Genomic DNA, 44948 nt, shown 5'->3' with positions numbered 1-44948 from the left:
TCCAGTGCCTCGCCGCGCCGAGCGGCTGGCATTTGCTCGGCCGCACGCCTGTCAGAACCTATCAGCTCCACCGCGATCCGACCTTCCTCACCGAACCCGGCGATCGCGTGACGTTCTTCGCCATCGACCACAAGACGTTCGCGGAACTGGACCGCGCTGCGGAAGCCGGCGAGATCATCGCCGAGCAGGTGGTCGCATGAGCCGGCTCATTGTTGCCAGCATCGGGCCCGCGAGCTCGGTCCAGGATGGCGGCCGCCACGGCGCGCAACGCTACGGCCTGACGGTCAGCGGAGCCATGGACCGCCTGTCGCTGGCGGCGGCGAACACGCTTGTCGGCAACGAGCCTTTCGCGGCCGCCGTCGAGATCGGCCCTTTCGGTGCCACCTTCACCGCCCGCGGCGGCGCCGTCCGCGTTGCAATCGCTGGCGCACCGCGCAATGCGGACGTCGCAGGCAATCCGGTCGCGATGGACACATCGGTGACGCTGAAGGACGGCGAGACGCTGACGCTGGGTTTTGCCCGCGGCGGCGCCTTCACCTATCTCGCGATCGAGGGCGCCATCAAAGGCGAGCCGGTGTTCAACAGTCTCGCGGTCAATGCCCGCGCCGGCCTCGGCAGCCCCTACCCGCGCCCGCTCCAGGCCGGCGACGAGTTCGGTGTCGATGCCGCGAGCGGTGCGCCGGAGCTTCGGATCGAACTGCCGAAGCCTGCGACAGGTCCGATCCGGGTCCTGCTGGGTCCGCAGGATGACGAGTTCGACGAGGCCAACAAGGCGATGTTCCTGAACAGCGAGTGGAAGATCTCCGCAACCTCCGACCGGATGGGCTACCGGCTCGAAGGGCCCCCGATCAGGCATCTGCACGGCCACAACATCGTCTCCGATGGCACCGTCAACGGCAGCATCCAGGTGCCCGGCAACGGCGCGCCGATCGCGCTGATGATGGACCGCGGCACCTCGGGCGGTTATCCGAAGATCGCAACCGTGATCACGGCCGATGTCGGCCGTCTCGCCCAGACCTCGGCGGGAACCGCGTTCCGCTTCAAGGCTGTCAGCATGGCCGAAGCGCAGGACGAGGCGCGCAAGTTCGCGCAGTTGATCCGCAGCCTGCCCGATCACCTGCGATCTGCCGATGCCGTCGCGCTCAACATCGAGGCGCTCAGCGATGCTAACGTTGCGGGCTATGCGGTCAGCGCGGTCGACGCCGGGACCTGGCAGGTCACGGCGGAGCCCTGAGCGACAACAAGATCAGAGGCGGAGAGCAACCCATGAGAACAGTCGATCTTAATTGCGACCTCGGCGAAGGTTTTGGCGCGTGGGAGATGGGCAACGACGCCGCCATGATCGAGCTGGCGAGCTCAGTCAATGTCGCCTGCGGCTTCCATGCCGGCGACCCCGACATCATGCGCCGGACGGTCGAGCTGGCGAAGGCGCGCGGCGTCTCGGTCGGCGCGCATCCGGGATATCGCGACCTGCACGGCTTCGGCCGGCATCCGATCGCGGGGCTGAAGGCCTCGGAGATCGAGAACCTCGTCGCCTACCAGATCGGCGCATTGCAGGCGATCGCGACCGCCGCCGGCTACAAGGTCACCCATGTGAAGGCGCATGGCGCGCTCTCCAACGTCGCCTGCGAGGACGACATGACGGCGAAGGCGATCGCCGCCGGCATCAAGGCGGTCGATCCCGGCCTGATCTTCGTCGTGCTCGCCAATTCGAAGCTGGTGAAGGCTGGCGAAGCGGCCAATCTGCCGATGGTGCACGAGGTATTCGCCGACCGCGCCTATGAGGACGACGGCAACCTCGTCTCGCGCAAGAAGCTCGGCGCGGTGCTGCATGACGCCAGGGCGATCGCCGACCGCGTGGTGCGCATGGTGCAGGACGGCGCGGTCGTCTCGGTCACCGGCAAGGTCATCAAGATGCGCACCGATACGGTCTGCATCCACGGCGATACGCCCGGCGCGGTCGAGATCGCGCGCGGCGTGCGTCAGGCGCTGAAGGATGCGGGGATCGAAGTGGCGCCGTTCAAGCGCGGGGTGTGAAGTTCGTCGTCATTCCGGAATGGTGCGAAGCACCGGACTACGGTGCGCAATTGCGCACCTGAGTTCGGCTTCGCCGCCCCGGAACGATACCTCAGAACGGGTGTACCGACAGTGTGCCGAACACGATCGCGGCGATGACGGCAAAGGCGCTGTAGAGCGCAACGTGGTGCAGGCTCGCCCCGGTCCGACGCGAGAGCGAGCGCGCGTAGAAGTGCAGCCTGGCTTCCGCCGATAGTTCGCGCATGGTCGATCTCCAACGCCCCATGTGCGAGAGTATGAAGGATCAACCCGGGGTGCCGGCAAGACGCCGACTGAAATAGCGATGAGCTTCTTCCAGGAACCCCGATCGCAGATGCATTTTCTCCCCACCGGCGGGTTCCGAGAATCTTATTCGCTCAAATCCGAGCCAGTTGGAACCGGCTCGGATGATGCTGGAGTGACAGCACTCAGTAGACGTCCGCCTGGAAGCGGCCGGTCTTCTTGAGCTCGGCGACGAAGCTGACGGCCTCGTCCGTCGACCGCGCGCCGAACTGGGCGACGATGTCGACCAGCGCGCGCTCGACGTCCTTGGCCATGCGCTTGGCATCGCCGCAGATGTAGAGGTGCGCGCCTTCGGCGAGCCACGTCCACAGCTCGCGGCCAACCTCGCGCATGCGGTCCTGCACGTGGAACTTCTTTTCGCCGTCGCGCGACCAGGCCAGCGACAACCGCGTCAGTTGGCCCGACGTCTTCATCGCGTTGAGTTCTTCCTGGTAGAAGAAATCGCAATCGCTGCGCTGGTGGCCGAAGAACAGCCAGTTCTTTCCGGGAGCGCCGGTCGCCTTGCGGTCGAGCAGGAAGGCGCGGAACGGCGCGATGCCGGTGCCGGGGCCAATCATGATGACGGGCGTCTTCGGGTCCTGCGGCAGGCCGAACCCGTGCGCCTTCTGCACATAGACCTTCAGCTTCTCGCCTTCGGCGATGCGCTCGCCGAGGAAGGTCGAGGCGACGCCGAGGCGCTTGCGCTTGCCGATGACGTAGCGCACGGAATCGACGGTCAGCGACAGCCTTCCGGGTGTGGCATTGTGCGACGACGAGATCGAGTAGAGCCGCGGCTGCAGCGGCTCCAGCGCCTCGACAAAGGCCTCGGGATGCGGCCGCGTGCCGGAAAATTTCTGCAGCGCCGCCATGACGTCCAGGGTGGCGGCATCGCCATCGGGATCCTCCCCCTGCGCCAGCGCCCGCGCCTTCTCGCGGGCTGCGCCGCCGGTGATGAAGGAGATCAGCTCGAACAGCGTGTCGGGCGCCGGCGACAGCGAGACGTCGTCGATCAGCACCTCGCGCAGCGTCTTGCCGTTGACCTTGGTGGTGTGGGAGGCGCCGAGCAGCGCGATGATCTGGTCGACGAGGCCGACATCGTTGCGCGCGAATACGCCGAAGGAATCGCCGACGACGTAGTCGAGCTTGCTCTCGGAGAGGTCGAACTCGATGTGATAGGTCTCCTTCTCCGACTTGCCCTTGTTGAGAAGACGGCGCGACAGGAACGTCGCCTCGGTCGGATTGTCGCGTGAGCGGCCGGGCTCGGCGATCGTCACGGTCACGGCCGGCGCCGCCACGTCCGGCTTGTCGGCCGATTTGGCCACTGGGGCCTTGTCGAGCTCCTCGTACAGCGACTTCAGCATCCGCGCGGTTTCCTTGCCGCCGGGGACACAGAGGTTGAGCCGTGCTTCGCTGCGGCTCGCGATCGCTTCCGAGTAATCGTGGCAATTGTAGCCGCACTGGCCGCAATCCTGCTGCGCCATCGCCGCCATCATCTTGCGGCGTACGGGGCGGCCTTCGGCGAGCTTCATCCGCTCGGCAATCGGCATGGTCTGGTCATGCCATGGCGCCTCGCCGTCGTCGCCGTCGCCAGCCGGGCCTTGCATGACGGCCGCGCCCTGCTCCGCCGACAACGGCATTGCGACATCGGGCGACAGCAGTCCGGCGAAGAAGCCGTTCAGCCAGGAACGCTGTGCATCGGAGAACGGTGCGCTTGCGGGAATGAGGTCGAGTTTTGGCGGAGGGGTGATCTGGTTCATGCGGACACCTGTGCGTCGGCCAGCTTGCGCAGCGTCTCGCCGTCATGGCGGCGCGCAAAGGACAGGAACGTTTCTTCGGGAGACGAGCGATGGGCGATGTAGGCCTTGAGCAGTCCTTCGACCGTCTTCGGCGCGTCCTCGGCCTTGAGGTCGTGATAGACCTCCTGCCCGACGTCTGCGTCGGGGCCGAACCCGCCGCCGGTGAAGAGGTGATAGCCCTCGACCGTGTCTTCCTCGCCGACCGGCACACGCGCGCCGATCAGGCCGATGTCGCTGATGTAGTGCTGCGCGCAGGAATGATGGCAGCCGGTGACGTGGATGTTCACCGGCTTGTCCATTGCGACGCGCGGCTCGCACCAGTCGCCGATCTCGGCGGCGTGGCGCTTGGTATTGGCGGCCGCGAAGCGGCAACCGGCATTGCCGGTGCAGGCGACAAGGCCGGCGCGGATGTGCGAGGCCTCCACGGCGAGCCCGATCTGCCTGATGGCCGCGCTCGCAAGCTCGACGTTCTCGTCGCGCACCCCTGAGATCAGCAGGTTCTGCCAGACCGTGAGGCGGATCTCGCCGTCACCGAGATCCCGCGCGAACTTGGCGAGGCCCCGCATCTGATCGGAGGTGAGCTTGCCGAGCGTCAGCGATACGCCGATCCAGTTGAGGCCCTCCTGCTTCTGCTTGTGCACGCCGACATGGGCCATGCGGTCCGCCGCAGGCCGTGGCGCAAACGCCTCTTCCGGCACGCGCGTGAACGGCGTCTTCAGCCGCTCTTCGACCAGCTTGAGAAAGCCGTCATGGCCCATCGCGTCGAGCACGTATTTCAACCGTGCCTTGTTGCGGTTGGTGCGGTCGCCATGGTCGATGAACACGCGCACGATGGCGTCGGCGACGGCGGTCGCCTGCTCCGGCTTGACGATGATGCCGGAATATTTGGCGAAGTCCTTGTGGCCCGTGATGCCGCCGAGGCCGAGGCGGAACCAGATTCCGGGCTCGACGCCGAAACCGTCCTTCACCTCGTACGCGGTGAAGGCAATATCGTTGGTCTCCTCCAGCACCGCGATCCTGCCGGCACCGTCGAAGGCGACGTTGAACTTGCGCGGCAAGCCGTAGAGCGAGCGGTCGTTGAGGATGTGGTAGTGCCACTCGCGCGCATAGGGCCGCGTGTCGATGATTTCCTGCGGGTCGATGCCGGCCGTCGGCGTTCCCGTCACGTTGCGGATGTTGTCGGCACCCGAGCCGCGCGAGCACAGGCCGAGGTCCTGGATGCCCTCGAGCAGCTTGATCGCGTTCTTCGGCGGGATCTCGCGGAGCTGGAGATTGGCGCGCGTCGTGACGTGGCTGTACGGGCCGCAGAGCTCGTCGGCGAGATCGGCAAGGCCGGACAGCTGCCAATGCTTCATGATGCCGTTCGGAATGCGCAGGCGGCTCATGTAGGAGTCCTGCGTCGGCGCGACATAGAAGATGCCGTAATAGCGCCATCGGAAATTGTCCGCCGGGCTCGGCGGGGTGTTGTCGAGCGCCTGCTGGCGCAGCCGCGGATAGGCGTCGAAGGGATGCTCGTCGCGCTTGAACTTCTCCTGATCGGCGAGCTTCCTGCCCGACGCGATCACCTTGTCCTGCGCCTTGATGTGCACGGCATCGGGACCAACGGGCTCGGCATTCGCCTTGCCGGCTCCCGCGCCGAGACCGCGGCCGACCCGGCTGATCTGCAAGCCGGTCGTGAAGCCTTCGAGGTAGCGTTTCTGCTCGTCGGTAAAGTCGACTGAGAGCGTATCGATTTTCATGGTCGGTAACGAAGCTCCTGCGGCCACCAGAGTGGCTTCGACGGATTGGCGACCCGCAAGGAACTCGGCTGGCTGCTCAGGGGCCGGCTTCGTTACTTGCGGTCCGATCAGCTTCGTTGCTGCGGGACTTGGCTCAGCAGGCACCTGTGACAAGCTGGCCGCAGTGCAACATTCAAGTTGCGTGCCAGCTGGATCGAAATGAAAACCGACGTTATTTCAGGCTGTTAGGATAACATCGGGGAGATGCCGGTCTGAGAGCTCTCCCGAAATTCGAGCAGTCAGCCCAAACATTAGCCAACGAACATGCGCGCTTAAAAATAAAGCAGGCCCGAATCAGGCTTTCCAGCGGCCAACCTCGAAGGCCTCGAGATGCCCCTGGATGTTGTCGGGATCGAAGACAGGCCCGGCGAAGGCGCCGAACGCCGCGGGAGCTTCGGAGGGCGCCTTTTTGCCGAGGGCTGCGTCGTAAAGGTCGGGGCTGAACACCGCCATCGCTGTCCTGACGCCGTCCGGGGTCAGAGCCGTCTGCCCCCAGCGCACCATCTGAGCATAGAGCCAGGCGGCCTGGACCGGGTCCGGGCGCCCTGCTCCCTCGCGTCCAACGAGGAGATAGCGGCCGCTTTCGCGGAAGGTGCCGTCGGGCGAGATCTTCAAACGTCCGTCGAGCGTGCGCTGGATGACCTCGGCATCGACCCCGATCCGTTCCGGCTGTGCCAGGATGCGCGCCGCCTCGGTCCGGTTCTCTGGGTGCTCGATGAACTCGGCAGCCTTCACCGCCGCACGGACCAGTGCTGCAACGACATTCGGATTCTTGTCGGCCCAGGCCTGGCGGACGGCAAGCACCTTCTCCGCCGCACGGACCAGGATGTCGGAGACGAAATGCAGGATGTGACCGATGCCGAGATCGACCGCGATCGAATTCCAGGGCGCGCCGACGCAGAACGCATCGACATGGCCGTTCTTGAGGCTGTCGACCATATAGGGCGGCGGCAGCACCACGAGGCGCACGTCCTCATCGGGATCGACGCCCGCCGCGGCCATCCAGAACCGCAATTGATAGTTGTGGGTGGAGAACGGGAAGGTCATGCCGAAGGTCAGCGGCTCGGCCCCTGCCTTGCGCCTGATGGCAACGACCTTCGCCAGCGCTTTCGCGGTCGCCATCGGGTCGAAACGATCGCCGTCGATCACCTCCATCAGCGCGGCATGGAGCGCCGGCGACACCGTGATGGCATTGCCGTTGATGCCGAGATTGAAGGGCGCTGCGATCGGCACCTTGACGTGACCGAGCCCGAGCGAGGACGCGATCGCCACTGGCGCCAGCAAATGCGCAGCGTCGAACAGGCCGATATTGAGCTTGTCGCGGACGTTGGACCAGGAGACCTCGCGCACCAGCTCGACGTCGAGCCCCTCAGTGGCGGCAAATCCCTTGTCGACCGCGACGATCAGGGCGGCGGCATCGACCAGCGGAATGAACCCGATGCGGAGGGGAACGGTCATTTCAGCATCTCCGACGCGGTGATGATCGACTGCGCGATCTCGCCGATTTTCTTCTTCTCGCGCATCGCGGTGGAGCGTAGCAGCACATAGGCCTCGTCCTCGTTGAGGCCCTTCACCCGCATCAGGATGCCCTTGGCCTTCTCGATGACCTTGCGGTCCTCGAGTTGCGACTTGGTCCGCTCGAGCTCTTCCTGGAGCTTGGCAAAGGCGTTGAAGCGGGACACGCAGAGGTCGAGGATGGGCTTGATGCGCTCCTTCTTCAGCCCGTCGACGATATACGCGGACACCCCGGCCTCGACCGAGGCCTGGATCGAGGCGGAATCGCTCTGGTCCACGAACATGGCGATCGGCCGCTTCACGGCGCGGCTGACCTGGAACATCGCCTCCAGCACGTCGCGGCTGGGGTTCTCCAGATCGATCAGGATGATGTCGGGGTCGACCGCATAAATACGGGCGAGCAGGCTCTGCATCTCGCTGATATGGACCACCTGCGTGAACCCGGCCTCCCGCAACCCCTCCTCGAGGATCGCAGCCCGAATCGGGCTTTCGTCGACGATCACGATTTTGGGCGACTGTTCGGCGCTCATGGCTCACTCGCGGCAGCTGATTCATCCATAGCACGCCGGAACGCCCTGCAAAGGGTTGTAATTGTGGGCAATTGGGACTAGCTCAGGCCCGTCAATCAGGCAGATCAGATATGGATCAGACGGCTGCGCCCAAGGTCAGCTTCGTGTCGCTCGGGTGTCCCAAGGCATTGGTGGATTCCGAGCGCATCATCACGCGCCTGCGCGCGGAGGGCTACGAGCTCGCCCGCAAGCATGACGGGGCCGACATCGTCATCGTCAACACCTGCGGCTTCCTCGACAGCGCCAAGCAGGAATCGCTGTCGGCGATCGGCGAGGCCATGGCCGAGAACGGCAAGGTGATCGTCACCGGCTGCATGGGCGCGGAACCGGAAGCGATCGAGCAGGCCTATCCGGGCGTGCTCTCCATCACCGGTCCGCAGCAATATGAGAGCGTGCTGGACGCCGTGCACCGCGCGCTGCCGCCCGCGCACAATCCGCATTTGGATCTGGTGCCTCCGCAGGGCATCAAGCTGACGCCGCGGCACTACGCGTACTTGAAGATCTCCGAGGGCTGCAACAACCGCTGCACCTTCTGCATCATCCCGAAGCTGCGCGGCGACCTGGTCTCGCGGCCCGCCAACGACGTGCTGCGCGAGGCCGAGCGGCTGGTCGGCGCCGGCGTCAAGGAACTGCTGGTGATCTCGCAGGACACCTCCGCCTACGGCGTCGATCTCAAATACGCCGAGAGCCCGTGGAAGGACCGCCAGGTCCGCGCCAAATTCCTCGACCTCGCGCGCGAGCTCGGCGAACTCGGCGCCTGGGTCAGGCTGCAATACGTCTACCCCTACCCGCATGTCGACGAGGTCATCGCGCTGATGAACGAGGGCAAGGTGCTGCCCTATCTCGACATCCCGTTCCAGCATGCGAGCCCCGAGGTGCTGAAGGCGATGAAGCGTCCGGCGGCGCAGGACAAGACGCTGGCGCGGATCAAGCGCTGGCGCGAGGAATGTCCCGATCTCGCTTTGCGCTCGACCTTCATCGTCGGCTTCCCCGGCGAGACCGATGCCGATTTCGCCTATCTGCTCGACTGGCTCGACGAAGCCGAGATCGACCGCGTCGGCTGCTTCAAATACGAGCCGGTCGCCGGCGCCACCTCGAACGCGATCGAGAACCCTGTGCCCGAAGAGGTCAAGCAGGAGCGCTACAACGCACTGATGGCCCGCCAGCAGAAGATCTCCGCGCGCCGACTGAAGCGCAAGGTCGGCACGCGGCAGCAGATCATCATCGACGAGGTCGGCCCGACCGTCGCCAAGGGCCGCTCCAAGGCCGATGCGCCGGAGATCGACGGCGCAGTCTATCTCTCCAGCCGCCGCCCGTTGCGCGTCGGCGAGATCGTCACGGCCAAGATCGAGCGCGCGGACCAATACGATCTGCACGGCAGCGTCGCGGGGTTCTGAGGCACTCCGCCATTGCGAACGGATGCTGTCACGCCAGCCATTTCGGCACCCAGCGTTCCGGGCGCGGAGCGCGGGCGAGATCGGCCTTCGCCTCGGATAGCAGCGCCGGTTCGCCCTCGATGGTCGGACGCACATCATATTCGAAGCTCGGCATGACGCGCCCGTCGGCATGGAGGCCGAATTTCATCGCGTACCACAGCCCGAGCTCCGGTTGGGCGCGGCGCATCTCCTCGCGCAGATCGCGCAGCAGGGATTCGATCGAGGCGGCTTCCTCGAACGCCTGCGGCCCGCGCGAAAGCACGCGCGCCTCGTACTGCTTGCCGACGATCGCGACCTCGAAATGCGTCGTGTCCCAGGGCTTCTTGCCCCTGGGCAGATGCGCGGCCAGGCGCCAGCCGAGCTCGGCCATCAAGCGGTGATTGGCCCAATAATCCTCGCGATCCCTGCTCCATTTTTCAACGAAGCCGCGGAAGTCGGGCAGGTCCGGGGCACCGTGGTCACATATCGTCCTGTCGCCAGCCGGCTGCCTGGCAAGCCATTGTGCAAGCTCGACCGTCTGACACGCGACATCCTCGCGCGGCCGCAGATCGCTCCAGGCGCTGTCGAACTGCCGGGACGTCAGCTTGGCGAGCAAGGCATCGAAGCTTGGCGCCAGCAATTCGTAATCGCCCTCCGACCCCAGTCCCACGATCGGCGGATTGTCGCGATCGAGACCGGCGCCATACCAGCCGCCGACGGCAGAGCCATCCGGCAGCCGCATGAACAGCGAGAACCTGTCGCGCAGGGAACTGCCGTCGACGATCGGCGCGGAATCGGAAAACTGGCCTTGCAGGGAGAAGCAGCCGACGCTGCCCCAGGGGCGCCCCTCGAGCCAGGCGGCGAAATCGACCAGCAGCGGCGGCGCGTCGATACCCGGCGGAAATGCGCCGCGAATGCTGTCGAGGTCGATTGGGTAAGACGTGTCGGACAAGGCTGAAACTGTCTCGTTGGTCCCCGCCACTCTTGGTCTGAGCCGCCGTGCGTCCGGTTCGAACCAATTTGCGTACATCGATCACAAACGCGCCAGCGGCGCAATGGTTTCCACGGGGCCACATGCGAGATTGCCTGCGCACCGCAACGTGACACTATAGTGCATTCACGCAGGGGTCACGGACTCGGCCTAACTCTGCCCGCGCTTCAACGCGAGCGAGGAACGAGGATGAGCCGCCTCTCGGACATGCTGCGCACGCAGCGCTTCGACGATTACCGCTTCTACCACCAGAGCACCGTCAACCAGACGCTCCACCTGATCAGCGCCGTCATCTTCCTCGGCTGTTACGCCCTGCTGTTCAAAGATCCCGCCATTGCTGGCATCGTCGGCTGGCTCGCGATGCTGACGCGGCAGACCGGACATTTCTTCTTCGAGCCGAACGGCTATGACGCCGTCAACGACGTCAGCAACGATTACAAGGAGGCGGTCAAGGTCGGCTACAATCAGGCCCGCAAGATCGTGCTGCTGCTGGTCTGGGGCAGTGCGCCGCTTGCGCTGTTCGCCTTTCCGACGCTGTTCGGACTGTTCGATGCGCCGGCCGCTCGCCTCGACTTCATCCGGCATGTCGGCACGCTCTGGCTCGCGATCGGCATCGGCGGCGGACTTGCGCGCATGCTCCAGCTCTTCGCCACGCGCGACGTCACGACCGGCCTGGTGTGGGTGTTCAAGGTGCTGACCGACCCTTTCCACAACATCGCGCTGTACTGGAATTCGCCACTCAAGCTGATGCGCGGCGAGCTGATCGACACCGCGATCGCGGACGCGGATTGGGGCGACGTGGACCCCGAAGAAGCCGCGCATCCGACCTGACCGATGCACGCTCGGCGGGTGACCCGCGAAATGCCTGCTTGACACGTCCTGCTATTCGGCTGTAGGGACGCGCCTCATGATCAACTCTCGGACCCACCGCCGCGCAGCTTTCCGTCGTCGCACCCGCGACGATGATGGGTTGCGCCATGTCCGACGACGCCGCTGAAGCACTAGAATTCAGCCAGTTTTCGAGAAGGCCGCACCCGCAAAGTGCGGCCTTCTCGTTTTTGCGTCCATTTTCCACCTGCCCCCAGAGGAGTACGACATGACCACCGCCACCCATCCGTATGACGCGCTGATGGACATCACCGCACGGCCCAAGGCCGTGTTCGTCCGCGGCGCCGGCTCCTATCTCTGGGACGACAGTCGCAAGCGGTATCTCGATTTCGTGCAGGGCTGGGCCGTGAACTGCCTCGGCCACTCCCCGCCCGCGATCGCTGACGCGCTCGCCGCGCAGGCCAAGCGGCTATTGACGCCGAGCCCGGCGTTCTACAACGAGCCGAGCCTCAAGCTTGCGCAGGCACTCGTCGAGAACAGTGCGTTCGATCAGGTGTTTTTTGCCAATTCCGGCGCGGAGGCCAATGAAGGCGCGATCAAGCTCGCGCGCAAATTTGGCAGCCTGCACAAGGGCGGCGCGTTCGAGATCATTACGTTCGAGGGCGGCTTCCACGGCAGGACGCTGGCGACGATGTCGGCCTCGGGCAAGAAGGCGTTCGAGCCGCTGTTCGAGCCGAAGGTCGCCGGCTTCAAGAAGGCGAAGCTCAACGACATCGGCTCGGTCGAAAGGCTGATCAGCGACAACACCGTTGCGGTGATGCTCGAACCCATCCAGGGCGAGTCGGGCGTGTGGCCCGCGACCGATCAGTTCTTGCGGCAGCTGCGCGCGCTCACCGAGGCACACGGTCTGCTGCTCATTTTCGACGAGATCCAGACCGGGATGGGCCGGACCGGCAAGCTTTTCCACCACGAGCACGCCGGCATCGCGCCCGACATCATGACGCTCGGCAAGGGCATCGGCGGCGGCGTGCCGCTCGCCGCGCTGCTCGCAACCGAACGCGCTTCCTGCTTCGAGCACGGCGACCAGGGCGGCACGTTCAACGGCAATCCGATCATGTGCGCCGCGGGACTTGCGGTGCTCGAGGAGGTCGGCAAGTCCGACTTCCTGAAGGCGGTCACCGAGACAGGCTTGCTGCTCGAAAGCGAACTCCAGAAAGTCTCGGCGCGGCACGGCCTCGGCGGCGTGCGGGGACGCGGGCTGTTGCTCGCGCTCGACCTCAAGCTGCCGATGGCGCCAGGCATCGTTGCGCAGGCGTTCGAGGCCGGCGTGCTCCTGAACGCCCCGCAGCTCGACACGCTGCGCTTCATGCCGGCGCTCAACGTCACGCGAGCCGAGATCGCCGAGATGATCGATTGTCTCGACGGGATCCTGACCAAGGCCGGCGCGGCAAGACGCGTGGCGTAACATTGGTCTGAGACGGCGCCGTCGCACATGACGCGCGGCGGCTTTCGCCGTTGCAGCTCCGGCAGCCACGTCACATGACACGATGGTCGTGTTGGGGCATGTCGCGAAAGATCCGAAAGCGATCCTTCAGAATTGTTTCGCATTCGCAGGCTTGCCGACGCAACCCGGCCATGTCCCGGATTCGAATGGCGCCACGTGAGCCTTCGATGATGCCTTGCGCCTCGAAGTTCGACAGTGCCTTGGACACCCCCGGCCGCCTGACGCCGAGGGCCGACGCAATCATTCCATGCGTCACGGGAACGCGGTCGCTCCCGATGCGATCCTGCGCGAGCAGTATCCATCGGGCCGCGCGCTCGGAGATTTCGTGCCTGGCATTGCACAAGGCAATCTGCGCATTGAGCGCGATCAACACCTGCACGTATCTGAGCAGATGCTCGCGTGTGGCTGGGCTTTGCTGCAGGATGTCGCGAAACGCGGTAGCTTCGATGCGCAGCGCACTTCCGGGAACACGGACGACGCTTCGCTGAATCGTCTGCATCGTACCGAGCACCAGCGACACGCCGACAAATCCGAACTTGCCGACGACAGCCACTTCAACCTGTCCATCCCTGGCGGTTCGAACCATGCGCGAGACCACGCCTGACTCGATGAAGTAGGCTGCATCCGGATACCGCAAGGCCTCCTGGAGGATATCGTTTCGCTTCAGCGGGACCGCCTTCAGGTGCGGTCGCAACAAAGCGAATTCCGCCTCAGGCAAGGTCGCCAGAAGCGCGTTCTGGACCGTAAACGGTACCGCACCGGCACTGCGGATGGATCTCGATGTCTCTGGATCGTGCATATCCTGCACTGGCCTTCGATCTGCAATCGGCACGACGGTCGCTTTCGCGGTCGAAGCACCCCTCGGCATCGTCGGGAAACTAACCTTCGATCCCCCGTCTGCATTGTGACATAGTAGCGCAGACTTCAGGGACGAAGCCGCAACCGACGATTTGCCCGAAATCATACGTCAGCCGCCGGCGTGCTTCTTTCTGGGCGGTGCAGGCCAAACCGTCCGCGTCCCTGCCTCCATCGAATGCGCGTTCTCGCCGGATTCGGTCAGGGCGACGATCCGCTCGCGGGTGCGGCTGCGCGCAGCGTCGACCAGCATGGTTCCCGCCCAGCGGTAGACGTTGTTCTCCTTGACCTGCTGTCGCATGAGCTTCATCCGTTCGACCTGCTCGTCCAGGGGCATGGTCATGGCACGCTTGATCGCGGCGGCGAGCTCTTCGGTGTCGTAGGGATTGACGATCAATGCTTCGGACATCTCGCGCGCCGCGCCAGTGAAGCTCGACAGCACGAGCACACCCGCATCGTCATCGCGGCAGCTGACGAATTCCTTGGCGACGAGGTTCATGCCGTCATGCAAGCTGCCGACGACACAAACGTCCGCGGCGCGGAACAGCTTGAACACGTCGCTCGATTCGTAGTGCCGCACGATCAGCCGAATGGGGGCCTGACCATCCGGGTGACGGCCGTTGATCTCGGATGCGAGGTCCTCCGCCTCCGACTGCAGCCGCGAATATGTGCCGAGCTTGCTGCGCGTCGGTGCCGCGACCTGAATGAAGACGAGCCGCCCTTTCCAGGATGGATCGCGGGTCAACAGCGCGTCGATCGCCCGCATGCGGTCGGGTATGCCTTTGGTGTAGTCGAACCGCTCGACGCCGACGATCACCTTCGTCCCCTCGGCAAGATCGAACCTGGCCAGGATTTCCGCCCGGCACTCGTCCCGCCCCGGCACTCCCGCGAGCGCGTTGGGAGGCCATTCGATCGAGATGGGATAGGCACGAATCCTGGTCTCATGGCCGCCAAGACTGACGGCCTGAACTTCGCGGTCAATCCGGCTCTCCACGAAACGGTCGACGCACTCGACGAAATTGTTGCAATGGAACTGGGTATGAAATCCGAGGATGGTGCTTCCCAGCAAGCCCTCGATGATCTCGCGCCTCCACGGGCAGATGCTGAATGTCTCTGCATTGGGCCATGGAATGTGCCAGAACGAGATGATCGTCGCCCGCGGCAAGCGCTGGCGGATCATCTTCGGAACGAGCGCGAAGTGATAGTCCTGCACCAGGACGACCGGGTCCTCGGTCTGCGCCTCGGCAACGACTGCGTCCGCGAAACGCTGATTGATCTGCTGATACGTCCGCCAATCATCGATCCGGAACGACGGCCGTACGAATACGATATGGCACAGCGGCCACAGCCCCTCGTTGGCAAAGCCGTAATAGTAACCGTCCTGCTCGGCGTCCGAGATCCAGACGCGGCGTAGCGCATAAGCGGGCGAGCCTTCCGGGACTCTGATCCTGTCGTTCGCATCGACGGTGTCTCGATCCGCGCTGCCGCTACCGTGGGCGATCCAGGTGCCGCCGCAAGCCCGCATGATCGGCTCCAGCGCCGAAACCAGCCCGCTCGCGGGCCGCTGCACGACAACCCCGGCATCCGTCCGGTTGTGGATGTACGGCTCCCGATTCGATACGACCAGCACCTCGGCGCTCGGCAACACGCCGTGAAGCAGTTCCTGGAGTGCTCCGGGGGTCCAGTCGATCTGGTGCGTCAGGCTGAAATCTTCAGTTCGCCGGAGCAGCTTGTGGATCTCACGGTCGATGGCAGATCGGCTCGCCGCGAGCCGCTCGCCTGCCCTGCCCAGGCGCACCTCGTCGACCGCGCGCCTGAGCGAACTCATCCAGCTGCGCAGCATGAAGATCGCGAATATGATGGTGCCGACCGTCAGCACCAGGACGACGCCCGCCAAAGAGGCAAGCAGGTAGGCCACTACCTGGCTGGAGCGCGCGCTCGCAAAGCTCAGGTCGGTCAGGATCACGAGGTAGGATCGACCTGTGCTGCCGCCGACGGGGAAAGCAGCCACGAGAATTCGCCGGCCTCCGCTGACGATGTCGGAAAAGCTTTCGGTCTCGGATCTCGCGATCTTGTCGCATTCGAAGCTCGCGGGCATTTCCGGCGTCGAGGCGACCAGCGTTCCCGTCTCGCTGCAAAAGCCGACGGCCAGGATCTTCTTGTCCAGCGCCACCCGCCGGAACAGATCGTTCAGGCGATTCCATGACTGATCCTCGACGTTACGGTCGAGAAACGGCTGCATCGTATTGAAGACGAGCCTGGACCTCGCCTCGACGTCGCTCCGCGACCATTGCTGAACGACTCCTCCCGTGAACGGAGAAATGCCGAATGCGACGATCAGCGCGACGGCGAGGCCGAAAGCGCCGAAGCGGAGAAAGTCCTTGAGCCTGATCGACATCACTCAACGGAACCGGTTCTTGAGCGTGATCGCGGCGATGATCAGCGCGAACATTGCAAGCCTCAGCACGTAGAACACCGGTTCGAGCTCGTTGGAAGCCTCGGTGAACCCGAGAGCGGCGCGCGAGACCGTGTCGATCGCGAACGCCAGCCCGAACAGCAGAAAGAAGATGTCGGAAGTCTGACGCCAGAATTTCATGAAGAACAAACTCGTCGCGAACGAGGCCATAGCCACCGCTCCGGACAAGACCGCGGACAAATTATTCATCATGATTCAGTGTCCCAGATCAATCCGTAGAGAAGTATGGTCATCGCGATGAGTGCGACGAACAGGCGCCATGCAGACAGATCGACATCAGGCAGCACGACCTTGTCGAGCACCAGGATCACGTTGTTTGCGGCCAGGCCGACGAAGCACAGGCCGCTCCATAACAGGAGTCGGTATCGTTCTGAACGGTATGCAGCGAGCAACAGACCGGCGCAGACTGCCGATGTCGCAGCGCATAGTCCGTAGATGAACGCAGACATCGTCACGACCCCTTCCGAAATTTGAAGGCGTCGGCAAATGAGCCGATGCGGCGAGGTTTCGAATGGACGAGATTCGTGACGGGGATTAGATGCCGCGAATAGACTTCCAGAAGCTGCTCGATCATTGCGAGATTCTGCTCTGGAACGCCGTCGAGGGCGTAGATTTCGTCGGTACAGGTCAACAGCTCGGAGGCACAAAGACGGCTCAATGCTTCGGCGGCCTCCGCCTCGCTGATGTACAGTCGCCTCGCAAGCCGTGCTGCGCTCCACTGCGATTGCGGGTCCGATCGAATGAGAAGAAGCGCTTCGATTTGAGCCACGGAATCGATTCGCTTCAAGATGAAGCTGCGTAGTTCGTCGGAAACGTACTGATCTGCCATAGTGAGCGGCGCAAACATTGCATTTCGGCAAGGCATGCCTGCCGACGGTCGCGATCTTATTTATCGCCGACGTCTTGCGGTCGTTCGGTGTTGCACGTCTGACAGACAGACCGCACCACCATGCGCCCCGCAACTGCGCGCCGTTCGTGCAGATGTGGGGTCCTTGTCGCGCAGAGCGCGCAATACGCTTCCGGATACTTGAACTCCGCCTTTGCCGTGCTGGCCATCTTGCTCCCCCTCGCGCCAAACGTCAGTCGCCCAAAGCCGCAATCACGATGGAATCGTGGCGACTTCGAGAACGTGATGTGCTGGAAGCGTGAACGCAATCGGGCGTTAGGCACAATCTGTCTGATACCGTACCGAGAATTTGTCGGGATCGCGCGCCGTATTCCGCACCCGGTCTTTTATGGCTTCAGGATCGACGCGCCCGTGGTCTTGCGGCTCTCGAGATCGACATGGGCTCGCGCGGCGTCCTTCAGCGCGTAGGCGTGGTTGATCGGCACGTGCAGCTTGCCGTTGATGACGGCGGAGAACAGCGTGTCGGCGCCTTCCAGCAGTTCCTTACGCGTGCCGATATAGTCGTTGAGCTTCGGCCGCGTCGCGAACAGCGAGCCGTGATTGTTGAGCTCGGCGATCGAGAACGGCGGCACCGGACCCGAAGCGTTGCCGAACGAGACGAACATGCCGCGCGGCCTCAGGCAGGACAGCGAGCCCGGAAAGGTCGCCTTGCCGACGCCGTCATAGACGACGTCGCAGCCCTCGTTGCGGCTGATCTGCTTCACGCGCGCGACGAAATCCTCCTCGTTGTAGAGGATGACGTGATCGCAGCCATTGGCCTCCGCAAGCTCGGCCTTCTCGCGCGAGCCGACCGTGCCGATGACATGTGCGCCGAGCGCGCTCGCCCATTGGCAGGCCAGGAGGCCGATGCCGCCGGCGGCGGCATGGATCAGCACGCGGTGATGCGGCTCGACCTTGAAAGTCTTGTGCAGGAGGTACCAGACGGTCAGCCCCTTCAGCATCAGCACGGCGCCCTGCTCGTAGGTGATGTGGTCGGGCAGCTTGACCAGCTTCTCCCATGGAATGTTGCGCTCGCCGGTGTAGGCGCCGAGATTGTGGTAGTAGGCGACCCGATCGCCGGGATGGAAATGCGTCACCCCGGGCCCGACCGCTGTGACCTCGCCCGAGGCCTCGTTGCCCGCGATGAAGGGCAGCCCCGGCGCCTTGTAGAGACCGGTGCGGTAATAGACGTCGATGAAGTTGAGGCCGACCGCATGCTGGCGGATGCGCACCTCGCCGGGCCCCGGCGCCGGCACGTCGACGCTCTCATAGACCAGGGATTCTGGGCCTCCGACCTGGTGCACACGGACGGCTTTGGTCATCGCCTGACCTCCTCTTCTCACCGGCAAGCGAAAGACATCGCGCCCGCCTTGTCAACTCGACGCTGCCTGGAATGCCTGAACCGGGCGCTTGCCGGTCTTCCGGCGGTTGCGCTTGGCCAGCATGTGGAAGAATTCGACCGCCGCCCAGAACGCAGAGGTACGCCTGCTGCTCCGGGATGCGCGAGACGATCACCGACAGGAAGATGGCGTTGTCGATGCCGAGCGCGATCTCGAGCGAGGTCAGGGTCGGCTGCGCAGCCCATGCCTCGGGGCTGGTGATCAGATGCATCATGCAAAGGATCTTGCGAAGCGGATCAAGGCGTCGCTGAAGCTGATCCACAGCGCGATGGCGCAGAGCACGACGGTCACGCCGGTGCCGACGCGAAAATCCATCGCCAGCGTGTGGAGGCCGAGCACCGCCCAGAGCGCAATCAGCGACATCGTCAGCCAGCGCAGCCGCACGACGCGGACCGGATGCAGCACGTGGAACGGCACGAAGGTCAGCACGACGAGCGCGGCCACCAGCAGCGTCGACCAGATCGGCGGCCAGTGCAGCAGGAACAGGTAGAACGCTGCCGCATTCCACAGTGCCGGGAAGCCGCGGAAGTGATTATCGTCGGCCTTCATGCGCAGATCGGCGAAATATAATGCGCTGGTGACGATGATGGCGACGCCGAGCAAGGGAGCAGCGACCGGCAGCAGCATGCCGCTGGCCACGATCGCATAGGCCGGCACGAAGACATAGGTGACGAAGTCGACCACGAGATCGAGCACGTCGCCCGACCAGTTCGGCTGCACGTTCTTGACGTCGAGCCGGCGCGCGATCGGCCCGTCGATCGCGTCGATGATCAGGGCGACGCCCAGCCACTGAAACATCGCCGCCCAGTGCTCGCGCACGGCCTCCAGCATCGCCAATAGCGCGATCGCCGCGCCGAACGCGGTGAAGATGTGCACCGAGAAGGCCGCGGCGCGGATCGCCGGTCTGGGCTTGAGGGAATCCTGCTGCGTATCCATGGTTCCTGCTATCAGAATGCGACCGGTTTGCACATCCGCCATTGCGGCGCACGATCGCAATTCGCCATAAAATCAGGCAAAATCAGCGGGCTTGAATTTGCCGCGGGGCGTGTCATTTGTCGTGCCATGACAGACGCATCGACACTCCATGACGTGGCCGTGATCGGCGGCGGACCGGCGGGACTTGCGGCGGCCATCGCACTGGCGCGAGCGGGTGCACGGACCGCGCTGGTCGCGCGGCGCGTGCCCTACGCCGACAATCGCACCACCGCGCTGCTCGGTGCCTCCATCGACCTGCTGGAAATGCTCGACGTCTGGTCGCGCTGCAAGGACAAGGCGGCGGCGCTGGAGCTCATGCGCCTCGTCGACGACACCGGCCGGCTGTTCCGCGCGCCGGAGGTGCGGTTCTCCTGTCACGAAATCGGCCTCGACGCCTTCGGCTACAACATCGACAATCGCTCGCTGATGCTGGCGCTGGAAGAGCGCGCGACTGAGTTGCCCAACCTCATCCGCTTCGATGAGGAGGCCGAAAACGTCGTCATCGAAGCCGACGACGTCGCGGTGCGCACGGCCTCCGGTCAGTTTCTCTCGGTCCGCCTGGTGGTCGGCGCCGACGGCCGACACTCGCTGTGCCGCGAGGCCGCCGGCATCGCAGTGACGCGGCGCGAGTTGAACCAGACCGCGCTGACCTTCAACGTCCGCCATGCCCGGCCGCATCGCAACGTCTCGACCGAGTTCCACACACCGCACGGTCCCTGCGTGTTCGTCCCCCTGCCCGGTGAGCGCTCCAGCATCGTCTGGGTCTCGGTGCCTGCGGAAGCCGAGCGGCTTCGCGGCTTGAGCGATGAGGAACTGTCTGCCGCGATCGAGAGGCAGTCGCATTCGATCCTCGGCCGCATGACGGTGGAGCCCGGGCGCAACCTGTTCCCGCTCGCGATCGAGCGACCGAAGTCCTTCGGCCGCGACCGCATCGCGCTGGTCGGCGAAGCCGCCCATGTGGTTCCGCCGATCGGCGCCCAGGGCCTCAATCTCGGTCTGCGCGATGCCGCCGACATTGCCCGGCTCGCGAGCGAAGCCGTCGCGTCGGGACAGGATCCCGGCGCGGACGAGGTCATCGAGCGCTACGACCGCGCGCGGCGGCCGGACATTTTGAGCCGGACTTTCGCGATCGACATCGCCAACCGCTCTCTGCTCAACGATTTCCTGCCGCTCCAGCCGGTCCGCGCCGTGGGTATGCACCTGCTCGGCGCCATCGGCCCGCTCAGGCGGTTTGCGATGCGCGAGGGGCTGACGCCGACGTGGCGGCGGTAGGCAAGCAACCAGGCGGCGCTGGATGCCGTGTGATGGATTCGCGGCGGGCTCGGTGCGCCTCTCCCGCGGGAGAGGTCGGCGCATAGCGCCGGGTGAGGGCTTCGTCGGGATTTTCTCTGCAGTCTTTGACGATCCCGACGCGGAGACCCCCCTCTCCCCAACGCTCCCCCGCAAGCGCAGGGCTATCGCACATTAGGTGTGGCCTCGGGGGGCACCGACAGTCCCCACAGCGTCATGGCCGGGCTTGTCCCGGCCATCCACGCCTTTCCACGCAGCACGGAGAACGTAGATGCCCGGGACAGGTCCGGGCATGACGACCTCTGTTGAACGTCCAAATGCGATTCCCCTACCCGCAAGCGGGAGAGGGAGCGCACTGTTCGGGTCGCCAGCAGTTTCACCTTAAGGAAACGTCAGCCGCCCGCTCTGGATCGCCCACATCACGCTGGTCAGCGTGACCACTGACGCAAACGTGCCGAGCAGCACGGCCACGGAGGCGGATTCGATCCAGGCGTCGTTCTGCCGGGCGATCACGAACACGTTCAGCGCCGGCGGCAGCGAGGCCATCAGCACGGCGGTGGCCGCCCAGGGCTGGGCGAACGGACCGAACGCCAGCATCAGGCCGAAGGCTGCGAGCGGATGGATCAGGAGCTTGACCGCGATCACGCCCGGCACTTCCCATGGCACCCGATCGAATGGGCGAAGCGCCACGGTCACTCCGAGCACGAACAGCGCAGTCGGAGCGGCTGCGTTCTGGAGGAAGGCAATGGTGCGATCGAGCGCGACGGGCAGCTCGATATGCAGCGCCGCCACCGCTGCGCCGAAGCAGGCCGACATGATCAGCGGATTGAGCACGATCTGCTTCAGCACGACGCCGAAGGCATGGACGAGCGAGGGATGGTCGCGGTCGGAGAGCTCGATCAAGAGCGGCACGATCGTGAACAGGAAGATGCTGTCACAGCAGAAGATCAGAGCCGTCGGCGCCGCAGCCTTGGTTCCGAGCACGGCGAGCGCCAGCCCGGGCCCCATGTAGCCGATATTGCCGTAGCCGCCGGAGAGACCTGCGAGCGTGGCCTCGCGCAATGTCAGCCGGCCAACGACCTTGCCGACCACCAGCGCCAGCGTGAACGCTGCAACCGTCGACAGCGTGGTCGCCACCAGGAAGGGCGGGTTGTTCAATTCCGAAAACGGCGTCTTCGACATGATCGCGAACAGCAGCGCCGGCAGCGACACGTAGAGCAGGAAGAAGTTCATCCAGGCGAGGCCCGATTCCGGGAGGGACTTGACCTTGCCGCAGGCGAAACCGACGAAGATCAAGCCAAAATAAGGCAGTGCCAGATTGAGGATATCGACCATTGATGAAGTGTTTTCTGAAGGCTTGGGGACTATCCGCCCCGGAAACGAAGGTTAATTCCAGATGAGGGCACTAGCATCGGCCACAATCCTGGTCTATCGACGGGGAATGATTAAAGCGCGGACCGCGAAATTCCAGATCGGACAGGTCGTTCGCCACCGGATCTTCTCGTTCCGGGGGGTGATCTTCGACATCGATCCGGAATTCAACAACACCGAGGAGTGGTGGCTGTCGATCCCCGAGGAGGTGCGGCCCCACAAGGACCAGCCGTTCTATCACCTGCTCGCGGAGAACGCGGAGTCGGAATACGTCGCCTATGTCTCGGAGCAGAACCTGATGCCGGACGATTCCGGCGAGCCGGTCCGGCATTCCCAGGTCGCCGAGATCTTCATCAAGGACAAGGCGGGCGGCTACCGCCCGCGCAATCCGTCGCTGAACTGAAATTCGCCGTCAGCAACGGGACAGCAAAAAAGGCGCTCGAACCGAGCGCCTTTTTCTTGTTTGGGATGTGATCACTTCTGCGCAGTCGGAGGCGCCCCGGGGGCGCCGCCCTGCTGTTCGAGCTTCTTGCGCTGCTCGTCCGCCTTCTTCTGAAGCTCTTCCTGAAGCTTCTTCTGGGTTTCCTCGAACACCTTCGGATCGGTCGGCGGACCGTCATAGGCCTTCTGGAATTCGCCGGCGAGAGGCAGCGGCAGGGTCAGCGGTGCGCCGTTGGCGTTGATCGCCTGGACAACGAGATTCTGGCCCTTCTTCATGTTGTTGATGAGCTCGGGCGTGGCCTCGTAGTCGGACATGCAGCCGTTCTGGAAGCAGATCACATACGGGCTCTGCAGCGGCGGATTGTTGTCGACGATGATGCGGGTGCCGTGCACGAGCTGCATGCCGAGCGGCAGCGTCACGCGCAGGATCTTCTTGGGCTCGCCTTCCGGCTCGATGATGACAGCCGCGATGACGGGCTGGCCCGACTCGATGCGGCCATCCTTGCCGGTGAAGCAGACCTGCTTGGCATTGGCGTCCTGGCCCTTGAGGCAGAATTTGGTCCAGGGGGCGTAGATCAGCTGGATCTGCTGGTCAGCGGGCTGAGCCGCGCCCTGCTGCCCCGGCGCGCCCTGGGCGGGAGCCTGCTGGGCCTGGGGCGCCGGAGCCGGTGCGGGAGCCTTGGGGGCAGCCTTCGGCGCGGCTTTCGGAGCCGCCTTGTGCGCGCCCGGGGCCGGCGCAGGAGCCTGGGCCTCGGCGGCAAACGGAACGGCCAACACCGTCGCCGTCAACAGGGCGAGAAGTCGCCCGCGCGGCCGGACGGACGCGGCCAAGTAACGGAAATTCATTGCGGAAAACCCTTTCTGAACGGGAAGTGCCCGAACCGCTCCGAAAGCGCCGAACCTGGCCGCCTTGGGCGGCTCTCTCCCCGTCAATTGAGGCGGATAAGTGACGGGCTCGACGCTCTTGCGCGATTGGGTGCCTTCTTAACGTGGCCGACGAAAAGATCAATGCCGACAACCGTCTTTGGCCGGCCCGGCGCCAGCGCCCCACCAAATTCCCTGTGATAGGATTCGGGCCCGCCGGTCCTCGAATCAGCGTGTGCCGATGTTCATGTTCCTGCGCCTTCTCGAGGGCTCCGGCGTCCGCCTCTGCGTCCTCGCCCTTGCTGTGGTCACTGGACTTTCGGCAGGCGGCGCCCGGGCCGAGGAGACCCATGCCATCGCCATGCACGGCAAGCCGGCGATGCCGGCCGATTTTACCCACATGCCCTACGCCAACCCCGATGCGCCCAAGGGCGGTCGCTTGACCTGGGGCATTCTCGGAACCTTCGACAGCCTCAATCCCTTTATCGTGAGGGGTTTGGCCGTGCAGCAGATGCGGAGCTACGTGGTCGAGAGCTTGCTGGCCCGCGGCCAGGACGAGCCGTTCACGCTCTATGGCCTGCTCGCCAGGTCCGTCGAGACCGACGAGAGCCGGACCTTCGTCACGTTTCACCTCGATCCCCGCGCCCGCTTCTCCGACGGTACGCCGGTGCTTGCCGAGGACGTGCTGTTCTCCTGGCAGCTGCTGCGCGACCACGGCCGCCCCAATCACCGACAGTACTACGCCAAAGTTGCCAAGGCCTGGGCGACCGATCCCCTCACCGTCCGCTTCGACCTCGCGGGGGCCAACGACCGCGAGCTGCCGTTGATTCTCGGCCTGATGCCGATCCTGCCGAAGCACGCAGTCGACGTCGCGACCTTCGAGGAGACGACGCTGGCCGCACCGGTCGGCTCCGGCCCTTACCGGGTCACGGCGGTGAAGCCGGGGGCCAGCGTGACGCTCACCCGCAATCCCGACTATTGGGGCCGCGACCTGCCCATCAACCGGGGGCTCTACAATTTCGACGAGATCCGGCTCGATTATTTTCGCGAGGCCAACGGCCAGTTCGAAGCCTTCAAGCGCGGCCTCTACGATTTCCGCGTCGAGCATGAGCCGCTGCGCTGGCACGACGGCTACGATTTTCCAGCCGCACGAAGCGGCGAAGTGATCCGCGACATCATCAAGCCCGGCGTGCCGCAGCCTTCCGAATTCCTGGTCTTCAACACCCGCCGTCCGATCTTCGCCGACATCCGGGTGCGCCAGGCCCTGACGCTGCTGTTCGATTTCGAGCTGGTCAACCGCAACTACTTCTTCGGGCTCTATTCGCGCGTTGCCGGCTATTTCGCCGGCTCGGACCTGTCGGCCTATGGCCGCCCGGCGGATGCGCGCGAACGCGAGCTGCTCAAGCCGTTCGCCGCACGGATTCCAGCCCATATCATGGACGGCAGTTATCGCCTGCCGGTCACCGACGGATCGGGGCGCGACCGCATGACGCTGCGCGCGGCGCTGAAGTTGCTGTCGGAGGCCGGCTACGATCTCGAGGGCACCGTGCTGCGCAACCGTGCGACCAAGGCGCCCTTCACCTTCGAGATCATGGTCACGACCCGCGACCAGGAGCGCATTGCGCTCGCGTTCCAGCGCGACCTCAAACGCGCCGGCATCGAGCCGACCGTTCGCTCGGTCGATCCCGTGCAGTTCGACCAGCGCCGGCTCGCTTACGAGTTCGACATGATCCAGAATCGCTGGGACCAGTCGCTCTCGCCCGGCAACGAGCAATATTTCTACTGGGGCAGTGCTGCCGCGGATAATCCGGGCACCCGCAACTACATGGGCGCCAGGGATCCCGCGATCGATGCCATGATCGCCGCCCTGCTCGAGGCCCGTGAACATACGGATTTCGTCTCTTCGGTGCGCGCGCTCGACCGCGCCCTGATCGCGGGCTTCTACACAATCCCGCTGTTTAACGTATCGGAGCAATGGATCGCGCGCTGGAATCGGATAGAACGGCCCAAGGCCACCTCGCTCTCGGGCTATTTGCCGGAGACCTGGTGGTCGAAGGGGCAGCAAGCTCATCAAGCAAAGTGACGCCGTGAACCAGCCAGCAATATCGCCGACGCTCGACACGCTGTTTCAGCGCACGCTGATGCGGCAGCCGCACGCGACCGCTCTGCTCGATCCCGTCAACAAGGCGCGCATCACCGGGCACCAGCCGCGGCGGCTGAGCTATGCCGAGGCCGACACCGCCATCGAGGCGCTGTCAGCCCATTTCGTCGAATCCGGCCTGCCGGCCAATTCCGTCATCGCGATCCAATTGCCTGCCACGGTCGAGTTCGTGCTCACCGTGCTCGCCGCCCATCGCGCCGGCCTCGTCGTCGCGGTGCTGCCGCTGCTGTGGCGGCACGCGGAGCTGACCGCGGCGCTGAACCGCACCGCGGCGCGCGCCATCGTCACCATGAGCACGGTCGACGGCGTCAGCTATGCCGACCTCGCGATGCATGCGGCCGCCGAAGCCTTCTCGATCCGACATGTCTACGGCTTCGGCGGCAACCTGCCCGAAGGCATGGCTTCGCTCGACGAGGTGCTCGCTCGCCCGCCCGGCACCACGCGCGCCGTGATCCAGGACGGCCGCAAGGCGGCGATGATCTCCTTCGACGTCACGGCCGAAGGCTTTCGGCCGGTGCCGCGGCCGCATTTCAGCCTGATCGCCGGCGGCCTCGCGATGTCGCTCGAAGCCGACATCAAGCAGGGCGCGACCGTGATGGCGGGGTTCGCGCCGATGTCGTTCGCGGGGCTGGCCTCCTCGCTCGCCGTGTGGCTGCTCTCGGGCGGCGCGCTGGCGCTGCATCATCCGTTCGAGAGCGAGGTGCTGGAGCAGCAGATCAACGAGCATGAATGCGAGGTGCTGATCGCGCCGGCCCAGCTCGCGCTGCGGCTCGGCGATTCCGACCTCGCGGCACGGATGCCGTCCTTGCGCAACGTCATCGGCCTGTGGCGCGCGCCCGAGCAGGTGGCGGCGAGCGATGCCTGGATCGCGCCGCATGCTCCGCTGACCGATGTCTATCTGTTCGGCGAGGCCGGACTGTTCGGCGCCCGCCGCGGCGAGGACGGCATGCCGGTGCCGGTCATGCCGGGGCCGCACGGCGCCCCGCGCGAGCAGTCGGGCTCCTCCATTGCCGGCGAGATCCTGCTGACGCCGAAGGGCACGCTCGGCCTGCGCGGCGCGATGGTGCCGATCGCGGCCTACGCCCCGCCGCAGCCGGTCGGCGAGACGCTGACCGCGCAGCCTCCGCGCGACTATGTCGACACCGGCTATGCCGCGCGGCTCGATCGTGCGAGCGGCGCGATCTGCATCACCGCGCCACCCTCCGGCATCATGGCCGTCGGCGGCTACCGCTTCCTCTCCAACGACCTCCAGGAATGGGCGCGCCGGCTCGGCCAGGGCGCCCTGCTCACGGCGCTGCCCGACCGCCTCTCGGGTCACCGGCTGGCCGGGCGGGCCCAGGACAACGCCCGCGCCCGCGAGGCACTCAGCGAGCTCGGGCTTAACCCCCTGATGGTCGAGGCTTTTCGCGACCGCTCCGGGCCGGCTTGAGCACAGTTTCGCGCGATCCGTTGACGCTGCATTAAGGCGGCCGGACTAGATTGCGCGGCAGCTGTTGCGTAATCAGAGTTTGTCGATGTCCCAGACGGGTCCGATCCTGTTTGTGTCCGATGCCGAGCGCCCCGCCTTCGTGGCGACGCTGGACGAGGCCCGGCTCTTTCCCGTCATCGACACCGACTGGGCCAGCGCGGCGCAGGCGGTCGAAGAGGTGCAGCCGGCCGCGGTTCTCGCTGCGATGCATGCCGGACACGAGCCGCATGTGACGGCGCTCGCAAAGAAGATCGCCGGCCAATCGCCCTACCTTCCCTTCGTGGCCCTGGATCCGGCGGACACGCTGCCGCACAACGCCCTGCCTTTCTCCTCGCGCGGCGGCAGTCCCGACCGCCTGGTCGCGCGGCTCCGCGCCGCGCTACGCGTGCGCACGCTGCATGCAACGGTTCTGCGCCGGCTGCCGGAAGTGACGGTCGCGCTGCCGGAGGGCGATCCCGCACGCGATGCCACCGTGCTCCTGATCGGTCGCGGCGCGGCCTATCCTGCGCTCTCCGTCACGCTGGGTGAGCGCGTCGGCGTGGTCGGCGCGCTCTCGATCGAGGCCGCCGCCAAACATCTCAACACCCGCGACCTCGACGGCGTCGTGCTCGCCGAAGGTTTTACCGCGCGCGTGACCGATGCCTTCCTCACGGTGCTCGCGGAGGACACCCGCTTCCGCAGCCTGCCGGTGGTCGTCACCGCGCATCAGCTCACGCAGACGTATGACCTGCCCAATCTCGAGCTGATCCCGGGCGAGCCGGCAAAGGTCGCCGCCAATGCGCTGCCGCTGATCCGCCAGCACGCGATGGAAGCGCAGCTGAGCCGCACGCTGCGTTCAATCGACGCCGGCGGCTGGATTGATCCACGCAGCGGCCTGCTCACGGTGGAAGCCTTTGCCCGCGATTTTGCCAAGGCGGTCGAGCAGACGCTCGCCCGCGGCGGCGGCCTCTCGGTCGCGCGCTTCGCCTTCGATCCCGGCAACTCCCGCGCCCAGCTCGATGCCGCGCGCATCCTCAGCCGCCTGATGCGGCAGATGGATTTCGGGGCGGCACAGAAGGACGGCTCCGTCGTTGTCGTGTTCGCGGAGACCGACTTCCGCACGGCCCACATGATCGCGCGCCGCCTCTCGGCGGTGATGCGGCACACCTCCAACGGGAAGCACGAGATGCGCAGCGATCCCGTGGTCAGCGTGGATTCGCTGTCCCCGTCGGATACGGCAAGGTCATTGCTGGCGCGGCTGTCGGCGGACGCATCGAGGGCGGCGTCGTAGATACAACTGCGCTGCCGTAGCTGCCGTAGGGTGGGCAAAGGCGCGTAGCGCCGTGCCCACCATCTTTCAACAACAACGGATCGGTGGGCACGCTTCGCTTTGCCCACCCTACGGCACCTCGCTCCTACGCCGCCTTCTTGCTCTCGGCGAGCTGCGCAAGCTGCCGCATGATCTCCGTCGTGCCGGCGAGGCGCTCCTCCGGGGTCTCCCAGTCCTGCAGGAACACCACCTTCATGTCGGGCCGCACCTTGGCGGCCTGGCCGTGGCTGCGGATGAAGGTCACGAGGCGGTCGGGATAGGCGAAGGAATTGTCGCGGAAGGCGATGACGGCCCCCTTCGGACCGGCGTCGATCTTCTCGACATTGGCCCGGCGGCAGAACGCCTTGATCGCGGCGACCTTGAACAGATAGCGGACTTCGTCCGGCAGCACGCCGAAGCGGTCGCGCATCTCGGCGCCGAAGTTCTCGATCTCCTCCTCCGTATCGAGATCGGCGAGACGCCGGTACAGCGACAGCCGCACCGAGAGATCGCTGACGTAGTCCTCCGGGATGAGCACGGGCATACCGATGGTAATCTGTGGTGACCAGCGGTCGGCAGCGGGCTCGGAGACGCCGGCCTTGAGGTTGACGATCGCCTCCTCCAGCATCGATTGGTACAGCTCGAATCCGACCTCCTTGATGTGGCCGGACTGCTCCTCGCCCAGGAGATTGCCGGCGCCGCGGATGTCGAGGTCGTGCGAGGCGAGCTGGAAGCCTGCGCCCAGCGTCTCCAGCGACTGCAGCACGGTGAGCCGGCGCTCGGCCTGTGCGGTGATCTTCTGCTGCGCCGGCAGCGTGAACAGCGCATAGGCCCGCAGCTTGGAACGGCCGACCCGGCCGCGGAGCTGATAGAGCTGGGCCAGGCCAAACATGTCGGCGCGGTGCACGATCAGCGTGTTGGCGTTGGGGATGTCGAGGCCGGATTCGACGATGGTGGTCGACAAAAGAATGTCGAACTTGCCGTCGTAGAACGCGGTCATGATGTCCTCGATCACGGCGGGCGGCATCTGGCCGTGCGCGACCGCGACCTTCATCTCGGGCACGTTCTTGTCGAGGAAGTCCTTGACTTCGGCGAGGTCGTCGATGCGCGGCACTACATAGAAGGCCTGGCCGCCGCGATAGCGCTCGCGCAGCAGCGCCTCGCGGATCATCAAGGGATCGTGCGGGGCGACGAAGGTCCGCACCGCAAGGCGGTCGACCGGCGGCGAGGCAATGATCGAGAGTTCGCGCACGCCGGTGAGCGCCAGCTGCAGCGTACGCGGGATCGGTGTCGCCGACAGCGTCAGCACGTGCACCTCGGCCCGCAGCGCCTTCAGCCGCTCCTTGTGGCTGACGCCGAAATGCTGCTCCTCGTCGACGATGAGGAGGCCAAGGTCACGGAATTTGATCGCCTTGCCGAGCAGCGCGTGGGTGCCGACGACGATGTCGACCGAGCCATCGGCCAAACCCTTCTTGACCTGGTTCAGCTGCTTGGTCGGGATCAGCCGCGAGGCTTGCGCCACGTTCACGGGAAAGCCCTTGAAGCGCTCAGTGAAAGTCCTGTGGTGCTGGCGGGCGAGCAGCGTGGTCGGCACCACCACCGCGACCTGCTTGCCATCGAGCGCAACGGCGAAGGCGGCGCGCAGCGCGACCTCGGTCTTGCCGAAGCCGACGTCGCCGCAGATCAGCCGATCCATCGGGCGGCCCTTCTCGAGATCCTTCAGGGTGGACTCGATGGCCCCCAGCTGGTCCGCGGTCTCGTCATAGGGGAAGCGCGCGCAGAACTCGTCATAGAGGCCCTGCTGCACCGGCAGTTTCGGTGCCTCGTGCAGCATGCGCTCGGCGGCGATCTTGATCAGCTCGCCCGCGATCTCGCGGATGCGGTTCTTCAGCTTGGCCTTGCGGGTCTGCCAGCCCGAACCGCCGAGACGATCGAGCTCGACCGTGGTCTGGTCCGAGCCGTAGCGCGACAGCAGCTCGATGTTCTCGACCGGGAGGAACAGCTTGGTCTCGGCGGCATAATGCAGCTCGAGACAATCATGCGGCGCGCCGGCGACATCCAGGGTCTGCAGGCCGATGAAGCGGCCGATGCCGTGCTCGACATGGACGACGATGTCGCCGGCGGCAAGGCTCGTCACCTCCGAGATGAAATTGTCGAGCTTGCGGCTGGCCTTGCGCGGCCGCACCAGGCGATCGCCCAAGATGTCCTGCTCGCTGATCAGCGCGATCTCGTCGGTCTCGAAGCCGCTCTCGAGGCCGAGCACGGCGAGCATGGTCTCGTTCCGCGGCGTCGCCTGCACCGTCCGCCAGCTGTTGACGCTGGTGGTATGGGCGAGCTTGTGGTCGCGCAGCATCGAATTCATGCGGTCGCGCGAACCTTCGGTCCACAGCGCGATCACGACCTTCTTGCGCTGGGCCTGCAGCGCCATGACGTGGCTGACCACGGACTCGAACACGTTGACGCTGGTGTCGTTGCGCTCGGGCGCGAAGTCGCGGCCCTTGCGTGCGCCGGCATCGACGACGCCTGCGCCGTCGGTCGGCACGGAAAATGGCGTCAGCCGCGCCAGCGGGATATCGCCGAGACGCCTGGTCCATTCCTCGTCGGTCAAATAGAGCCGGTCGGGCGGCAGCGGCTTGTAGATCGCGCCGCCGCCGGGATGCTCCATCGCCTCGCGACGGGCTTCATAGTAATCGAGGATCTGCTTGAAGCGTTCGCGCACGGCGTCCTCGGCCTGCGGCTCGATCGCGACCGCCGCGCCTTGCAGATAGTCGAACAGCGTGTCCATGCGGTCCTGGAACAGCGGCAGCCAGTGCTCCATGCCGGGATGGCGGCGGCCCTCGCTGACGGCCTCATAGAGCGCATCGTCGCGCTCGGGCGCACCGAACTCGGCGACATAGCCCATGCGGAAACGGCGGATCGTATCTGTGACGAGCTGGAACTCGGAGACCGGCACGAGGTCGAGCGAGCGCATGTCGAGCAGTGTGCGCTGGGTCTCGGCATCGAAGGAGCGGATCGATTCCAGGCTGTCGCCGAAGAAGTCGAAACGGACGGGCTGGTCGAGGCCGGCCGGAAACAGGTCGAGGATGCCGCCGCGCACGGCGTATTCGCCGGGCTCGCGTACGGTCGAGGAGCGGTTGTAGCCGTTGTGCTCGAGCCAGGCGACGACGGTGTCCATCGGCACCACGTTGCCCGGGGCGACCGACAGCGCCTGCGCCGCGACGAGCTCGCGCGCGGGCACGCGCTGCACGACGGCGTTCACGGTCGTCAGCACGATCAGCGGCTTGTCGCTGCCGGTGAGCGAAGCGAGCCGCGCCAGCGTCGTCAGGCGCTGCGCCAGGATGCCGCCATGCGGCGAGACACGGTCATAGGGCTGGCAGTCCCAGGCCGGGAAGGTCAGCACCGGAAGATCCGGCGCGAAGAAACGCAGCGCCCGCTCGAGCTGCTGCATGCGTCCGCCGTCGCGGCACACCACGGCAAGGCTGACGGTCGGCTTCTTCGGCCGCGCCGCGATCGCCCGCGCGAGGTCGGAGACGACCAGCACCTCGGCGCCCTCGGCGACATTGGCAAGCGTCACTGCTCTGCCGGGCGTCAGCAGCTCGGCCGGAGATTTCATGCCCTGCTTCATGCGTCGCCGTCCGCGATCGGAAACGCCTTGATGCGGGCGAACAGCGCGCCGGTGACGTCGGCCGGCAGTACCTTGTCGCCGGTGATGGCGGCATAGAGATCAGGATCGTTGACCTCGAGCAGGGTCTCCAGCTCGGTCAATTCAGGCTCGGACAGGTTGCCGATCTCGGCATCCGCGAAGCGGCCGAGGATCAGGTCCATCTCGCGCGTGCCGCGGTGCCAGCAACGGAACAGAAGCCGCTTGCGGCGGTCGTCCAGCCCGCTGCTCGATCGTGTCGTTCCCGTCATGTCTCAAATCCAGTCAAACGCAGAAAGCCCGGACGTGCCGGGCCGGGGTGATATAGCCACTCGAGGTGGCCGTGTCAGCCCTTTGTTCCGACAGTTCGCCCATCCGGTCCGTCATGGCGGGGGCGCTATCCCGGCTATCCACGTTGGGGCTGCAAAAAAGACGTGGATGCGCGGCACAAAGCCGGGCATGACGGCGAGGAACGATCTTAGATTCCACGAATGCGCCCCAGCCTGCTCAATCCGCTGTTTGCTCCCGTGACCAGCCTGCCCGGCGTCGGTCCGAAGCAGGACAAGCTGCTGCGGTATCTGCTCAGCCGCAACGAGACGCCGCGGCTGGTCGACCTGCTGCTGCATCTGCCGAGCCAGGTCATCGATCGCCGGGCCCGGCCGAAGATCCGCGACGCGGCCGTCGGAACCATTGTGACGCTGGAGGTCACCGTCGATCGCCACCGCCCGCCTCCGCCGCGCAATGCGCGCGCGCCATATCTCGTCTACGCCAGCGACGACACCGGCGATGTCGTGCTCACCTTCTTCCGCGCCAAGCCCGGCTATGTCGAGAAACTGCTGCCGGTCGGCGAGAAGCGCTACGTCTCCGGCACGCTGCAGATGTATGACGGCATGCCGCAGATCGTGCATCCCGACCGCGTGCTCGACGAAGAGGCGATTGCAAAGGTCTCCGGCATCGACCCGGTCTATCCGCTGACCGAGGGCCTCGCGCTCGGCTCACTCCGCCGTGCGATCGCGCAGGCGCTGCAGAAGCTGCCTGCGCTGCCGGAATGGATCAGCCCGGAGGTGATGCGACGCTGCAATTTCCCTCCGGTCGCGGAAGCGCTCACGCGCGTGCACCAGCCGGTCGAGCTCACAGACATCTTGCCGGACCAGGCGTTCTGGTCGCGCCTCGCCTTCGACGAGCTTTTGGCCGGCCAGCTCGCCCTCGCCCTGATCCGCGCACAGCTGCGCCGCCCCGCCGGCGTCCGCAATGCCGGCGACGGGCACCTGCGCAACATGATCATCGATGCGCTGCCCTATGCGCTCACGCCCTCGCAGCGCAGTGCGGCGGCTGCCATCGCCGACGACCTCAAGCAGCCGGTGCGCATGTTGCGCCTGCTACAGGGCGATGTCGGCTCGGGCAAGACTGTGGTGGCGTTGCTCGCCGCCGCTGCGGTGGCCGAAGTTGGCAAGCAGGCGGCGCTGATGGCCCCAACCGAAATCCTGGCGCGCCAGCACATCAAGACCATCGCCCCGCTCGCCGAGCGCGCCGGCATGCGCGTCGCCATCCTCACCGGCCGCGAGAAGGGCAAGGAGCGGCGCGAGATCATCGCCCAGCTCGCCGCAGGCGAGATCGACCTCCTCGTCGGCACCCATGCGCTGATCCAGGACGATGTGATCTTCAGGGATCTCGCGCTCGCCGTCGTCGACGAACAGCACCGCTTTGGCGTCCGCGAGCGCCTCGCGCTGACGTCGAAGGGCGAGGCCGTCGACGTGCTGGTGCTGAGCGCGACGCCGATCCCGCGCACGCTGGTGCTGACCTATTTCGGCGACATGGACATCAGCGAGCTGCGCGAAAAGCCCGCCGGCCGCCAGCCGATCGACACCCGCGCCGTCGCCATGAGCCGGCTCGGTGAGGTGATGGACGGTGTCGGCCGCGCGCTCGAAACCGGCAAACTGGTCTACTGGATCTGTCCGCTGGTCGAGGAATCCGAGGCCGAGGGCACCGAGCACCTGACCAACGCGACCAGGCGTTTCGAGAGCCTGCAAAAGCGCTTCGGCGAACGTGTCGGCCTCGTCCACGGGCAGATGAAAGGCACCGAGAAGGACCGCGTCATGGGCCAGTTCGCCGCCCACGAGATCGGCCTGCTGGTCGCGACCACCGTGGTCGAGGTCGGCGTCGACGTCCCGGCCGCGACCATCATGGTGATCGAGAATGCCGAACGCTTCGGCCTTGCCCAGCTGCACCAGCTGCGCGGCCGCATCGGACGCGGCTCGGAGGCCTCGACCTGCATTCTGCTCTATGGCGAGCCGCTCGGCGAGATGTCGAAGGCACGCCTGAAAGTGATCCGCGAGACGACCGACGGCTTCCGCATCGCCGAGGAAGACCTGAAGCTGCGCGGCGAAGGCGATGTGCTGGGTGTGCGCCAGAGTGGCCTGCCCGGCTACCGCATCGCGCGCCCGGAGGTGCACGGTCAGCTGATCGCCCAGGCCAGAGACGAGGCGCTGCGGATCCTGAAGGACGATCCGAAGCTGAAGGGCGAACGCGGCGAGGCGCTGCGGTGCCTGCTGTATCTGTACGAGCGGGATGAAGCGATCCCGCTGATCGGCGCGGGTTGAGGCTTCCACAAAGACGGTACCAGAGCGACTCGCAGAGTCTCCTCCCGCGTCATTGCGAGCCAACGGGTCCGCGCGAAGCGCGGCCCCGTTGGCTCGCAATGACGATCTGGACAAGACATCTGCAACTTGACGGGTTCTGTTCGCGGAGACTGCCCTCATCCCCTCTTCTTGCTCGTCTCGGCAAACGCCTTCAGCAACGCGGCATCCATAGCTTCGCCTTTGGCATCCTCCGCCAGATGCTCGAACCACCGCGCAAAACCCTCGTAGATCTGGCTGGCGGGATGATCGGGTCCGAGGAATCCTGAAATCTCCCGCATCTCGGCGACCCAGCGATAGGCCTTCGTGATCATGTCCGGCAACGCGACTTCGAGCCGGGCCAGGACCGCGGGCTGGCTCAGCGCAAGCTCGTCGCGCAGCGCATCGGCCGCGCCCGCCTTCGTTGCTGCGACCACCATGGCCGAGCCGATGCCTGCGAGGCCCTTGACGATGCCGGCGTAGGACATTTTGAGCGCCGACGCCGCGCCGACCGGACCTTTGACAATCCGCACGTCGAGGCCGAGATCCTCAGCACGGCAACGTCGTTGGCGTGCTCGCCGGACATGTAGAAGGCCGGGCTCTTGCCACCTCGTTGCGGCGGAAAGCCGATGATGCCGGCATCGACGAACGGCGCCTGCGCCGAGCCGATGATCTCCTCGATTCTTTGCACGGTATCGACATTGACCGCATTGCAGTCGACCACGACCGGCTTCTTCGCGCGCCGGACGATCAGCGCGGCGAGACGTTCGGCGAGTGCCACGGCCTCACCCGGCGGCACGATGGAGAGGATGATATCGGCGTCTGCGATCGCGTCATCCTCGGCGCCGACCATGCCGGCGTCCGCCGCCCGTTTCAGCGTCGCTTCGCTCCGGCCTTTCAAGGAGGTCAGCACGCGCGCGCCGTTTTCGCCGAGGCGGCGGGCCACGGCGCTGCCCATGGCGCCGGGGGCGAGGATCGCGATTGTTTTGGACATCGTGCACTCCAGGTCGAATTCCGAGCGCGGCGCTCAGTTCGACCGGAAGACTAGCAGAGGATGCGGGTCCTTGCGTGAACGCGGACATCCCGCGAGGGAATGGCCCTACTCCACCTTCGCAGGCTCGGGCTGAAGCGTGGAGGCATTTGCAATCCGCGCGGCATTGGCCATGCCCGCCAGCGCGGCCGCCTTCTTCGGGTCGGGTGCCGAGCCCGGCTGCACCACGCCGGCCGACATGATCAGCGTGGCTGCGTCCTCGGCGGTGAGATCGACCTCGATGATCCTGCTCTTCGGAACATAGAAGAAGAAACCGGTTGTCGGGTTCGGCGAGCACGGCAGGAATACCGAGACGTGCTCCTCCTGTCCCGGCAGGTTGCGCGCGATGTCCTCGCTCGGCGATTGCGAGATCAGCACGATCGACCACATGCCCGGCGAGGGAAACTCGACGAGGCCGACTTTGCGGAAGCTCGAGCCCTTGCCCGAGAACAGCGTCTCGAACACTTGCTTCAGGCCGCGGTAGATGGCGCGCACGGCCGGGATCCGGCCGAGGAACGTTTCGCCGACATCGACCAGCGTCCGGCCGATCAGATTGGCCGCGAGGAAGCCGACCAGCGTCAGCGTGAAGAATGCGACAATGAGTCCCCAGCCGGGCACGCCATAGGGCAGATAGGTCTCGGGCCGGTAGGCCAGCGGCACGAACGGCCGCACCACGCCATCAACCCAGGTGACGAACCACCAGACCAGATACAGGGTAATTGCGATCGGGCCCGTTACGACGAGGCCGGTGAGGAAATAGTTGCGGAAGCGGCCCATCAGGCCGGTATGCGGTTCCGGGACGGGATCAAGGGGCGCGGGCGCGTCGTCGCGGGGGGTCATTCGGGTTCCAGGTCGGTCGCTGCAAACAAGCTAGGGTCTTCTAGCAGGTTTTGGAAGACTGCGACCGACCGATATCCCGTCTGCCTATTCCACGGTCACCGACTTGGCGAGGTTGCGAGGCTGGTCGACGTCGGTGCCCATGACGACAGCCGTGTGATAGGCGAGCAACTGCACGGGGACGGCATAGACCATCGGCGTGAAGGCCGCCGCCATGTCGGGCATGACGATGGTGACGAGGGACTCGACGGTCGCCTCCTCCGCGCCCTTGGCGTCCGTCATCAGGATGATATTGCCGCCACGCGCGGCGACCTCCTGCATGTTCGAGACGGTCTTCTCGAACACCCGGTCGTAAGGCGCGATGACGACGACAGGCATGGTCTCGTCGATCAGCGCGATCGGTCCGTGCTTGAGCTCTCCGGCCGCATAGCCTTCGGCGTGGATGTAGGAGATCTCCTTCAGCTTCAGCGCGCCTTCGAGCGCCAGCGGGAAGCTGGTGCCGCGACCGAGATAGAGCACGTCGCTCGACTTGGCGATCCTGTGCGCGAGCTTTTCGATCTGGAGTTCGGTGGTGAGCGCGTCCGCCATCAGGCGCGGGACCTCGACGAGGCCGTGGACCAGCTTGGTCTCGTCCTCGTCGGACAGTTCGCCGCGGGCCTTGCCGGCCGCAATCGCAAGGTTTGCCAGCACCATGAGCTGGCAGGTGAAGGCTTTGGTCGAGGCCACGCCGATCTCGGGTCCCGCCAGCGTCTGCAGCACGGTCTCGCTCTCGCGCGCGATCGTGGAGGTCGGCACGTTGACGACGGCGACCGTGTGCACGCCTTGAGCCTTGGCATAGCGCAGCGCGGCCAGGGTGTCGGCGGTCTCGCCGGACTGCGAGATGAAGACGGCCAGATCGCCCTTGCGCAGGGGAGCCTCGCGGTAGCGGAATTCGGAGGCAACATCGACCTCGACCGGTACGCGCGCAAAGCGCTCGAACCAGTATTTTGCGACGAAGCCGGCATAGCTCGCGGTGCCGCACGCCGTGATGTTGACGCGCTGGATGGTCTTGAAGTCGAACGGAAGCTCGACCGGCAGCGAGACGCGCTCGGTCGCCATGTCGACGTAGCGCGCCAGCGTGTGGCCGACCACTTCCGGCTGCTCGTGGATCTCCTTCGCCATGAAGTGGCGGTAATTGGCCTTGTCGACCAGCGAGGTCGAGGCGGCGTGCCTGATCTTGTCGCGCTGAACGGCGTAGCCGTCCTTGTCGAAGATGGTCGCGCTGTTGCGGGTCAGCACGACCCAGTCGCCGTCTTCGAGATAGCTGATCGTGTCGGTGAACGGGCCGAGCGCGATGGCGTCGGAGCCGAGATACATCTCGCCGTCGCCGTAGCCGATCGCCAGCGGCGGACCGTTGCGGGCGCCGATCATGAGATCGTCGTCGCCGGCGAAAATGAAACCGAGCGCGAAGGCGCCGCGCAGCCGCGCCAGCGTCAGCTTCACGGCCTCGACCGGCTTGTTGCCGCGCGCGAGCAAATCGTCGACGAGATGCAGCACGATCTCGGTGTCGGTCTCGGTGTGGAACACCGTGCCCTTCGTCTCGAGCTCCTCGCGCAACTCGCGGAAATTCTCTATGATCCCGTTGTGGACCACGGCGACGCGCTCGGTCGCGTGCGGATGGGCGTTGTTGACGGTCGGCTTGCCGTGGGTGGCCCAGCGGGTGTGACCGATCCCGGTCGTACCGTTCAATGGCTCCGCCTCGAGCCGCTTCTCCAGGTTCTTCAGCTTGCCCTCGGCGCGGCGGCGCTCCAGGTGCTTGCCTTCGAGCGTGGCGACGCCCGCGGAATCATAGCCGCGATATTCAAGACGTTTGAGCGACTCCACCAATTGCTCCGCAACCGGCTTGCGCCCGAGAATGCCGACAATCCCGCACATGCGGATCACTATCCCCCAAATCGCCGAAAAATCGCCTAAACGACGCGGTCGGTTTTAGCGAAACTCCTACGGAACCAGATACTCAATAATTATTGCTGATTGAGACAGCGCCAGATCACACCGAGCGTCGCCTGCGTCGATCTGGCCGGCCCTTAACCTTTTCATGTTAACTCACTATCAACATGTTTGGCCAACGATTCCCGCCCAGGAGAGACGGCCATGAGAAGCTCATCCGACCGCAAAGGCCTGTCGTCGTTGCATGTGCGCGCCAGCGAGACCTCGGGCACGCACCTTGCGCATTGGCCGCCGCCCCAGCGCGGCAAGGAAAGCAAGCCCGTCTTTGTCAAGCATTCCCAGGGCGAGCCGGTCAAGCGCGCCAAGCCGCGCGGCTGGCGCCTGACCCGCGCGATCTTCTCCGAATTCGCGGACGACGAATAGCGGCGCTCACTTCTCCGGCTTCTTTTCGAGAGCCTTGCCGCCCGTCTTCATCTCCCGATAGCGCGTCGCGCCGCCTTCCCGAATGGTCTGCTGGCTCCGCTCCAGCGCCATCGCATCGTCGGGCACGTCGCGGGTAATCACCGAGCCGGAGCCGATATAGGCGCCGTTGCCGATCGTCACGGGGGCGACGAGCGAGGAGTTGGTGCCGACGAACGCGCCCTGCCCGATCACCGTCTTGTGCTTGCCAAAGCCGTCGTAATTGCAGGTGATGGTGCCTGCGCCGATGTTGGATTTGGCGCCGACGATCGCATCACCAATGTAGGCGAGATGATTGGCTTTCGCTCCCGCCTCGAGAGTCGCGGCCTTGGTCTCCACGAAGTTGCCGATTTTGGCGCCTTCGCCGAGCGAGCTGCCCGGCCTCATGCGCGAGAACGGACCGACAGACGCGTTCCTGCCAATCGAGCTCTGCACCATGTGCGAGAAGGAATGGATCACCGCGCCGTCGGCGATCGAGACACCCGGACCGATCACCACGAACGGCTCGATGGTGACGTCCTTGCCGAACACGGTGTCGGCGGACAGGTACACCGTCTCAGGCGCGACCAGCGTGACGCCGGCCTCCATTGCCGCCTTGCGCAGCCGCTCCTGCATGACGCTTTCCGCCTCGGCGAGCTGTGCCTTGGTGTTGATGCCGCGCACCTCGTCTTCACCGGTCTCAATCACGACGGACTCCCATCCCTTTTCGCGGACGATGCCGACTGCGTCCGTCAGATAATATTCGCCCTTGGAATTGGCATTACCGATCTCATCGAGGATCTCGAGCGCGCGGCGGCCGTCGACCGCCATCAGGCCGGCATTGCACAGATCGATCCTGCGCTCCTCTTCACTGGCATCGGCCTGCTCGCGGATCGCGACCAGGCGGTCGCCCTCGACGATGAAGCGGCCGTAGCCGGTCGGATCGGCGGCGCGAAAACCTAGCGCGGCGATCGTGGCGCCTCTGGCGAGCGGTTCACGCAGCCGCGAGAAGGTCTCGGCCGAGATCAGCGGCGTGTCGCCGAACGCAATCAGGAGATCATCGACGCCCCGCGCAATCGCCTCGCGCGCCGCCAGCACTGCATGCGCGGTGCCAAGCCGTTCGCTTTGCACGAAGGTGAGCGCGTCGGGTCGGCTGCGCCTCGCCTCCTCGGCGACGGCCTGGTGATGGGGACCGATCACGACTGCGAGCGACGTGCCGGCTCCCTTTGGTGCGGCGGCGAGCACATGGGCGAGCAGCGTCTGATGTGCGACGGGATGCAGCACTTTCGGCAGGCTCGATCGCATGCGCGTGCCTTCGCCGGCGGCGAGCACGATCGTGAGGCTGGAACGGACGGTCATCGAAATCCTGTCAGATACGGCCGAATCGATTGGCGCGGCAGGCGGCAGACCGCCCTGGTGCTCCCGCCTTGCTACCCCCGCAAACGCCCGGAATTCAAGTGCGGGGCGCAATTCCTGTTAATGTTCCCTGATTGATTCGGGGAAGCCGGACAGGGCTGGGCACTTAAGATTCATGGCAAAGGATTCCGACCCACTGGCGGATGCCTTCGGCACCAAGGAGACCGGCGGGCTGTTCTCCGGACTTCTGGCCGAGGAGAACGCGTTCGACCGGCGCGTGATGTGGCGGCTGGGCTCCTGGGGGGTGACGGCCGTGGGCGCGGTTGTCATTGCGGTGATGGCCAACCAGGCCCAGCTGGGCTGGCGGCGCGACCAGGTTGCCTCCGCCGATCTCGCGCGGCAGGCCGACCGGCTCCAGATGCTGACCAAGGAGAGCCAGAACGAGGCCCGCCGCCTTGCCGCCGCGATCGAGACGCTGAACACCGATCGCGACCGGCTCTATTCGCGCGTCACCGTGCTGGAGCAAGGGCTTGATTCCGTCACCGGTGCCATCGCCCGGCAAACCGCCACGCCGCCGCAGGACGCGAAGCCGCAGGACGCGGCGCCGGCGACTGCAGCTCCCAGCGTTGCGCCGGTCGCCTCGACCCCAACCACGGCGGGCGAGAAGCCGCGCACCGAAGCCGCCAGGGATGCTCAGAAGGACAGTCCGAAGGAATCGCTGAAGGAGCCGTCGAGCCCGCCGCCGCAGACCGCGGCCGCCGCCTCGCTCATGCAACAGACGCCGGCAATGAATTCGGCGCTGCCGACCATTCCTCCGGGGTCGTCCAGGTCGCTCGTGGCGCCGCCGGATCCGGCCATATCGAAGCTGGTTCAGCCCGAGGCAGCCGAGAAGAAGCCCGCTCCGGCCGATCTCGCCGCGGCAGCACCAAAGCCACCGGAAGCGGCCGAGAACGAATCCTCTGCGATCGCAGTTCAGCAGACGCGTTTCGCGATCGATCTCGGCGGCGCCAACTCGATCGACGGCCTGCGCGCGATCTGGCGCGGGCTGACCAAGTCCAATCCGGAGATCGCGGCGCTGCGGCCGATCATCATGATCAAGGAAGGCGCCACCGGCCTCGGCATGCAGCTCCGCTTAGGGGCCGGCCCCCTGGTCAACGCCGCCGTCGCCGCAAGATTCTGCGCGAGCCTCGCCGAGAACGACCGTCACTGCGAGACCACCGTGTTCGATGGTCAACGCCTGTCGATGCGTGGCGGCCAGGAAAAGGGACAAGAGAAGGGCCAGGAAAAAGCGCAAGAGAAGACCCAGGACAGGGTTCAAGAGAAGAGCCCGGAGAAGAATCAGGACGCGGTGCCACAAGCCGAAGCTGCGCCGGCCGCAAAGCCCGAAAAGCCGCAGCGCCGCCGCAGCCACTCCTCGAAACGATCCAAGCACGAAGAGCCCGCGCCCGCTCCCGCGGCGCAGCCTGCGCCGGCGAAGCCGGAGGCAGCATCAACGTCCGCGGGATCGACGCTGTCGTCCTTCTTCAGGCGGTAACGCCTCCCGTCCCGGACGGAGGCTGCGGGCATGCGACCAACGGACGCTTGGACCTGAGCCGCGCTTCGCAGCAAGTTCGCGATCACATCCGACGAACTCCGAGCGTCGCCCCTCCTGAAACACGTGGGTCTTCATGAACGAGCTGGATGATGTCCTGAGGCTTCTCGTCGCGGCCGGAACAGGGCTGCTGATCGGCATCGACCGCGACATGAACGACAAGCCGGTGGGCATGCGAACCCTGGCGCTGGTGGCTCTCGGCTCCGCGCTGGTTTCGATCTCCGTGATCGAGTTCCAGAACCTGCGCGACCACCCGGATGCGATCTCCAGGGTCATTCAGGGCGTCGTTGCCGGCGTGTTGACCGGCGTCGGCTTCATCGGGGCAGGCGTCATCCTGCACGACGCCAAGGCGAAGACGGTTCACGGCCTCACCACGGCCGCAACGGTCTGGATCGCGGCCGGCCTCGGCATTGCGTGCGCATTGGGAGCCTGGCTGCTCGTCGGAGCAGCCATCGCGGTGACGTTGCTCGTGCTGTTCGTGCTGGGCTGGGTCGAGCGCCGGCTGGGGCTGAAGTAATTCTGGCGTCGGCAGGAACATCCGACCATACAGAAACGTCGCCCGCCCTGTTGCCTGCCCGCGCCATCCCGACCATATTGCGCCCATGACAAAGAAGCCTTTTCGCCTCACGCCCTACCAGGTGCAGTTCCTGATCGTCGTCGGCTTCGTCGCCGTCGGCTATGCCAGCTACTTGCGCTATCTCGGCATCGAGCTCTCGACGGTCGCGCTCGCCTGCGACGCCGGCCTGCAGACCGCGACCTGCAAGGCGCGTTCGGTTGCGACCGTGCTGTTCAAGAATTCGGTGTTCGGCATCGTCGCTCTGGTGGTGGCGACGCTGAACCTGATGCGGCCGTCGATCGTGCTGCTCACCGTCGGCATCGTCGCCGCCGGTCTCGGCATCGTGCTCTACAATGTCGTTTTGTCGGGCCTGGCGATCGGCCTGTTCATTCTCGGATTTGCTCGGCCCGCGCCCGCCACAGCGTGAGCGCGAACAACAGATAGATCGCGCACGTCCACAGCGACTGCCAATTGTAGCGGCCTTCGTTGACCAGCACATAGGCGGCCGAAAGCGTCAGCACGCCCGCGAACACCGATTCCGCGATCGGACGCTGGCCGACCTGCGGCCGGTTCAGCATCAGCAGCGCAAACGGCACCACCGCCATCGTCAGCGAGGCGTAGGGAAAATCCTTGTAGCGCGGGTCGAACACGAAGCCGAGCGCGGTCTGCGCCGCGATCACCGCCGTGACCGCCAGCGTCAGGCCGAGCACGGCGGTGAGCTTCGACCATTTCCGGCCCTCGCGCGGACCGAGCAGATCAAGGAAGGTCGGAAGGCTGCGGCCGATCACCATGGCCTGTGCGCAGAAGATCGGCGACAGGATGCCGGCGAGCAGCAGCGCGCCCCAGAGCAGCCAGCCGCCGATGCCGTAGCTCTCGTAATACATCTTGTCGGCGCCGATCCCGAGCAGGATACCCGCCGTCGTCGCCGAGATGCCGACGCCGAGCCAGGCCGAGAAGCGCGGCGTCCACGGCCGCCGGCGCAGCGTGATCATCGCGACCGCGAACACCAGCACGCTGAGGCCCATGCCGGCGCCCATGTACCATTTCCAGTACGGGAAATTGCTGATCGGCTGGCCGGGCGGATATTTCAGATTTCGCCGCACCGAGTCGTACAGGCCCCAATAGCCGCCGACGGTGCCTTCCAGCTTGCGCTTCCACGGCTGGTCGTAGGACTCGATCAGATTGACGCGAAACTTCTGCGCCTTCGCAAGGCTCAGGATTTCCGAGACGACGCGCGCCTGGTTGGTGCGCGACGGCAGCGCGCCGTCGCGCATACGGCCCTCGCTCGGCCAGCCGGTTTCGCCGATCAGGATCTCCTTGCCGGGGAACGCCACCGCCATGCGCTCGCGAATCGACTCGACATGGGCGGCGGCGAATTTCGCCTTGATGGGGAAATCCTCCCAATAAGGCAGGATGTGGATCGTGACGAAGTCGACGGCGTCGGAGACCTCGCGGTTCTTCAGCCAGTACTCCCAGACGTCGGCATAGGTGACGGGCACGCTGACTTGCGCCTTCACCAGGCGGATGATCGAGACGAGGTCCGCCGTCGTCATCTCGCCGCGCAGCAGCACCTCGTTGCCGACGATGACTGCGGTGATGATGTCCGGGAATTCCTTGGTGAGGCGCACGGCGAGCGCCGCCTGCGCGAAGTTCTTGGCTCGGTTGCTGGAGAGCCAGATGCCCTGCAGCACCTTCAGCCCGCCGACCTTGGCGGCGATCGCCGGCACCTGGTCGAGCCCGTTCTCCATCGAATAGGTGCGAACGCAGTCGGTGATCTCTTTGAGCTGGCGCAGATCCTGCTCGATCTGATCGGCCTCAATGTGAGTCCAAGCGTTCAGCGGCGTCTGCTCGCCGCGGAACGGCGCGTAGGAGACGCATTGGACCTTCTCGGCAGGATCGATCGGAGCGCGCGCGAGCGTGATTGGCGTCGCCAACCACCACCACACGGCAGCAATCGCGCCCAGTGAAACGAGCAGAAGCGCCAGTGGCGTACGAAGAGAAATCGGTTCGGTCCTCCGCGAAGGGCCCGTCGATTACCCGCTTGCACGCCGTCTGCCAAGGGGGTGCCCAGATGCCGATCCACTCTGCGGATCCGCTCCTCCCCCAAAGGAATGCGGCTGGGCTGTTCGACCGGGCTGTAGGATCGTGACTTTGCTGGACAAAATTCGAAATACAGGTCATGGACTCCGAAAGACTTTTCCGCCGCATTGGAGACCCATTTGGACGCCATCACCGGCGCGTCCGCGGGATCCTGACGCGGACGGCAGCGGATACATTGGGGAATTCATGCGGCAACGGGTGTTCGAGTTACGAAACGCGGTCCTGCGGCAGTTCGCCGCCACCTTGGCCGTCTCCTCCTTGCTCGTTCTGACTGGTGTTGGTGGCGCCTCCGCCCAGAGCGGCGCACCAGCCCCCGACCAGGGCAAGGCCGCCGCCCAGCCCGCCGACGCTGCCAAGGATGCCGCCCAGAACCAGCGCCGCACCGACGAGTTCGCCGAAGCGGCCAAGGTGATCAACGGTCCGGCCGGCAACCCCGAATGCGTCTGGCTCGGCCGGCGCGTGGTCCGGCTGATGTGGCGCGACGACCTCGATACCGCGTTCCGCCATCTCGACCTCTACGACCGCTTCGGCTGTCCCGGCGGCCACATCCAGGCCGCCTTCCGCTGCCTGACCCGGTTCGGCGCCCAGATCGATCCCAAGGTGGCCGAGACTCTGGACAGCCGCGTGCACGCATGCTGGATCAACCCG

Annotated in this window: 38 protein-coding genes and 2 pseudogenes; 17 read left to right on the top strand and 23 right to left on the bottom strand. The window is 65.5% G+C overall.

Features of this window, described 5'->3' with window-relative positions:
• The 3 genes from IC50_RS27880 to IC50_RS27870 all read left to right on the top strand — a co-directional run.
• Positions 1-200, top strand: a 200-nt coding sequence (locus IC50_RS27880) for a carboxyltransferase domain-containing protein (RefSeq protein ID WP_035712286.1), incomplete at its 5' end; no start/stop codon positions are given.
• A complete protein-coding gene (locus IC50_RS27875; protein ID WP_035712284.1) occupies positions 197-1234 on the top strand; it encodes a biotin-dependent carboxyltransferase family protein in 1038 nt (345 codons plus the stop codon). The genes IC50_RS27880 and IC50_RS27875, both read left to right, overlap by 4 nt.
• Before the next feature lie 32 nt (positions 1235-1266).
• Positions 1267-2037, top strand: a complete 771-nt coding sequence (locus tag IC50_RS27870; protein ID WP_035712281.1) for a LamB/YcsF family protein — start codon at positions 1267-1269, stop codon at positions 2035-2037.
• Between the two features lie 91 nt (positions 2038-2128).
• On the opposite strand, the gene IC50_RS42615 is transcribed toward IC50_RS27870, so the two are convergent.
• The 5 genes from IC50_RS42615 to IC50_RS27845 all read right to left on the bottom strand — a co-directional run bounded on the left by IC50_RS42615 (position 2129) and on the right by IC50_RS27845 (position 7956).
• Positions 2129-2281, bottom strand: coding sequence for a hypothetical protein (locus IC50_RS42615; RefSeq protein WP_035712279.1), 153 nt, complete (start codon positions 2279-2281; stop codon positions 2129-2131).
• 202 nt (positions 2282-2483) lie between these two features.
• Entirely contained in the window at positions 2484-4094 is a 1611-nt protein-coding gene (locus IC50_RS27860) for a sulfite reductase subunit alpha (RefSeq protein WP_035712277.1), read from the bottom strand.
• Positions 4091-5872, bottom strand: a complete 1782-nt coding sequence (locus IC50_RS27855) for a NirA family protein (RefSeq protein ID WP_035712275.1) — start codon at positions 5870-5872, stop codon at positions 4091-4093. Before IC50_RS27855 ends, IC50_RS27860 begins: the two co-directional genes overlap by 4 nt.
• A 333-nt stretch (positions 5873-6205) precedes the next feature.
• Positions 6206-7369 (bottom strand): CmpA/NrtA family ABC transporter substrate-binding protein, encoded by a 1164-nt coding sequence (locus IC50_RS27850; protein ID WP_035712274.1) that lies wholly within the window; start codon positions 7367-7369, stop codon positions 6206-6208.
• Entirely contained in the window at positions 7366-7956 is a 591-nt protein-coding gene (locus IC50_RS27845) for an ANTAR domain-containing response regulator (RefSeq protein WP_035712272.1), read from the bottom strand. The genes IC50_RS27850 and IC50_RS27845 overlap by 4 nt, the downstream gene beginning before the upstream one ends.
• A 110-nt stretch (positions 7957-8066) precedes the next feature.
• On the opposite strand from IC50_RS27845, the gene rimO reads away from it, so the two are divergent.
• Positions 8067-9392 (top strand): 30S ribosomal protein S12 methylthiotransferase RimO, encoded by a 1326-nt coding sequence (gene rimO / locus IC50_RS27840; RefSeq protein ID WP_035712270.1) that lies wholly within the window; start codon positions 8067-8069, stop codon positions 9390-9392.
• Between the two features lie 28 nt (positions 9393-9420).
• On the opposite strand, the gene IC50_RS27835 is transcribed toward rimO, so the two are convergent.
• Positions 9421-10362: a hypothetical protein gene (locus IC50_RS27835; protein WP_035712267.1), complete on the bottom strand. Its 942-nt coding sequence runs from the start codon at positions 10360-10362 to the stop codon at positions 9421-9423.
• A gap of 228 nt (positions 10363-10590) precedes the next feature.
• Between IC50_RS27835 and IC50_RS27830 the strand changes: the two genes are divergently transcribed.
• Both IC50_RS27830 and IC50_RS27825 read left to right on the top strand, forming a co-directional pair.
• Entirely contained in the window at positions 10591-11232 is a 642-nt protein-coding gene (locus IC50_RS27830; protein WP_035712264.1) for a hypothetical protein, read from the top strand.
• Positions 11233-11497: 265 nt separating this feature from the next.
• Entirely contained in the window at positions 11498-12694 is a 1197-nt protein-coding gene (locus tag IC50_RS27825; protein WP_035712261.1) for an acetylornithine transaminase, read from the top strand.
• 70 nt (positions 12695-12764) lie between these two features.
• On the opposite strand, the gene IC50_RS27820 is transcribed toward IC50_RS27825, so the two are convergent.
• The 8 genes and pseudogenes from IC50_RS27820 to pcsA all read right to left on the bottom strand — a co-directional run bounded on the left by IC50_RS27820 (position 12765) and on the right by pcsA (position 19328).
• Positions 12765-13532, bottom strand: coding sequence for a Crp/Fnr family transcriptional regulator (locus IC50_RS27820; protein ID WP_050991137.1), 768 nt, complete (start codon positions 13530-13532; stop codon positions 12765-12767).
• Positions 13533-13700: 168 nt separating this feature from the next.
• Complete coding sequence (locus IC50_RS27815; protein ID WP_050991136.1) at positions 13701-15986, bottom strand: alpha,alpha-trehalose-phosphate synthase (UDP-forming); 2286 nt, start codon at positions 15984-15986, stop codon at positions 13701-13703.
• 3 nt (positions 15987-15989) lie between these two features.
• Entirely contained in the window at positions 15990-16253 is a 264-nt protein-coding gene (locus IC50_RS27810) for a DUF5985 family protein (protein WP_050991138.1), read from the bottom strand.
• Entirely contained in the window at positions 16253-16513 is a 261-nt protein-coding gene (locus IC50_RS27805; protein WP_035712256.1) for a DUF5985 family protein, read from the bottom strand. The genes IC50_RS27810 and IC50_RS27805 overlap by 1 nt, the downstream gene beginning before the upstream one ends.
• Before the next feature lie 2 nt (positions 16514-16515).
• Positions 16516-16911 carry a hypothetical protein gene (locus tag IC50_RS27800; protein WP_050991135.1) on the bottom strand — a complete coding sequence of 132 codons (396 nt, stop codon included), beginning with the start codon at positions 16909-16911 and terminating at the stop codon, positions 16516-16518.
• Between the two features lie 386 nt (positions 16912-17297).
• The gene (locus tag IC50_RS27795) at positions 17298-18272 is read right to left on the bottom strand and encodes a quinone oxidoreductase family protein (RefSeq protein ID WP_035712253.1); all 975 of its coding nucleotides are present in this window, start codon (positions 18270-18272) and stop codon (positions 17298-17300) included.
• Positions 18273-18429: 157 nt separating this feature from the next.
• Positions 18430-18564: pseudogene (locus IC50_RS43350) on the bottom strand (TerC family protein); the annotation flags it as partial.
• Entirely contained in the window at positions 18561-19328 is a 768-nt protein-coding gene (gene pcsA / locus IC50_RS27790) for a phosphatidylcholine synthase (protein WP_035712250.1), read from the bottom strand. The pseudogene IC50_RS43350 and the gene pcsA, both read right to left, overlap by 4 nt.
• An 84-nt stretch (positions 19329-19412) precedes the next feature.
• On the opposite strand from pcsA, the gene IC50_RS27785 reads away from it, so the two are divergent.
• The gene (locus tag IC50_RS27785) at positions 19413-20597 is read left to right on the top strand and encodes a UbiH/UbiF family hydroxylase (protein WP_035712248.1); all 1185 of its coding nucleotides are present in this window, start codon (positions 19413-19415) and stop codon (positions 20595-20597) included.
• A 399-nt stretch (positions 20598-20996) separates the two neighbouring features.
• Here the strand turns inward: IC50_RS27785 and IC50_RS27780 are convergent, their stop codons facing one another.
• Positions 20997-21950: an AEC family transporter gene (locus IC50_RS27780; RefSeq protein ID WP_035712245.1), complete on the bottom strand. Its 954-nt coding sequence runs from the start codon at positions 21948-21950 to the stop codon at positions 20997-20999.
• 106 nt (positions 21951-22056) lie between these two features.
• Between IC50_RS27780 and hspQ the strand changes: the two genes are divergently transcribed.
• Positions 22057-22389 (top strand): heat shock protein HspQ, encoded by a 333-nt coding sequence (hspQ, locus tag IC50_RS27775; protein ID WP_035712243.1) that lies wholly within the window; start codon positions 22057-22059, stop codon positions 22387-22389.
• Between the two features lie 71 nt (positions 22390-22460).
• Here hspQ and IC50_RS27770 read toward each other — a convergent pair whose 3' ends face one another.
• Positions 22461-23273: an invasion associated locus B family protein gene (locus tag IC50_RS27770; RefSeq protein WP_035712240.1), complete on the bottom strand. Its 813-nt coding sequence runs from the start codon at positions 23271-23273 to the stop codon at positions 22461-22463.
• 259 nt (positions 23274-23532) lie between these two features.
• Here IC50_RS27770 and IC50_RS27765 point away from each other — a divergent pair, with 259 nt between their 5' ends.
• The 3 genes from IC50_RS27765 (at position 23533) to IC50_RS27755 (ending at position 28190) form a co-directional block, all read left to right on the top strand.
• Positions 23533-25374 carry an extracellular solute-binding protein gene (locus tag IC50_RS27765; protein WP_035712238.1) on the top strand — a complete coding sequence of 614 codons (1842 nt, stop codon included), beginning with the start codon at positions 23533-23535 and terminating at the stop codon, positions 25372-25374.
• A 4-nt stretch (positions 25375-25378) separates the two neighbouring features.
• The gene (locus IC50_RS27760) at positions 25379-26881 is read left to right on the top strand and encodes a class I adenylate-forming enzyme family protein (protein WP_035712235.1); all 1503 of its coding nucleotides are present in this window, start codon (positions 25379-25381) and stop codon (positions 26879-26881) included.
• Between the two features lie 85 nt (positions 26882-26966).
• Positions 26967-28190 carry a hypothetical protein gene (locus tag IC50_RS27755; protein WP_035712233.1) on the top strand — a complete coding sequence of 408 codons (1224 nt, stop codon included), beginning with the start codon at positions 26967-26969 and terminating at the stop codon, positions 28188-28190.
• Between the two features lie 124 nt (positions 28191-28314).
• On the opposite strand, the gene mfd is transcribed toward IC50_RS27755, so the two are convergent.
• Together mfd and IC50_RS27745 are read right to left on the bottom strand one after the other, a co-directional pair.
• The gene (gene mfd, locus IC50_RS27750; protein WP_035712231.1) at positions 28315-31833 is read right to left on the bottom strand and encodes a transcription-repair coupling factor; all 3519 of its coding nucleotides are present in this window, start codon (positions 31831-31833) and stop codon (positions 28315-28317) included.
• A complete protein-coding gene (locus IC50_RS27745; RefSeq protein WP_035712229.1) occupies positions 31830-32120 on the bottom strand; it encodes an FAD assembly factor SdhE in 291 nt (96 codons plus the stop codon). The genes mfd and IC50_RS27745 overlap by 4 nt, the downstream gene beginning before the upstream one ends.
• Positions 32121-32339: 219 nt before the next feature.
• Between IC50_RS27745 and recG the strand changes: the two genes are divergently transcribed.
• Positions 32340-34448 (top strand): ATP-dependent DNA helicase RecG, encoded by a 2109-nt coding sequence (gene recG / locus IC50_RS27740; RefSeq protein WP_035712227.1) that lies wholly within the window; start codon positions 32340-32342, stop codon positions 34446-34448.
• A gap of 155 nt (positions 34449-34603) precedes the next feature.
• Here the strand turns inward: recG and IC50_RS27735 are convergent.
• The 3 genes and pseudogenes from IC50_RS27735 to glmS all read right to left on the bottom strand — a co-directional run bounded on the left by IC50_RS27735 (position 34604) and on the right by glmS (position 38244).
• Positions 34604-35457: pseudogene (locus IC50_RS27735) on the bottom strand (DUF1932 domain-containing protein).
• 105 nt (positions 35458-35562) lie between these two features.
• A complete protein-coding gene (locus IC50_RS27730) occupies positions 35563-36333 on the bottom strand; it encodes a DUF502 domain-containing protein (protein ID WP_035712225.1) in 771 nt (256 codons plus the stop codon).
• Between the two features lie 84 nt (positions 36334-36417).
• A complete protein-coding gene (glmS, locus tag IC50_RS27725; protein WP_035712222.1) occupies positions 36418-38244 on the bottom strand; it encodes a glutamine--fructose-6-phosphate transaminase (isomerizing) in 1827 nt (608 codons plus the stop codon).
• 219 nt (positions 38245-38463) lie between these two features.
• Here glmS and IC50_RS27720 point away from each other — a divergent pair, with 219 nt between their 5' ends.
• Positions 38464-38682 (top strand): hypothetical protein, encoded by a 219-nt coding sequence (locus IC50_RS27720; RefSeq protein WP_035712218.1) that lies wholly within the window; start codon positions 38464-38466, stop codon positions 38680-38682.
• 6 nt (positions 38683-38688) lie between these two features.
• Here the strand turns inward: IC50_RS27720 and glmU are convergent, their stop codons facing one another.
• Entirely contained in the window at positions 38689-40056 is a 1368-nt protein-coding gene (gene glmU, locus IC50_RS27715) for a bifunctional UDP-N-acetylglucosamine diphosphorylase/glucosamine-1-phosphate N-acetyltransferase GlmU (RefSeq protein ID WP_035712217.1), read from the bottom strand.
• Between the two features lie 172 nt (positions 40057-40228).
• On the opposite strand from glmU, the gene IC50_RS27710 reads away from it, so the two are divergent.
• The 3 genes from IC50_RS27710 to IC50_RS27700 all read left to right on the top strand — a co-directional run bounded on the left by IC50_RS27710 (position 40229) and on the right by IC50_RS27700 (position 42627).
• The gene (locus IC50_RS27710; RefSeq protein WP_035712214.1) at positions 40229-41587 is read left to right on the top strand and encodes a hypothetical protein; all 1359 of its coding nucleotides are present in this window, start codon (positions 40229-40231) and stop codon (positions 41585-41587) included.
• Between the two features lie 133 nt (positions 41588-41720).
• Positions 41721-42161 carry an MgtC/SapB family protein gene (locus IC50_RS27705; protein ID WP_028178747.1) on the top strand — a complete coding sequence of 147 codons (441 nt, stop codon included), beginning with the start codon at positions 41721-41723 and terminating at the stop codon, positions 42159-42161.
• An 85-nt stretch (positions 42162-42246) separates the two neighbouring features.
• A complete protein-coding gene (locus tag IC50_RS27700; protein WP_035712212.1) occupies positions 42247-42627 on the top strand; it encodes a hypothetical protein in 381 nt (126 codons plus the stop codon).
• Here IC50_RS27700 and IC50_RS27695 read toward each other — a convergent pair.
• Positions 42587-44146 carry a glycoside hydrolase family 17 protein gene (locus tag IC50_RS27695; RefSeq protein WP_035712209.1) on the bottom strand — a complete coding sequence of 520 codons (1560 nt, stop codon included), beginning with the start codon at positions 44144-44146 and terminating at the stop codon, positions 42587-42589. The genes IC50_RS27700 and IC50_RS27695 overlap by 41 nt on opposite strands.
• 340 nt (positions 44147-44486) lie before the next feature.
• Here IC50_RS27695 and IC50_RS27690 point away from each other — a divergent pair.
• The coding region (locus IC50_RS27690; protein WP_035712288.1) for a hypothetical protein at positions 44487-44948 on the top strand (462 nt) is incomplete at its 3' end.

It is taken from the genome of Bradyrhizobium genomosp. I (2014) (assembly GCF_000261685.1).
Taxonomy (GTDB): domain Bacteria; phylum Pseudomonadota; class Alphaproteobacteria; order Rhizobiales; family Xanthobacteraceae; genus Bradyrhizobium.
This window is presented reverse-complemented; position numbering and strand designations above follow the sequence as displayed.

What these genes read in the sequence shown, in the direction of transcription:
- IC50_RS27875 (WP_035712284.1), top strand. Translation starts at nt 197, where the DNA reads ATGAGCCGGCTCATTGTTGCCAGCATCGGGCCCGCGAGCTCGGTCCAG.
- IC50_RS27870 (WP_035712281.1), top strand. Translation starts at nt 1,267, where the DNA reads ATGAGAACAGTCGATCTTAATTGCGACCTCGGCGAAGGTTTTGGCGCG.
- IC50_RS42615 (WP_035712279.1), bottom strand. Translation starts at nt 2,281, where the DNA reads ATGCGCGAACTATCGGCGGAAGCCAGGCTGCACTTCTACGCGCGCTCG.
- IC50_RS27860 (WP_035712277.1), bottom strand. Translation starts at nt 4,094, where the DNA reads ATGAACCAGATCACCCCTCCGCCAAAACTCGACCTCATTCCCGCAAGC.
- IC50_RS27855 (WP_035712275.1), bottom strand. Translation starts at nt 5,872, where the DNA reads ATGAAAATCGATACGCTCTCAGTCGACTTTACCGACGAGCAGAAACGC.
- IC50_RS27850 (WP_035712274.1), bottom strand. Translation starts at nt 7,369, where the DNA reads ATGACCGTTCCCCTCCGCATCGGGTTCATTCCGCTGGTCGATGCCGCC.
- IC50_RS27845 (WP_035712272.1), bottom strand. Translation starts at nt 7,956, where the DNA reads ATGAGCGCCGAACAGTCGCCCAAAATCGTGATCGTCGACGAAAGCCCG.
- rimO (WP_035712270.1), top strand. Translation starts at nt 8,067, where the DNA reads ATGGATCAGACGGCTGCGCCCAAGGTCAGCTTCGTGTCGCTCGGGTGT.
- IC50_RS27830 (WP_035712264.1), top strand. Translation starts at nt 10,591, where the DNA reads ATGAGCCGCCTCTCGGACATGCTGCGCACGCAGCGCTTCGACGATTAC.
- IC50_RS27825 (WP_035712261.1), top strand. Translation starts at nt 11,498, where the DNA reads ATGACCACCGCCACCCATCCGTATGACGCGCTGATGGACATCACCGCA.
- IC50_RS27820 (WP_050991137.1), bottom strand. Translation starts at nt 13,532, where the DNA reads ATGCACGATCCAGAGACATCGAGATCCATCCGCAGTGCCGGTGCGGTA.
- IC50_RS27815 (WP_050991136.1), bottom strand. Translation starts at nt 15,986, where the DNA reads ATGTCGATCAGGCTCAAGGACTTTCTCCGCTTCGGCGCTTTCGGCCTC.
- IC50_RS27810 (WP_050991138.1), bottom strand. Translation starts at nt 16,253, where the DNA reads ATGAATAATTTGTCCGCGGTCTTGTCCGGAGCGGTGGCTATGGCCTCG.
- IC50_RS27805 (WP_035712256.1), bottom strand. Translation starts at nt 16,513, where the DNA reads ATGTCTGCGTTCATCTACGGACTATGCGCTGCGACATCGGCAGTCTGC.
- IC50_RS27800 (WP_050991135.1), bottom strand. Translation starts at nt 16,911, where the DNA reads ATGTTTGCGCCGCTCACTATGGCAGATCAGTACGTTTCCGACGAACTA.
- IC50_RS27795 (WP_035712253.1), bottom strand. Translation starts at nt 18,272, where the DNA reads ATGACCAAAGCCGTCCGTGTGCACCAGGTCGGAGGCCCAGAATCCCTG.
- pcsA (WP_035712250.1), bottom strand. Translation starts at nt 19,328, where the DNA reads ATGGCGGATGTGCAAACCGGTCGCATTCTGATAGCAGGAACCATGGAT.
- IC50_RS27785 (WP_035712248.1), top strand. Translation starts at nt 19,413, where the DNA reads ATGACAGACGCATCGACACTCCATGACGTGGCCGTGATCGGCGGCGGA.
- IC50_RS27780 (WP_035712245.1), bottom strand. Translation starts at nt 21,950, where the DNA reads ATGGTCGATATCCTCAATCTGGCACTGCCTTATTTTGGCTTGATCTTC.
- hspQ (WP_035712243.1), top strand. Translation starts at nt 22,057, where the DNA reads ATGATTAAAGCGCGGACCGCGAAATTCCAGATCGGACAGGTCGTTCGC.
- IC50_RS27770 (WP_035712240.1), bottom strand. Translation starts at nt 23,273, where the DNA reads ATGAATTTCCGTTACTTGGCCGCGTCCGTCCGGCCGCGCGGGCGACTT.
- IC50_RS27765 (WP_035712238.1), top strand. Translation starts at nt 23,533, where the DNA reads ATGTTCATGTTCCTGCGCCTTCTCGAGGGCTCCGGCGTCCGCCTCTGC.
- IC50_RS27755 (WP_035712233.1), top strand. Translation starts at nt 26,967, where the DNA reads ATGTCCCAGACGGGTCCGATCCTGTTTGTGTCCGATGCCGAGCGCCCC.
- mfd (WP_035712231.1), bottom strand. Translation starts at nt 31,833, where the DNA reads ATGAAGCAGGGCATGAAATCTCCGGCCGAGCTGCTGACGCCCGGCAGA.
- IC50_RS27745 (WP_035712229.1), bottom strand. Translation starts at nt 32,120, where the DNA reads ATGACGGGAACGACACGATCGAGCAGCGGGCTGGACGACCGCCGCAAG.
- recG (WP_035712227.1), top strand. Translation starts at nt 32,340, where the DNA reads ATGCGCCCCAGCCTGCTCAATCCGCTGTTTGCTCCCGTGACCAGCCTG.
- IC50_RS27730 (WP_035712225.1), bottom strand. Translation starts at nt 36,333, where the DNA reads ATGACCCCCCGCGACGACGCGCCCGCGCCCCTTGATCCCGTCCCGGAA.
- glmS (WP_035712222.1), bottom strand. Translation starts at nt 38,244, where the DNA reads ATGTGCGGGATTGTCGGCATTCTCGGGCGCAAGCCGGTTGCGGAGCAA.
- IC50_RS27720 (WP_035712218.1), top strand. Translation starts at nt 38,464, where the DNA reads ATGAGAAGCTCATCCGACCGCAAAGGCCTGTCGTCGTTGCATGTGCGC.
- glmU (WP_035712217.1), bottom strand. Translation starts at nt 40,056, where the DNA reads ATGACCGTCCGTTCCAGCCTCACGATCGTGCTCGCCGCCGGCGAAGGC.
- IC50_RS27710 (WP_035712214.1), top strand. Translation starts at nt 40,229, where the DNA reads ATGGCAAAGGATTCCGACCCACTGGCGGATGCCTTCGGCACCAAGGAG.
- IC50_RS27705 (WP_028178747.1), top strand. Translation starts at nt 41,721, where the DNA reads ATGAACGAGCTGGATGATGTCCTGAGGCTTCTCGTCGCGGCCGGAACA.
- IC50_RS27700 (WP_035712212.1), top strand. Translation starts at nt 42,247, where the DNA reads ATGACAAAGAAGCCTTTTCGCCTCACGCCCTACCAGGTGCAGTTCCTG.